At 71.0% G+C, this 55,499-nt stretch carries 53 protein-coding genes, 1 tRNA gene and 2 pseudogenes (1 of these 56 running past the window's edge); 29 read left to right on the top strand and 27 right to left on the bottom strand.

Annotated elements, in window-relative coordinates; genetic code table 11:
- Both ACWD04_RS21830 and ACWD04_RS21825 read right to left on the bottom strand, forming a co-directional pair.
- On the bottom strand, positions 1-54 hold the 5' portion of the coding sequence (locus ACWD04_RS21830; RefSeq protein ID WP_451134332.1) for a DMT family transporter. The gene continues 888 nt to the left of window position 1, outside the view; only the first 54 of its 942 coding nucleotides appear in the window; the start codon lies at positions 52-54; its stop codon lies beyond the left edge, outside the window.
- A gap of 141 nt (positions 55-195) precedes the next feature.
- Positions 196-870 (bottom strand): TetR/AcrR family transcriptional regulator, encoded by a 675-nt coding sequence (locus tag ACWD04_RS21825; RefSeq protein ID WP_451134330.1) that lies wholly within the window; start codon positions 868-870, stop codon positions 196-198.
- A gap of 65 nt (positions 871-935) precedes the next feature.
- On the opposite strand from ACWD04_RS21825, the gene ACWD04_RS21820 reads away from it, so the two are divergent.
- The 3 genes from ACWD04_RS21820 to ACWD04_RS21810 all read left to right on the top strand — a co-directional run bounded on the left by ACWD04_RS21820 (position 936) and on the right by ACWD04_RS21810 (position 3,160).
- The gene (locus tag ACWD04_RS21820) at positions 936-2,087 is read left to right on the top strand and encodes an acyl-CoA dehydrogenase family protein (RefSeq protein WP_451134328.1); all 1,152 of its coding nucleotides are present in this window, start codon (positions 936-938) and stop codon (positions 2,085-2,087) included.
- 76 nt (positions 2,088-2,163) lie between these two features.
- Positions 2,164-2,454, top strand: a complete 291-nt coding sequence (locus ACWD04_RS21815) for a YiaA/YiaB family inner membrane protein (protein ID WP_451134326.1) — start codon at positions 2,164-2,166, stop codon at positions 2,452-2,454.
- An 82-nt stretch (positions 2,455-2,536) separates the two neighbouring features.
- Entirely contained in the window at positions 2,537-3,160 is a 624-nt protein-coding gene (locus tag ACWD04_RS21810; protein ID WP_451134324.1) for a TetR/AcrR family transcriptional regulator, read from the top strand.
- A 57-nt stretch (positions 3,161-3,217) separates the two neighbouring features.
- On the opposite strand, the gene ACWD04_RS21805 is transcribed toward ACWD04_RS21810, so the two are convergent.
- Positions 3,218-3,679, bottom strand: a complete 462-nt coding sequence (locus ACWD04_RS21805) for a MaoC family dehydratase (protein ID WP_451134322.1) — start codon at positions 3,677-3,679, stop codon at positions 3,218-3,220.
- Positions 3,680-3,836: 157 nt separating this feature from the next.
- Between ACWD04_RS21805 and soxR the strand changes: the two genes are divergently transcribed.
- On the top strand, positions 3,837-4,310 hold the full coding sequence (soxR, locus tag ACWD04_RS21800; RefSeq protein ID WP_451134320.1) for a redox-sensitive transcriptional activator SoxR: 474 nt from the start codon (positions 3,837-3,839) through the stop codon (positions 4,308-4,310).
- 47 nt (positions 4,311-4,357) lie between these two features.
- Here the strand turns inward: soxR and ACWD04_RS21795 are convergent, their stop codons facing one another.
- Positions 4,358-4,972: a hypothetical protein gene (locus ACWD04_RS21795; protein ID WP_451134318.1), complete on the bottom strand. Its 615-nt coding sequence runs from the start codon at positions 4,970-4,972 to the stop codon at positions 4,358-4,360.
- Between the two features lie 222 nt (positions 4,973-5,194).
- On the opposite strand from ACWD04_RS21795, the gene ACWD04_RS21790 reads away from it, so the two are divergent.
- On the top strand, positions 5,195-8,023 hold the full coding sequence (locus ACWD04_RS21790; protein ID WP_451134316.1) for a penicillin acylase family protein: 2,829 nt from the start codon (positions 5,195-5,197) through the stop codon (positions 8,021-8,023).
- A gap of 57 nt (positions 8,024-8,080) precedes the next feature.
- Here the strand turns inward: ACWD04_RS21790 and ACWD04_RS21785 are convergent, their stop codons facing one another.
- Complete coding sequence (locus ACWD04_RS21785) at positions 8,081-9,346, bottom strand: exo-beta-N-acetylmuramidase NamZ family protein (RefSeq protein WP_451134314.1); 1,266 nt, start codon at positions 9,344-9,346, stop codon at positions 8,081-8,083.
- Positions 9,347-9,518: 172 nt separating this feature from the next.
- Here ACWD04_RS21785 and ACWD04_RS21780 point away from each other — a divergent pair, with 172 nt between their 5' ends.
- The 4 genes from ACWD04_RS21780 (at position 9,519) to ACWD04_RS21765 (ending at position 14,808) form a co-directional block, all read left to right on the top strand.
- A complete protein-coding gene (locus ACWD04_RS21780) occupies positions 9,519-10,283 on the top strand; it encodes an SDR family oxidoreductase (protein WP_451134312.1) in 765 nt (254 codons plus the stop codon).
- Entirely contained in the window at positions 10,280-11,947 is a 1,668-nt protein-coding gene (locus ACWD04_RS21775) for a class I adenylate-forming enzyme family protein (protein ID WP_451134310.1), read from the top strand. The genes ACWD04_RS21780 and ACWD04_RS21775 overlap by 4 nt, the downstream gene beginning before the upstream one ends.
- A gap of 38 nt (positions 11,948-11,985) precedes the next feature.
- Complete coding sequence (locus ACWD04_RS21770) at positions 11,986-12,579, top strand: TetR/AcrR family transcriptional regulator (RefSeq protein ID WP_451134308.1); 594 nt, start codon at positions 11,986-11,988, stop codon at positions 12,577-12,579.
- A 921-nt stretch (positions 12,580-13,500) separates the two neighbouring features.
- Positions 13,501-14,808 carry a M28 family peptidase gene (locus ACWD04_RS21765; protein ID WP_451134306.1) on the top strand — a complete coding sequence of 436 codons (1,308 nt, stop codon included), beginning with the start codon at positions 13,501-13,503 and terminating at the stop codon, positions 14,806-14,808.
- A 43-nt stretch (positions 14,809-14,851) separates the two neighbouring features.
- On the opposite strand, the gene ACWD04_RS21760 is transcribed toward ACWD04_RS21765, so the two are convergent.
- Complete coding sequence (locus tag ACWD04_RS21760) at positions 14,852-16,066, bottom strand: acyl-CoA dehydrogenase family protein (protein WP_451134304.1); 1,215 nt, start codon at positions 16,064-16,066, stop codon at positions 14,852-14,854.
- Between the two features lie 7 nt (positions 16,067-16,073).
- On the bottom strand, positions 16,074-17,096 hold the full coding sequence (locus ACWD04_RS21755; protein ID WP_451134302.1) for a phosphotransferase family protein: 1,023 nt from the start codon (positions 17,094-17,096) through the stop codon (positions 16,074-16,076).
- Positions 17,097-17,347: 251 nt separating this feature from the next.
- Between ACWD04_RS21755 and ACWD04_RS21750 the strand changes: the two genes are divergently transcribed.
- Positions 17,348-18,283, top strand: coding sequence for an NADP-dependent oxidoreductase (locus ACWD04_RS21750; protein WP_451134300.1), 936 nt, complete (start codon positions 17,348-17,350; stop codon positions 18,281-18,283).
- Between the two features lie 29 nt (positions 18,284-18,312).
- Here ACWD04_RS21750 and ACWD04_RS21745 read toward each other — a convergent pair whose 3' ends face one another.
- From ACWD04_RS21745 to ACWD04_RS21730, 4 genes are read right to left on the bottom strand one after another with little or no spacing between them, the layout of a single operon-like run.
- Positions 18,313-18,624, bottom strand: coding sequence for a DUF202 domain-containing protein (locus tag ACWD04_RS21745; RefSeq protein ID WP_451134298.1), 312 nt, complete (start codon positions 18,622-18,624; stop codon positions 18,313-18,315).
- Positions 18,621-19,016 carry a YidH family protein gene (locus tag ACWD04_RS21740; RefSeq protein WP_451134296.1) on the bottom strand — a complete coding sequence of 132 codons (396 nt, stop codon included), beginning with the start codon at positions 19,014-19,016 and terminating at the stop codon, positions 18,621-18,623. The genes ACWD04_RS21745 and ACWD04_RS21740 overlap by 4 nt, the downstream gene beginning before the upstream one ends.
- Positions 19,013-19,543, bottom strand: coding sequence for an NUDIX hydrolase (locus ACWD04_RS21735; protein WP_451134294.1), 531 nt, complete (start codon positions 19,541-19,543; stop codon positions 19,013-19,015). Before ACWD04_RS21735 ends, ACWD04_RS21740 begins: the two co-directional genes overlap by 4 nt.
- Positions 19,530-20,465 (bottom strand): DMT family transporter, encoded by a 936-nt coding sequence (locus tag ACWD04_RS21730; RefSeq protein ID WP_451134292.1) that lies wholly within the window; start codon positions 20,463-20,465, stop codon positions 19,530-19,532. The genes ACWD04_RS21735 and ACWD04_RS21730 overlap by 14 nt, the downstream gene beginning before the upstream one ends.
- A gap of 307 nt (positions 20,466-20,772) precedes the next feature.
- On the opposite strand from ACWD04_RS21730, the gene ACWD04_RS21725 reads away from it, so the two are divergent.
- Positions 20,773-22,428, top strand: coding sequence for an FAD-binding dehydrogenase (locus tag ACWD04_RS21725; RefSeq protein ID WP_451134290.1), 1,656 nt, complete (start codon positions 20,773-20,775; stop codon positions 22,426-22,428).
- Between the two features lie 175 nt (positions 22,429-22,603).
- The gene (locus ACWD04_RS21720) at positions 22,604-23,827 is read left to right on the top strand and encodes an outer membrane protein assembly factor BamB family protein (RefSeq protein WP_451134288.1); all 1,224 of its coding nucleotides are present in this window, start codon (positions 22,604-22,606) and stop codon (positions 23,825-23,827) included.
- Positions 23,828-23,891: 64 nt separating this feature from the next.
- Here the strand turns inward: ACWD04_RS21720 and ACWD04_RS21715 are convergent.
- A pseudogene (locus ACWD04_RS21715) lies at positions 23,892-24,103 on the bottom strand (ASCH domain-containing protein); the annotation flags it as partial.
- Between the two features lie 166 nt (positions 24,104-24,269).
- Between ACWD04_RS21715 and ACWD04_RS21710 the strand changes: the two are divergent.
- Positions 24,270-24,524 (top strand): annotated as a pseudogene (locus ACWD04_RS21710) (cytochrome b/b6 domain-containing protein); the annotation flags it as partial.
- 9 nt (positions 24,525-24,533) lie between these two features.
- On the opposite strand, the gene ACWD04_RS21705 reads toward ACWD04_RS21710, so the two are convergent.
- On the bottom strand, positions 24,534-25,931 hold the full coding sequence (locus ACWD04_RS21705; protein ID WP_451134286.1) for a GntP family permease: 1,398 nt from the start codon (positions 25,929-25,931) through the stop codon (positions 24,534-24,536).
- An 11-nt stretch (positions 25,932-25,942) separates the two neighbouring features.
- The gene (locus tag ACWD04_RS21700) at positions 25,943-26,452 is read right to left on the bottom strand and encodes a gluconokinase (protein ID WP_451134284.1); all 510 of its coding nucleotides are present in this window, start codon (positions 26,450-26,452) and stop codon (positions 25,943-25,945) included.
- A 147-nt stretch (positions 26,453-26,599) separates the two neighbouring features.
- Between ACWD04_RS21700 and ACWD04_RS21695 the strand changes: the two genes are divergently transcribed.
- The 3 genes from ACWD04_RS21695 (at position 26,600) to ACWD04_RS21685 (ending at position 29,091) form a co-directional block, all read left to right on the top strand.
- Positions 26,600-27,301, top strand: a complete 702-nt coding sequence (locus tag ACWD04_RS21695) for a FadR/GntR family transcriptional regulator (protein WP_451134282.1) — start codon at positions 26,600-26,602, stop codon at positions 27,299-27,301.
- Between the two features lie 75 nt (positions 27,302-27,376).
- Positions 27,377-28,462, top strand: coding sequence for an S-(hydroxymethyl)mycothiol dehydrogenase (locus ACWD04_RS21690; protein WP_451134280.1), 1,086 nt, complete (start codon positions 27,377-27,379; stop codon positions 28,460-28,462).
- On the top strand, positions 28,462-29,091 hold the full coding sequence (locus ACWD04_RS21685; protein ID WP_451134278.1) for an MBL fold metallo-hydrolase: 630 nt from the start codon (positions 28,462-28,464) through the stop codon (positions 29,089-29,091). The genes ACWD04_RS21690 and ACWD04_RS21685 overlap by 1 nt, the downstream gene beginning before the upstream one ends.
- A 12-nt stretch (positions 29,092-29,103) precedes the next feature.
- Here ACWD04_RS21685 and ACWD04_RS21680 read toward each other — a convergent pair whose 3' ends face one another.
- From ACWD04_RS21680 to ACWD04_RS21670, 3 genes are all read right to left on the bottom strand, one after another.
- On the bottom strand, positions 29,104-30,042 hold the full coding sequence (locus ACWD04_RS21680) for a pseudouridine synthase (RefSeq protein ID WP_451134276.1): 939 nt from the start codon (positions 30,040-30,042) through the stop codon (positions 29,104-29,106).
- Between the two features lie 163 nt (positions 30,043-30,205).
- Positions 30,206-30,427: a hypothetical protein gene (locus tag ACWD04_RS21675; RefSeq protein WP_451134274.1), complete on the bottom strand. Its 222-nt coding sequence runs from the start codon at positions 30,425-30,427 to the stop codon at positions 30,206-30,208.
- A 55-nt stretch (positions 30,428-30,482) separates the two neighbouring features.
- Positions 30,483-30,570, bottom strand: a tRNA-Leu gene (locus ACWD04_RS21670).
- Between the two features lie 183 nt (positions 30,571-30,753).
- On the opposite strand from ACWD04_RS21670, the gene ACWD04_RS21665 reads away from it, so the two are divergent.
- The 3 genes from ACWD04_RS21665 (at position 30,754) to ACWD04_RS21655 (ending at position 33,359) form a co-directional block, all read left to right on the top strand.
- Positions 30,754-32,088 carry a M20/M25/M40 family metallo-hydrolase gene (locus tag ACWD04_RS21665; RefSeq protein ID WP_451134272.1) on the top strand — a complete coding sequence of 445 codons (1,335 nt, stop codon included), beginning with the start codon at positions 30,754-30,756 and terminating at the stop codon, positions 32,086-32,088.
- Positions 32,089-32,233: 145 nt separating this feature from the next.
- Positions 32,234-32,467, top strand: a complete 234-nt coding sequence (gene chpH, locus ACWD04_RS21660) for a chaplin ChpH (protein WP_451134270.1) — start codon at positions 32,234-32,236, stop codon at positions 32,465-32,467.
- A 136-nt stretch (positions 32,468-32,603) separates the two neighbouring features.
- A complete protein-coding gene (locus ACWD04_RS21655; RefSeq protein ID WP_451134268.1) occupies positions 32,604-33,359 on the top strand; it encodes a chaplin in 756 nt (251 codons plus the stop codon).
- A gap of 58 nt (positions 33,360-33,417) precedes the next feature.
- On the opposite strand, the gene ACWD04_RS21650 is transcribed toward ACWD04_RS21655, so the two are convergent.
- Complete coding sequence (locus tag ACWD04_RS21650; protein ID WP_053930948.1) at positions 33,418-33,606, bottom strand: DUF5703 family protein; 189 nt, start codon at positions 33,604-33,606, stop codon at positions 33,418-33,420.
- Positions 33,607-33,653: 47 nt separating this feature from the next.
- Between ACWD04_RS21650 and ACWD04_RS21645 the strand changes: the two genes are divergently transcribed.
- A complete protein-coding gene (locus tag ACWD04_RS21645; protein WP_451134266.1) occupies positions 33,654-34,322 on the top strand; it encodes a hypothetical protein in 669 nt (222 codons plus the stop codon).
- Between the two features lie 69 nt (positions 34,323-34,391).
- On the opposite strand, the gene ACWD04_RS21640 is transcribed toward ACWD04_RS21645, so the two are convergent.
- The gene (locus ACWD04_RS21640) at positions 34,392-36,629 is read right to left on the bottom strand and encodes a helix-hairpin-helix domain-containing protein (protein WP_451134264.1); all 2,238 of its coding nucleotides are present in this window, start codon (positions 36,627-36,629) and stop codon (positions 34,392-34,394) included.
- Positions 36,626-37,609 (bottom strand): aldo/keto reductase, encoded by a 984-nt coding sequence (locus ACWD04_RS21635; RefSeq protein ID WP_451134262.1) that lies wholly within the window; start codon positions 37,607-37,609, stop codon positions 36,626-36,628. Before ACWD04_RS21635 ends, ACWD04_RS21640 begins: the two co-directional genes overlap by 4 nt.
- Positions 37,610-37,752: 143 nt before the next feature.
- On the opposite strand from ACWD04_RS21635, the gene ACWD04_RS21630 reads away from it, so the two are divergent.
- Together ACWD04_RS21630 and ACWD04_RS21625 are read left to right on the top strand one after the other, a co-directional pair.
- Positions 37,753-38,805 carry an LLM class F420-dependent oxidoreductase gene (locus ACWD04_RS21630; RefSeq protein WP_451134260.1) on the top strand — a complete coding sequence of 351 codons (1,053 nt, stop codon included), beginning with the start codon at positions 37,753-37,755 and terminating at the stop codon, positions 38,803-38,805.
- Between the two features lie 244 nt (positions 38,806-39,049).
- A complete protein-coding gene (locus tag ACWD04_RS21625; protein WP_451134258.1) occupies positions 39,050-39,838 on the top strand; it encodes a ferritin-like domain-containing protein in 789 nt (262 codons plus the stop codon).
- 30 nt (positions 39,839-39,868) lie between these two features.
- On the opposite strand, the gene corA is transcribed toward ACWD04_RS21625, so the two are convergent.
- Positions 39,869-40,855 (bottom strand): magnesium/cobalt transporter CorA, encoded by a 987-nt coding sequence (gene corA, locus ACWD04_RS21620; RefSeq protein ID WP_451134499.1) that lies wholly within the window; start codon positions 40,853-40,855, stop codon positions 39,869-39,871.
- Between the two features lie 52 nt (positions 40,856-40,907).
- Here corA and ACWD04_RS21615 point away from each other — a divergent pair, with 52 nt between their 5' ends.
- From ACWD04_RS21615 to mshC, 4 genes are all read left to right on the top strand, one after another.
- Positions 40,908-41,618, top strand: coding sequence for a histidine phosphatase family protein (locus ACWD04_RS21615; protein WP_451134256.1), 711 nt, complete (start codon positions 40,908-40,910; stop codon positions 41,616-41,618).
- Positions 41,619-41,725: 107 nt separating this feature from the next.
- Complete coding sequence (locus ACWD04_RS21610; protein WP_451134254.1) at positions 41,726-42,316, top strand: DUF3090 domain-containing protein; 591 nt, start codon at positions 41,726-41,728, stop codon at positions 42,314-42,316.
- The gene (locus ACWD04_RS21605; RefSeq protein ID WP_451134252.1) at positions 42,280-43,146 is read left to right on the top strand and encodes an SCO1664 family protein; all 867 of its coding nucleotides are present in this window, start codon (positions 42,280-42,282) and stop codon (positions 43,144-43,146) included. The genes ACWD04_RS21610 and ACWD04_RS21605 overlap by 37 nt, the downstream gene beginning before the upstream one ends.
- Positions 43,147-43,367: 221 nt before the next feature.
- Positions 43,368-44,597 carry a cysteine--1-D-myo-inosityl 2-amino-2-deoxy-alpha-D-glucopyranoside ligase gene (gene mshC / locus ACWD04_RS21600; protein ID WP_451134250.1) on the top strand — a complete coding sequence of 410 codons (1,230 nt, stop codon included), beginning with the start codon at positions 43,368-43,370 and terminating at the stop codon, positions 44,595-44,597.
- Between the two features lie 95 nt (positions 44,598-44,692).
- Here the strand turns inward: mshC and ACWD04_RS21595 are convergent, their stop codons facing one another.
- On the bottom strand, positions 44,693-45,736 hold the full coding sequence (locus ACWD04_RS21595) for a PAC2 family protein (RefSeq protein WP_451134248.1): 1,044 nt from the start codon (positions 45,734-45,736) through the stop codon (positions 44,693-44,695).
- 230 nt (positions 45,737-45,966) lie between these two features.
- Between ACWD04_RS21595 and ACWD04_RS21590 the strand changes: the two genes are divergently transcribed.
- Both ACWD04_RS21590 and ACWD04_RS21585 read left to right on the top strand, forming a co-directional pair.
- Entirely contained in the window at positions 45,967-47,286 is a 1,320-nt protein-coding gene (locus tag ACWD04_RS21590) for an L-fuconate dehydratase (protein WP_451134246.1), read from the top strand.
- The gene (locus ACWD04_RS21585) at positions 47,283-48,074 is read left to right on the top strand and encodes an SDR family NAD(P)-dependent oxidoreductase (RefSeq protein WP_451134244.1); all 792 of its coding nucleotides are present in this window, start codon (positions 47,283-47,285) and stop codon (positions 48,072-48,074) included. The genes ACWD04_RS21590 and ACWD04_RS21585 overlap by 4 nt, the downstream gene beginning before the upstream one ends.
- Here ACWD04_RS21585 and ACWD04_RS21580 read toward each other — a convergent pair.
- The 5 genes from ACWD04_RS21580 to ACWD04_RS21560 form a co-directional block, all read right to left on the bottom strand.
- Positions 48,063-48,734 carry a FadR/GntR family transcriptional regulator gene (locus tag ACWD04_RS21580; protein WP_451134242.1) on the bottom strand — a complete coding sequence of 224 codons (672 nt, stop codon included), beginning with the start codon at positions 48,732-48,734 and terminating at the stop codon, positions 48,063-48,065. The two genes, ACWD04_RS21585 and ACWD04_RS21580, sit on opposite strands and share 12 nt — an antisense overlap.
- Positions 48,735-49,201: 467 nt before the next feature.
- Complete coding sequence (locus ACWD04_RS21575; protein WP_451134240.1) at positions 49,202-50,812, bottom strand: FAD-dependent oxidoreductase; 1,611 nt, start codon at positions 50,810-50,812, stop codon at positions 49,202-49,204.
- 12 nt (positions 50,813-50,824) lie between these two features.
- The gene (glpK, locus tag ACWD04_RS21570; protein ID WP_451134238.1) at positions 50,825-52,354 is read right to left on the bottom strand and encodes a glycerol kinase GlpK; all 1,530 of its coding nucleotides are present in this window, start codon (positions 52,352-52,354) and stop codon (positions 50,825-50,827) included.
- 40 nt (positions 52,355-52,394) lie between these two features.
- Positions 52,395-53,186 (bottom strand): MIP/aquaporin family protein, encoded by a 792-nt coding sequence (locus tag ACWD04_RS21565; protein ID WP_451134236.1) that lies wholly within the window; start codon positions 53,184-53,186, stop codon positions 52,395-52,397.
- Positions 53,187-53,460: 274 nt separating this feature from the next.
- Entirely contained in the window at positions 53,461-54,225 is a 765-nt protein-coding gene (locus ACWD04_RS21560; RefSeq protein WP_451134234.1) for an IclR family transcriptional regulator, read from the bottom strand.
- Between the two features lie 239 nt (positions 54,226-54,464).
- Here ACWD04_RS21560 and ACWD04_RS21555 point away from each other — a divergent pair.
- Positions 54,465-55,499: homocysteine S-methyltransferase family protein (locus tag ACWD04_RS21555; protein ID WP_451134232.1), on the top strand; the 1,035-nt coding region annotated here is incomplete at its 3' end.

Raw genomic sequence — 55,499 nt, 5'->3', positions numbered from 1 at the left:
GTCACGTCCGGAGGCGTCCGGCGCGGCAGGGCGCGCTGTCGGTGTTGTCGTCATGGCCATGACGGTAGGCCGGGAATCCTTCGGGGCCCACCGAATTGTCAGCTCGCGTCACGCGTCGCCGGTTCGATGTCCGGATGCGCCGACGGGGCGCGCGGTCCGGCAGGGGTGGCCCGGGCCGCTCTCTCCCGGGAAGGGTCAGGCACCGTTCGGCGCGGGCCGAGCCGTGCGGCCGGCGGCCCTCTGCTCGTACTGGAACGCGAGGCCGTCCAGGAGGGCACGCAGCCCGGTCTCGAAAGCGCCCTCGTCGACCTGCTGCCGACGGTCGGCCAGCAGATGGGCCTGCCCGAGATGGGGGTAGTCGGCCGGGTCGTACGCCGTCTCGTCGTCGACGAATCCGCGGGCGAAGGAGCCGAGCGCCGACCCGGTGATGAAGTAGCGCATCAGCGCGCCGATGGAGGTGGCCTGGGCGGGGGGCCAGCCGGCCCGGACCATGGCGCCGAAGACCGCGTCGGCGACCCGCAGGCCGGCCGGACGGCGGCCGGGCCCCTGGGCGAGCACCGGGACGATGTGCGGGTGCGCGGCGAGCGCCGCCCGGTAGGAGACGGCCCAGTCGTGCAGGGCGGCGGACCAGTCGCGCGGATCGGTCTCCTCGAACATCGACAGGTCGACCTGTGCGGACACCGCGTCGGCGACCGCGTCGAGGATCTCGTCCTTGTTCCGGAAGTGGTTGTAGAGCGAGGGCCCGCTGACCCCCAGTTCCGCGGCGAGACGGCGGGTCGAGACGGCGTCCAGCCCTTCGGCGTCGACGAGTGTGCCCGCCGCCTCGACGATGCGGTCTCTGCTGAGGAGGGGCTTGCGCGGTCGGGCCATGCGGCACATAGTAGGGCCTGCAAGCAGAAAACTAGCAGTGCTAATTTATAGTGGGGTGTCGCAGGATGAACCTGGAGCTGAGCGAGGAGCAGGACGCCGTCCGGCGGCTCGCCGAGGACTTCGTCGCGCGGGAGATCGCCCCGCACGTCGTCGAGTGGGACCGTGCCGAGAGTGTCGACAAGTCGATCGTGAAGAAGCTGGGTGCCCTCGGCTTCCTGGGGCTGACGATCCCTGAGGAGTACGGCGGCTCCGGCGGCGACCATCTCGCGTACTGCCTGGTGACCGAGGAGCTCGGCCGGGGCGACTCCTCGGTGCGGGGCATCGTGTCCGTCTCGCTGGGCCTGGTCGCCAAGACCATCGCGTCCTGGGGCAGTGAGGAGCAGAAGCGGCAGTGGCTGCCGGAGCTCACCGCCGGCGAGGCCGTCGGCTGCTTCGGCCTCACCGAGCCGGGTACCGGTTCCGACGCCGGAAACCTCACCACCAGGGCCGTGCGTGACGGCGGCGACTACGTCCTCAACGGCTCCAAGATGTTCATCACCAACGGCACCTGGGCCGACGTCGTCCTGCTCTTCGCCCGCACCGACGACACCCCCGGTCACCGGGGCGTCTCCGCCTTCCTCGTGCCCGCGGACAGCCCGGGCCTGACCCGGCGCACCGTCCACGGCAAGCTCGGACTGCGCGGCCAGGCCACGGCCGAGCTGGTGCTGGAGGACGTCCGCGTCCCCGCCACCACCCTCCTGGGGCCGGAGGGCAAGGGCTTCTCCATCGCCATGTCGGCTCTGGCGAAGGGCCGGATGTCGGTCGCGGCCGGCTGCGTCGGCATCGCCCAGGCCGCCCTCGACGCAGCCGTGCGCTACGCGGGCGAGCGTGAGCAGTTCGGCAAGTCCATCGCGAGCTACCAGCTCGTCCAGGAGCTCATCAGCGACATCTCCGTGGACGTCGACGCGGCCCGCATGCTGACCTGGCGGGTCGCCGATCTCATCGATCGCGGCCAGGACTTCGCAACGGCCGCTTCCACGGCGAAGCTGTTCGCGTCCGAGGCCGCGGTCCGCGCAGCGAACAACGCCCTGCAGGTGTTCGGTGGTTACGGCTACATCGACGAGTACCCGGTCGGCAAACTGGTCAGGGACGCCCGCGTGATGACCCTGTACGAGGGCACCAGTCAGATCCAGAAGCTGATCATCGGCCGGGCGCTGACGGGAGTCTCCGCCTTCTGATCCTGCCCGTTTCTGAGTACAGGGTGAGTACGCCGGCGGATACCCGCGTACGCCACCGCGCCTCATGCTGTGCGACATGAGTGAGACAACATCGGTCAAGCAGCAGGGCACCGCCGCCTTCTACGGTCAGGCCGTCCTCTCCTTCGGGGTGGCGATGGGTGCGGTGGCCCTCGGCATCTTCTTCCTCGACGCCGACGCCTGGGTGCGGGCCTTCCTCGCCATCGGCGTCCTCTATCTGGTCACCTCGTGCTTCACCCTCGCCAAGGTCATCAGGGACCGGCAGGAGGCGGGGCAGATCGTCAGCAGGGTCGACCAGGCCCGGCTGGAGAAGATCCTCGCCGAGCACGATCCCTTCCAGAAGCTCTGACGTCTCACCCCCAGGCACTCTAAGCGCTTGCTCAGGTTCGCGGTATGGTGTTCGTCCTGCCAGCGGAAAGGGGCACGTGGCGATGAGCACGGCGGAGGAGACCGACGGCGACAACACGCCGTGGAGCGAGGTCACGCCCGAGGCGGCGAGGCGGCTGCTCCTCGCGGCCGTCGAGGCCTTCGCCGAGCGCGGCTACCACGCGACCACCACCCGTGACATCGCCGGCCGGGCAGGGATGAGCCCGGCCGCGCTCTACATCCACTACAAGACCAAGGAAGAGCTGCTTCACCGGATCAGCAGGATCGGTCACGACCGTGCCCTGCTCCTCCTGGAGACGGCCGCCGACAAGGACGGCACGGCGGCCGAGCGGCTCGCCGACGCGGTCCGGTCCTTCGTCAGCTGGCACGCCGAGCGGCACACCACGGCCCGGGTCGTGCAGTACGAGCTGGAGGCGCTCGGTGAGGAGCACCGTGCCGAGATCGTCGGCCTGCGCAGGAGGAGCGATGCCGCGGTGCGCCGGATCATCGGCGACGGTGTCCGGGCGGGCGAGTTCGACGTACCCGACGTCCCGGGTACCACGCTCGCCGTGCTGTCGCTCTGCATCGACGTGGCGCGCTGGTTCAGCGCGCAGGGAAGCCGGACGCCCGAGGAGGTCGGCACCCTCTACGCGGATCTCGTCCTGCGCATGGTGGGCGCCCGGAAGTGACGCCGGGCGCCCCGGGGGCCCGGCGTACTCCGTACGGGCCCCGGCCGGCACCCCCGCTCAGAAGTAGTAGCGCGAGACCGACTCCGCGACGCAGGCCGGCTTGTCGCCACCCTCGCGCTCGACCGTGACGAGGGCGGTCACCTGCACGCCGCCGCCCGCCTCCTCGACGCTCTTGAGCACCGCCGTGGCGCGCAGCCGCGAGCCCACCGGGACGGTCGAGGGGAAGCGGACCTTGTTGGTCCCGTAGTTGATGCCCATCTTCGCGCCCTCGACCTGCAGGATCTGGGGCACGAGCACCGGCAGCAGCGACAGCGTGAGATAGCCGTGTGCGATCGTCGTCCCGAAGGGGCCGTTCGCGGCGCGTTCCGGGTCCACGTGGATCCACTGGTGGTCGCCCGTGGCCTCGGCGAACTGGTCGATCCTCTTCTGGTCGATCTCCAGCCAGTCGCTGTGACCGAGCTGCTCGCCCACCCCGTCCCGCAGTTCCTGTGCGGACGTGAAGATCTTCGGCTCTGCCATGTTCCTGGTCCCTGCCTTCCGGCCGTCGGTCGCCCCTCCGGGGCGCTGTCTAAGCGCTTGCTCAGCATGGTTGGGCCGCGCGTCCCTGTCAACGACGGACCGGCCGGGTTCTCGAAGTGGCGGCCGCGGCCGAGGCATGCCCATTAGGGTTGGAGGAGTGCCACAGATCCCGCAGACATGCCAAGAACTCACCGTCGGCCAGCTCTCCGCCCGTAGCGGCGCCGCGGTGTCCGCACTGCACTTCTACGAGTCCAAGGGCCTGATCAGCAGCCGCCGCACCAGCGGCAACCAGCGCCGCTACACCAGGGAGGCGCTGCGACGTGTGGCGTTCGTCCGCGCGGCGCAGCGGGTGGGCATCCCGCTCGCCACGATCCGGGACGCGCTCGCCGAGCTGCCGGAGGAGCGCACGCCGAACCATGAGGACTGGGCCCGGCTCTCCCGGGCGTGGCGCTCGGAGCTGGACGAACGCATCAAGCAGCTGGGGCGGCTGCGCGACCACCTCACCGACTGCATCGGCTGCGGTTGCCTGTCGCTGGAGACCTGTGTGCTGTCCAACCCTGACGATGTCTTCGGTGACCGGATGACCGGGTCGCGCCTGTTGCCCGAGCGCGGCGCTGCCGGCCGTTCCTGAGCGCGCCCCGGCTCCGGCCGGTCGTTCCGGCGCCCGCGTTCGGGTTCTCAGGCCGCGGACGCCGTCAGATTGCCCGTCCGCGCTCCCCTGGCCCTGGCCAGCGCGCCCGCCGTCAGTGCGGGCCGGGGGACCACGATGCCGCAGTCGGTGCAGACCGGACCGGCCCATGGTTCGCGGTCCAGGTCCTGCCGCCAGACGATGCCGGTTCCTGTGCAGACGGGGCACGCGGCGCCGGGCTTCCTGCCCAGGGCCGCGATCAGCCGTCCCAGGACGTCGGCCAGGGGCGCGCTGGGATGGACCCCCGGATCCTCGCAGTGCGCGATGCCGTTGCCGCCCCAAGTCCGCCGGTGCCAGTCGTCGAATGTGCCGGGCCGTCGCAGCCCGTCGTGTTTCTCACGGCGTCTCCGCTCGGCGAAGCCCGCCTCGTACGCGAGCCAGACGGCCCGCGCCTCCTCCAGTTCCTCCAGTGCGCGGATCAGGCGCACCGCTTCGGGGGCCCGGTCCTCGGGCTCTATCCCGTGCCGGGCGCACAGATGATCCCAGGTCGCCCGGTGACCGTACGGGGCGAACCGCTCCAGGCATTTGCGCAGTGAGTACCGGCGCAAGGCCAGATCGCCCCTCGGATCGCGGACCTGTCTCGCAAGACTCCGGAAACCGGCCATGGCACTGCCACCTCCGTCGCTCGTACTTCGGCGTCAAGGGATGGACGTACGACTGCCCGATTCGGCTCCATCCAAGGGTGGATGTGTCCACGGACTGAGACGGCCCCCAGGGGGACCCCGTATCGGCGTGCGGGGATGCAGGAAAAGTGACTGATGTTCATCTTACCGGTGGGGGCGTACCGCCAGTAACCTCCGGCGCATCGGCCACCCGGAGGAGCACGCATGCCCCCTCGCATCCGCACGCTCAGAGCCGCCACAGTCGCGGCCGTTCTCGCTCTCGGCACGTCCCTGCTCGCCGTGGCGCCCGGCGCCGGAGCGGAGGAGCCGGAACCCCTCGCCGTCACCGACCACTGCCACGGCCGGTGCGCGGACATCCTGCCGCCCGGTGCGAACGGCAACGCCACGCTCGTCGAGATACTCGGCAACAAGGCGTTCGGTACGCATCCCGCGCACAGCGACGACCAGCTCGACCGCTACAACGGCCTGGTCGCGGGTCATACGAGCCTCACCGACCAGAAGCTGACGGACTTCTTCAACGACGCCTCCTTCGGAGTCGCCGCCGACCAGGTCGAGTCCGTGACGAAGCCCCGCGAGGACGTCACGATCACCCGGGACAAGAAGAGCGGTGTTCCCCACATCAAGGGGACCACCCGCTACGGCACCGAGTTCGGCGCCGGGTTCGCCGCCGGACAGGACCGGCTGTGGCTGATGGACCTCTTCCGGCACATCGGGCGCGGCGAGCTCACCTCCTTCGCCGGTGGAGCACTGGCCAACCAGGGCCTGGAGCAGCAGTTCTGGCCGCAGGCCCCGTACACCGAGGCGGATCTCGAGGCCCAGGTCGAACGGATCCGGACCACCGAGGGCGCGCGTGGCGAGCAGGCGATGGCCGACGCACAGGCCTACGTCGACGGGATCAACGCCTACCGGGTGAAGTCGAAGAAGGGCCGTTACTTCCCGGGCGAGTACGTCCTCACCGGGAAGATCGACTCCATCACGAACATCGGCGAGATCCAGCCGTTCGGGCTGACCGACCTGATCTCGATCGCCTCGGTCGTCGGGGGACAGTTCGGCGGGGGAGGCGGCGGCGAGGTCCAGGCAGCGCTCTCGCTGCTCGCCGCCCAGCAGAAGTACGGCGTCGAGGAGGGCACCCGCGTCTGGGAGTCCTTCCGCCAGCGCAACGACCCCGAGGCTGTCCTCACCGTCCACGACGGCACCTCGTTCCCCTACGCCGGCAAGCCCGAGCAGGCCCGGGGCACCGCCCTTCCCGACGAAGGCTCCGTCACACCCGAACCCCTGATTCATGACCGCACCGGCTCGGCGGGCACCGACAGGAAGGCCCCGGTCGACGCGCCGGCCGCGCTCGAGCCGTTGCAGGGCATGTACGACGACGGGGTCATCCCGGAGGGATCGCTGCCCGGATCCGGCGACGGCGCCCAGAAGCGCGGCATGTCCAACGCCCTCCTGGTGTCGGGCAAGCACACCGCGAGCGGCAACCCGGTCGCCGTCATGGGCCCCCAGACCGGCTACTTCGCCCCGCAGCTGATGATGCTCCAGGAGCTCCAGGGCCCCGGTATCAGCGCCCGTGGCGTCTCGTTCGCCGGAGTCGGCATGTACATCCAGATGGGCCGTGGCCAGGACTACGCCTGGAGCGCCACATCGGCGGCCCAGGACATCACCGACACGTACGCGGTCGAGCTCTGCGAACCCGACGGCTCCGCGCCGGACAAGAACTCCACGCACTACCGGAACGACGGCGCCTGCACGGCCATGGAGAAGCTGGAGCGCACCAACTCCTGGAAGCCCACCGTCGCCGACTCCACCGCCAAGGGCTCCTACCGGATGCAGGTGTGGCGCACGGACTACGGCATCGTCACCCACCGCGCCACGGTGGACGGCGAGCCGGTCGCGTACACCTCGCTGCGCACCACCTACCGGCACGAGGCCGACTCGATCATCGGCTTCCAGCTGCTCAACGACCCGGCGTACGTGACGGACGCGGCCTCCTTCCAGCAGGCGGCGAGCCATATCGACTACGCCTTCAACTGGTTCTACGCGGACTCGCGGACCACGGCGTACTACAACAGCGGCATGAATCCCGTGCGCGCGCCCGGGGTGGACGCCGCGCTTCCGGTCAAGGCCGAGAAGGCGTACGAGTGGCAGGGCTACGACCCGGCGGCCAACACCACCGACTACACCCCGTTCGCCGAGCACCCGCACTCCAGCGGCCAGGACTACTACATCTCCTGGAACAACCGGCAGGCCGAGGACTACTCCACCGCCGCGTTCGGCTTCGGCGCCGTGCACCGGGGCGACCTCCTCGACGACCGGGTGTCCGAACTGGTCGAGGCGGGCGGCGTGACCCGCGCCTCCCTCACCCGCGCCATGGCGGAGGCGGCCCTCACCGACCTCCGGGGCGAACAGCTGCTGCCCGAGCTCCTGAAGGTGCTGCGCTCCCAGCCGGTCACCGACCCGGAGCTGGCCGCGGTGGTCCAGCAGCTGGACTCCTGGCGGGCGGCCGGAGCGCAGCGCAAGGAGACCAGCCCCGGATCGCGCACGTACGCGCACGCGGACGCGGTACGGATCATGGACGCGTGGTGGCCGGAGCTGGTCGAGGCGGAGTTCCGCCCGGGCCTCGGTGACGATCTCTACGAGGCGTTCACCGCGAGCCTGGCCACAGACGAGTCCCCGGCAGCCAGCCACGGGCCGAGCGGCGCGCACAGCGGCTCCGCCTTCCAGTACGGATGGTGGGGCTTCGCCGACAAGGATCTGCGCCAGGTCCTAGGACAGCCCGTCAAGGGGCCGCTGGCGAAGACGTACTGCGGAAACGGCGACCTGAGCGCCTGCCGGTCCGCGCTGCTCAGCACCCTGAAGGAGGCGGCGGCCACACCTGCCGCGGAGGTCTACCCGGGTGACGACAGCTGCGAGTCCGGTGAGCAGTGGTGCACCGACGCGATCATCCACCGTCCGCTGGGCGGGATCTCGCAGAAGTCCCTCCACTGGCAGAACCGGCCGACCTACCAGCTGGTCGTGGAGTTCCCCTCGCACCGCTGAGATCGAGCCTGTTCCCCGTCCCGGCGGCCGGGGAACAGGCTCACCGGTCCCCGGCGTTCATCGGTACAGCAGGAACTCCCGGCGCACCCGCCGGAACGCGGCGAGGTCGGCGGCCCAGGCCCCCACCACCTCGTCCGTGTCCGCCCCCGCGTCGATCATCGTGCGGACCCGTGTGCTGCCCGTGAGCTTGTCGATCCAGTTGTCCGCCCGCCACGCGAACCCGCTCCACGTCCGCTTCGCCGTGACCAGCAGCGCGATCCCGGTGCGTACGGGGTCGAAGGACTCCCGGTCCTGGACGTGCACCTGCACCCCGCCCACCGTCCTGCCCTGGAATTTGGAGAACGTCGGCGCGAAGTACGCCTCACGGAAGGCGACCCCGGGCAGCTCCAGGCCGTTCGCGGCCGCGGCCCACCGGTGGTCGATGCCTTCCGCGCCGAGCAGTTCGAAGGGCCGCGCCGTTCCCCGGCCCTCGGAGAGGTTGGTCCCCTCGAACAGGCACGTCCCGGGGTAGACCACCGCCGTCTCCGGCGTCGGCATGTTGGGGCTCGGCGGCACCCACGGCAGGCCCGTCGCGTCGAAGAAGTCCGCACGCCGCCACCCGGACATCTTCACGACGTCCAGCTCCACCGGCCGGGCAGCCAGGAACTCCGCGTTGAAGAGCAGGGCGAGCTCCGCCACCGTCATGCCGTGCGCCTGCGAGATCTCCCGGCGTCCCACGAAGGTCGCGAAGGCCGGATCGAGTACGGGCCCCAGCGCCGCCCGGCCGGTGACCGGGTTCGGCCGGTCCAGGACGACGAACCGCTTGCCCGCGAGTGCTGCCGCCTCCATGCAGTCGTACAGGGTCCAGATGTACGTGTAGAACCGGGCGCCCGCGTCCTGGATGTCGAAGACCACCGTGTCCACACCGGACGCGGTGAAGATGCCGGCCAGTGGCTGCCCGCTCTTCAGGTAGGTGTCGTGGACCGGCAGGCCGGTTGCCGGGTCGTCGTACCTGCCCTCCGAGCCGCCCGCCTGCGCGGTGCCCCGGAAGCCGTGCTCGGGGCCGAAGACGGCCGTCAGGTTCACCCGGTCGTCGGGGTGCATCACATCGACGATGTGCCGGACGTCCGAGGTGATCCCGGTGGGGTTGGTGACGATGCCGACCTTCTGCCCGGCGAGCAGCCGGTAACCGTCGGAGGCCAGCCGCTCGAAGCCGGTACGGACCCGGGCGCGCGCGCCGGGCCCCCGGCCGGCGGCCGCAGCCGTCCCTGGTCCTGCGGCGGTCGCCGCGAGGGCTCCCATCGCGCCGCCTACGGCCAGTACGCCACGTCTGGACAGGGTCATACCGGTACCTCCGTGATCGCGCCGACTGCCATGGCCACGCACGCTAGCGCGGGTGCGGGCCGCACGGAACGGCCAGGACCGGGCAGATTCCCAGTCCTGCCCCGGCCCCCTTCCCCGATCACATACCGACTGGTTAGTCTGCTGAGGAAGACGGCTGAGAGAGGCGGGACGGATGAGCACGGTGCAGGGTGCTGGCGTAGTGGTGACGGGAGCCGGAGGCGGCATCGGGGCTGCCCTTGCCCGCAGATTCGCCGCGGAGGGTGCGCGGGTCGTCGTCAACGACCTCGACGCCGACCGGATCGAGCCGCTCGCCGAGGAGATCGGCGGAACCGTCGTGGCCGGTGACGCCTCCGGCATCGTGGACGCCGCCCGCGACGCACTCGACGGCACGGTGGACGTCTACTGCGCCAACGCCGGCCTCGGCTCGGGCGGGGACGCCTTCGCCGAGGAGGACGTCTGGGCCGCGGCCTGGGACGTCAACGTGATGGCGCACGTCCGCGCAGCCAAGGCGCTGCTGCCGGACTGGCTGGAGCGCGGCAGCGGCCGCTTCGTCTCCACCGCGTCGGCGGCGGGGCTGTTGACGATGATCGGCGCCGCCCCGTACAGCGTCACCAAGCACGGCGCGGTCGCCTTCGCCGAATGGCTCTCGCTGACCTACCGGCACCGCGGCATCAAGGTGCACGCGATCTGCCCCCAGGGCGTGCGTACGGACATGCTCACGGCGGCCGGTTCCGCGGGCGACCTCGTGCTCGCGCCCACCGCGATCGAGCCGGAGGCCGTCGCCGACGCCCTGTTCGACGCCATGGAGCAGGACCGTTTCCTGGTCCTGCCGCACCCCGAGGTGGCCGGCTACTACCGCGCCCGCGCGAAGGACCCCGACCGGTGGATCGGCAACATGAATCACCTGCAGCAGAAGTGGGAGGGGGGCGGCGCATGACCGAGTCGATCTACGCGGCGAAGCCGTGGACCGCCCTGCTCAGCGAGGCCCAGCTCGCCCCCGTCCATCCGGCCGAGACCATGGTGCACGCATTCCGTGAGGCTGTCAGACGGGCCCCGCACCGCACCGCGCTCGCCTACTTCGACGGACGCCTCAGCTATCGCGAGACCGACGAGCTGTCCGACTCCGTGGCGGGCCACCTCGCCGCCGAGGGGCTGCGCCGTGGCGACCGGGTCGCGATCATGCTGCAGAACACCCCGCACTTCGTGCTCGCGCTGCTCGGGGCCTGGAAGGCCGGCGCCACCGTCGTCCCGCTCAACCCGATGTACAGGTCCGGCGAGGTCGGGCACGTGCTGAAGGACGCGGAGGTGACCGCGCTGATCTGCTCCGACCGGGCCTGGGAGTCGTATCTGCGGGCCACCGCCGAGGCGGCCCCGAGCGTGAAGATCGCCGTCACGGCCTGCGAGCTCGACCTCCAGTCGGCCGACGACCCGCGCGTACTCGGCTTCGAACGGCTCCCCGCGCCCGGCGCCGGCGACCGGGCCTCCGATCTGGTGGCCGTGGCCCGCCGAGGCCTCGCCGCCCCCGGGGACCGGGAACTCACCGCCGCCGACACCGCCCTGATCAGCTACACCTCCGGGACGAGCGGCACCCCCAAGGGAGCCATGAACTCCCAGGGCAACATCATGATCAACGCCGAGCGGCAGCGGGCCGGCCACCCCATCGGCGAGGGCGCGTCCTACTTCGCGCTCGCTCCCCTCTTCCACATCACCGGCATGGTCTGCCAGCTCGCCGCCTGTACCGCCAACGCCGGCACCCTCGTCCTCGCCTACCGCTTCGAGGCGAGCGTCGTCCTGGAAGCCTTCGCGGAGCACCGCCCCGCCTACACCGTGGGCCCGTCGACCGCCTTCATGGCGCTTGCCGCGCACCCGGAGGCCACCCGGGAACACTTCGCCTCCTTCGAGGTGATCTCCTCGGGAGGGGCGCCGCTTCCGCCCGCCCTGGTCGAGAAGTTCCGCGAAGGCTTCGGCCCGTACATCCGCAACGGCTACGGACTCACCGAGTGCACCGCGCCCTGCGCCTCCGTACCCCCGGAGCACGAGGCGCCTGTCGACCCCGTCTCCGGGACCCTCTCCGTCGGTGTCCCCGGCCCCGACACCCTGGTCCGGATCATCGACGAGAAGGGCGACGACGTCCCCTTCGGCGAGCAGGGGGAGATCGCCGTACGCGGACCGCAGGTCGTCTCCGGTTACTGGAATCTGCCCGAGGCCACCGAAGCCGCGTTCCCGGACGGGGAACTGCGCACCGGGGACATCGGTTTCATGGACACCGCGGGCTGGCTCTACGTCGTGGACCGCAAGAAGGACATGATCAACGCCTCCGGCTTCAAGGTCTGGCCCCGGGAGGTCGAGGACGTCCTCTACACGCACCCGGCGGTCCGCGAGGCGGCCGTAGTGGGCGTTCCCGACGCCTACCGCGGGGAGACCGTCCGGGCCTATGTCAGCCTGCGACCGGGCGCCGGGACGGAGCCCGGCGAGCTCAGCGCGTACTGCAGGGAACGGCTGGCCGCCTACAAGTACCCGCGCGAGGTGGAGATCCTGGCCGAACTCCCGAAGACGGCGAGTGGGAAGATCCTCAGGCGGGAACTGCGTTCCCCCCGTTAGAACAGTTCACGCGCGGTACGAGAGGGCAGGTGGCGGCAATGGCCAAGGCGACGGACGGGAACGGTACGCCCGTCCCCCAGAGGCTGCTGGCCGCCGCCACCCGGCTCTTCGCGGAGCAGGGCTACGACCGCACCTCCGTCCAGGAGATCGTCGAGGCGGCGGGTGTCACCAAAGGGGCGCTCTACCACTACTTCGGCTCCAAGGAAGACCTCCTGCAGGAGGTCTACGCCCGGGTGCTGCGGCTCCAGCAGGAGCGGCTCGACGCTTACGCGAACGCCGAGGCGCCGATCGAGCAGCGACTGCGTGACGCCGCGGCGGACGTGGTCGTCACGACCATCGACAACCTCGACGACGCCTCGATCTTCTTCCGCTCCATGCACCACCTGAGCCCGGAGAAGAACAAGCAGGTACGGATCGAGCGCCGCCGGTACCACGAGCGCTTCCGGGCCCTGATCGAGGAGGGGCAGCGGGCCGGGGTGTTCTCCGCGGCGACCCCGGCCGACCTGGTCGTCGACTACCACTTCGGGTCGGTCCACCACCTGTCGACGTGGTACAGCCCGGACGGTCCGCTCAGCCAGCAGGAGGTCGCGGACCATCTGGCGGACCTCCTGCTGAGGGCCCTGCGTCCCTGAACCGGCGGACAGCCGGCCGGCCCAGGAGGCCGGCGGGCGGAGGACCGGCAGCAGCTCCGGACCAGGACGTCGTCGATGACCGGGCCCCGAGCCGGGGCTGGTGCCGGCGAAGATGAGGGTGACGGAGCCTCAGCAGGCTGGAGAAGACGGCGGTCTGCCGGGTGCAGCCCCTGTCGCGGACACCGTGGCCGGTGGCGTCGAAGCTGAACGTCCTCACGGGGACGCCGTCCACTCCGGGTTCGCCCGTCTTCGGCGGGAGCTCACGCCGGGTTGCCGGCCGGCTCGAAGCTGACGATGTACGAGTCAGGGTGCGTCGATATCCTCTGCGAGACGCTGCCGGACATCCTGCCGTTGAGGTGGAGGAACTGGTGGCCCTCCCCGCTACCTCGGCGGACAGGCCGCGGGCCCCTGGCGGTCGGCGGCCACAGCGTCGACGTACCTCCGACCGGCTGTGGGACGCCGCGGACGACCGGCGTCTCGAAGCCCCCGCCGCCGATGTCCGAAACGGTGGTGTGCGCCGTCGTGGGTTCCCGGCCGGGAACCCACTCGGAGTGTGCGGTCCCCAGAGCAACCCGCCAGGAGGCCGGGCCACGACGTGCGAGCCACGCCGAGCAGGCAGAACACCGCGAACGAGCGCCCTTCGCGCGTTCGTCACCCAGTGCTCCGGCACACGCGTCAGCGCCTCCGGGTGCGGCTGCGCCGGGGTGAGGGTACGGCTCCGGGTGCCCTGAGTCCTGGTCTTCTCCCCTCGCTGTCCGGTGAGCGAACATGCGTGTCCGGATTGCACTCTTGACCGTGCTCGGTCATCTGTCCGAGCATCGGGGGCGCGCATCAGCCCCACCGCTCCAAGGCCCCGGGCCGTGCACGCCCCGGGGACCCCCGCACGTTCCGTCAGTCCCCGAACGGAATCCGGAGCCCCCGATGAGACCTTCCAGACGCAGACTTCTGCCCGCCGCCGCGATCGCCGTCGCGGCCCTGCTGGCCACCGCCGCACCGGCCGTCCAGGCCGCACCCGTCGCCGTCGCCGCGGCCCCCGACATCCCGCTCGCCCATGTCAAGGCGCACCTCACCCAGCTCCAGTCGATCGCCACCGCCAACGGCGGCAACCGGGCCCACGGGAGGGCCGGGTACAAGGCGTCCATCGACTATGTGAAGGCCAAGCTCGACGCGGCCGGATACACCACGGCGCTCCAGCAGTTCACCTCCGGCGGAGCCACCGGCTACAACTTGATCGCCGACTGGCCCGGCGGTGACGCGAACCAGGTGCTGATGGCCGGCGCCCACCTCGACTCGGTGACGTCCGGCGCCGGCATCAACGACAACGGCTCCGGCTCGGCCGCCGTGCTGGAGACCGCCCTCGCGGTCTCCAGGGCGCAGCTCGCACCGGACAAGCACCTGCGCTTCGCCTGGTGGGGCGCCGAGGAGCTGGGGCTTGTCGGATCGAAGTACTACGTCAACAGCCTGGCCGCCACGGAGCGTGGCAAGCTGGCCGGGTACCTCAACTTCGACATGATCGGCTCGCCCAACGCCGGTTACTTCGTCTACGACGACGACCCGGTCATCGAGCAGACCTTCAAGGACTACTTCGCGGGCCTGTCGGTACCCACCGAGATAGAGACCGAGGGCGACGGCCGCTCCGACCACGCCCCGTTCAAGAGCGCGGGCGTGCCCGTCGGAGGTCTGTTCACCGGGGCGAGCAACACCAAGTCCAGCGCCCAGGCCCAGAAGTGGGGCGGCACGGCGGGCCAGTCCTTCGACCGCTGCTACCACTCGTCGTGCGACACCACCGCCAACATCAACGACACGGCCCTGGACCGCAACAGCGACGCGATCGCCCACGCCGTCTGGACCCTGTCCGCCGGGACGGTCACTCCGCCGACCGGGACCGTCTTCAGCAACGCCTCCGATGTCTCCGTGCCCGACAACGGCGCCGCGGTGACCTCCCCGGTCCCGGTCACCGGTCGTACGGGCAACGCCCCGTCGGCGCTCAAGGTGGGGGTCGACATCAAGCACACCTACCGCGGTGACCTCGTCGTCGACCTGCTCGCGCCCGACGGCACCGCCTACCGCCTGAAGAACTCCAGCAGCAGCGACTCGGCCGACAACGTGAGCGCGACGTACACCGTCGACGCCTCGGGCGAGACCGCCAACGGCACCTGGAAGCTCCAGGTGCGGGACGTCGCCGCTCAGGACACCGGCTACGTCGACAGCTGGCAGCTCACCTTCTGACCCCCCGGGGAGGCGCCGCCCGGGGCGCCTCCCCGTACAGGGCTCAGAGGTACTTCTTGATCTCGCGCCGCGCCAGCGACCGCTGGTGCACCTCGTCCGGTCCGTCCGCGAGCCGCAGCGTCCGTGCGGACGACCAGAGTTCGGCCAGTGGGAAGTCCTGGCTGACCCCGCCGGCGCCGTACAGCTGCACCGCCCGGTCGAGGATGTCGCAGACCGCACGCGGGGTGGCGATCTTGATCGCCTGGATCTCCGTGTGCGCCCCTCGGTTGCCCACCGTGTCCATCAGCCAGGCCGTCTTCAGTACGAGCAGCCGCAGCTGCTCGACCGTCACCCGGGCGTCGGCGATCCAGTTCTGGACGACCCCCTGCTGGGCCAGCGGCTTGCCGAAGGCCGTACGGGCCACGGCCCGCCTGCACATCAGCTCGATCGCGCGCTCGGCCATCCCGATCAGCCGCATGCAGTGGTGGATCCGACCCGGCCCCAGCCTCGCCTGGGCGATGGCGAAGCCGCCGCCCTCCTCGCCGATCAGATTCGCGGCGGGCACACGTACGTCGGTGAAGACGACCTCGGCGTGGCCCCCGTGGGAGTGGTCCTCGTAGCCGTACACCTGCATCGCACGGCGCACCTCCAGGCCCGGGGTGTCGCGCGGGACCAGGATCATGGACTGCTGGCGGCGGATGTCCTCGCCGTCCGGGTCCGTCTTCCCCATCACGATGAAGATCGCGCAGTCCGGGTTCATCGCCCCGGAGATGTACCACTTGCGTCCGTCGATGACGTACTGGTCGCCGTCCCGGGTGATCCGCGTCTCGATGTTCGTCGCGTCGGAGGAGGCCACCTCGGGCTCCGTCATCGCGAACGCCGAACGGATCTCTCCGGCGAGCAGCGGCTCCAGCCACTGCTTCTTCTGCTCCTCCGAGCCGAACTGGGAGAGCACCTCCATGTTCCCGGTGTCCGGGGCCGCGCAGTTCAGCGCCGTCGGCGCCAGGTGCGGGCTGCGGCCGGTGATCTCGGCCAGCGGGGCGTACTGGAGGTTCGTCAGCCCGGCGCCGTACTCCGCGTCGGGCAGGAAGAGGTTCCACAGGCCCTGCCCGCGTGCCTCCGCCTTCAGGTCCTCCACGATCCGCGGGGTGTCCCACGGAGACGTCAGCCGCGCGCGCTGCTCCTCGGCGACCTCCTCGGCGGGGTGGACGTGTTCGTCCATGAACGTGAGCAACCTGGTGCGCAGCTCTTCGGTACGGGCGTCGAATGCGAAGTCCACGGGGTGATCAGCCTTCCTGGAGGGTGGTGAGGCCGTGCGCGATGAAGACCGGTACCAGGTGGCCGATGCGGTCGAAGCCGGCGCCGACGGTCTGGCCCAGGGTGTAGCGGTAGTGGATGCCCTCGAGGATCACGGCGAGCTTGAACCACGCGAAGGCCGTGTACCAGGAGATGGCGGAGGTGTCGCGGCCGGAACGGACGGCGTAGCGCTCGATCAGCTCGGCGGGGCCGGGGTGGCCCGCGGCGCCGCTCGTGGTGGAGACCGGCGACTCCGGCAGGTCCAGGTCGGAGCTGTACATCACCAGCAGACCGAGGTCGGTGAGCGGGTCTCCGAGGGTGGACATCTCCCAGTCCAGGACCGCCTTGATCCGGTCGTCCTGGCCGATCAGCACGTTGTCCAGGCGGTAGTCGCCGTGCACGACGGTGGGCGCGGGGGAGACGGGGAGCTTCCGGCCGAGCGCGGCGTGCAGCTCGTCGATACCGGCGAGCTCACGGTTGCGTGAGGCGTCCAGCTGCTTGCCCCAGCGCCGCAGCTGCCGGTCCAGGAAGCCGTCCGGATGCCCGAAGTCGCCGAGGCCGACGACGGCGGGATCCACGGCGTGCAGGTCCACCAGCGTGTCCACGAGCCCGAGGACGACGGCCCGGGTGCGCTCGGCGCCGAGCGGGGCGAGCTGTTCGGCCGTGCGGTACGGGGTCCCCTCGACGTACTCCATGACGTAGAAGGGCGAGCCGATGACCGCGTCGTCCTCGCAGAGCAGGAGCGTTTGCGGCACCGGGACCGCGGTGGAGTGAAGCGCGCTGATCACCCGGTGCTCGCGCTTCATGTCGTGCGCGGTGGCGAGCACATGGCCCAGCGGTGGTCTGCGCACGACCCACTGCCCGGAGCCGTCGGTGACGACGTAGGTGAGGTTCGAGCGGCCGCCCTCGATCACCCGGGCGTCGAGCGGTCCGTTCACCAGCCCCGGCCGCTCGCGGTCGAGATGGCCGCGCAGCAGGTCGAGATCGAGACCTGGCGGGTGGACTGGGCTCATGGGGCGCACCTCCGAGGCGGTTGGACGGTCGGCACCATGATGCCGACCAGTCGGTATGTCGTCCAGTGTCCGCCCGTGATCCGAGAAGTGATCTCCGGCTCCTCCTCTCGGTCCGGGTGCCGGTCGTCCCGGCCCTGCGCCGTCACGAAAGCCGCCACGTCCGTGGCGGAGCAGCCTCGTCCTGTTCCAGCAGCGCGTACTCGGCCACGGCCTGAGTTGCGGGCACCCCGGCCCGCCCCGATCGTCGGAGCATGAAGGCGATCAGCTACAGCAGATACGGCTCGGCCGACGTACTGGAGTACGGCGAGCGGCCCGACCCGAAGGTCGGGCCCGACACGGTCCTGGTGAAGGTGCGGGCCGCGGCCGTGAACCCCGTCGACTGGAAGGCCCGCGAAGGCTACCTCCAGGCGGGGCTGGAAGCCGTGTTCCCCGTCGTCCCCGGCTGGGACGTCTCCGGTGTCGTGGTCCAGCCCGGCGCCGCCGTGGACGAGTTCGCGGTGGGCGACGAGGTCATCGGCTACGTACGTGAGGACTTCCTCTCGCGCGGCACCTTCGCCGAGTACGTCGCCGCACCCGTGCGCACCCTCGCCCGCAAGCCACTGAGCCTCAGCTTCGAGGAGGCGGCGGGCCTGCCGCTGTGCGGCCTCACCGCACACCAGGTGCTGCACCGCACCCTGAAGGTCCAGGAGGGCGAGACCGTCCTCGTCCACGCGGCCGCCGGCGGGGTCGGTTCGCTCGCCGTCCAGCTCGCCCGGCACGCCGGCTGCCGGGTTGTCGGTACGGCGGGGCCCCACAACCACGACTACGTGAGCCGGCTGGGCGGCGAACCCGTGGAGTACGGCGACGGGCTGGCCGCCCGCCTGCGGGAGCTGGTCCCCGACGGCTTCGACGCCGCGTTCGACACGGTAGGCGGGGAAGCGCTCCGGGTCTCCGCCGCGACCCTCGCGCCCGGCGGCCGGCTCGCCTCCATCGCCGACGCCGAGGTTTTCTCCTACAGCGGGCGCTACGCCTTCGTGCGGCCCGACGCCACGGACCTCGCCCACCTCGCCGAACTCGCCGAGCAGGGCATCGTCTCCGTCCACGTGGACCGGGTCTTCCCTCTGGAGCAGGCCGCCGACGCCTACCGGCTCAACGAGGAGGGACGCACCCGGGGCAAGATCGTCGTCAGCGTGGACTGGGACGGGTGACGGCACCCGGCCCGGTCGGGTACGTACGGTCAGAACAGTGTCACGACGGCGAACACCGCGAGCGCGACCGTGCACGCGGCAGCCGTCAGCGCATGGCGCGGCGACAGCGGGTCGGGCCGCGCGGTCCCCATGCCCGTCACCCGGCGGTGGGCCACCGCGAGGAACCCCAGCCAGGCCAGCAGGCTCAGGGCCACCGCGAGCACCCCGGCCCCGGTCGCCCCGCCGTGCAGGGCCTGCCGGACCGCGAGCAGGGCCACCACCGTGCACGCCAGGGTGGTGCGGCGCCAGGCCAGCCGGGTCCGCTCCGGCTGGAGGCCGGGATCGCGCCCCGCGGCGGTCACCGCCCGTCCCAGCCGAACAGGACCACCACCACCATCGCGACCGCCACCACAGCGACCACGAGGCTGAGCAGCGCGGGGAAGCGCGACACCGGCAGGTCCTCCCCGCGCCGCATCGCGCGCTCGCACCGCACCCAGTGGCTGACGGCGCGCAACGCGCAGAGAACGCCGGCCGCCAGCAGCCCGAGCGCCAGGCAGGCGCGGATGCCCCAGGCCAGTGAGGGCAGGAACTGGTCGACGGCGAAACCGCCGCCGACGAGTGCGAGAGCCGTCCGTATCCAGGCCAGGAAGGTGCGCTCGTTGGCGAGGGAGAAGCGGTAGTCCGGGGTGTCGCCCTCCTCGCGGATCCGCTCCGGGGCCCACCACAGACGCAGCCCGCGCACGAAATCGCTCACGCGGTGACTCCCGCTCCGCCGGCGGCCCGGAACTCCCGCAGCCGGTGGTAGGCCTCCAGCCCGTCCGGCACCCACGTCCAGTCACCCAGGCGCCCTTCCAGCTCGGCGTCGCTCAGGAAGGTGTGCCAGGCGACCTCCTCGGCCTGCGGCCGCACGGGGAGTTCGCAGCGCACCTCGTAGACGTACGACCACCAGCTGTGCCGGGGGCTCTCGTAGAGGTACCTGAAGAGCGGAGTGGGGCGGGGGAGGCCGGAGACCCCCAGCTCCTCCTCGGCCTCCCGCAGCGCCGCCCCGTCGTACGACTCGCCCGCGCCCACGACCCCGCCGACGAACATGTCGTAGTGCGCGGGGAAGACCGACTTCGTGGCCGTCCTGCGGTGCACGAACAGCCGGCCCTCCGGGTCCCGGGCCTCGATGAAGACACAGCGATGACGCAGGCCGCGCGCGGTCGCCTCACTGCGGGGCGCCTGCCCGACGACCTTGTCGTTCTCGTCGACAATGTCCAGGATCTCGTCAGCCGGTGTCATGGGGCCCATCCAACATCAACCGGTCGGCAGCCGTGGATCCGTGTCGCTTCTTCCCCTCCTTTCCGTCCTTCCCCTCCGGCATCGCCGGGTGCAGCCCCAGCAGCACGATCCCGGCGACGATCGCCGCCAGCCCCGCGGCCTGCCAGGCCAGGGCAGCCGTGTCGGTGCGCACCTGGTCGCCGAGGAAACCGATGCCACAGACGATCCCCGCCAGCGGCTGCGCGGCGGTCAGCGCGGGCAGGGACATCCGCAGCGGCCCCGCCTCGAACGCGCTCTGTACCAGGAGCAGCCCGGTCACCCCCAGGACCAGGACGGCGTACGGCTGCCAGGTGGTCATCAGCGTCGTCCAGCCGCCGTCGGCCAGCCGCTCCCCGCTGAGCCTGGTCAGGGCGTCCTGCAAACCGTAGAGCAGGCCCGCCGCCAGGCCGAGCAGGACAGGGGCCCCACGGGTCCGCGGGTGCCTGGCGCAGGCGGTCAGGAGGACGGCGAGCCCCGCCACCGCACCGATGACCAGCCAGTGCCGCAGGGGCGCCGTCACCGCCTCACCGCCGCGCGGCTCGCCGGCCAGCAGGAACGCGGTGACGCCGCCCGCCAGCAGGCAGAGGCCTCCCCAGCCCTGCTTCCCCAGCCGCTGGCCCGTGCGGTGCCGCGACAGCGCCATCGCGAAGAGCAGATTGGTCGCCAGGAGCGGCTCCACGACCGACACCTCACCCTGGCCCAGCGCCAGGGCGCCGAGGCCCAGTCCGCAGACCATGAGGCCGAGCCCGGCCAGCCAGCTCGGGACCCGCATGAGGTCGAGCAGCAGCCGGGGAGAGAGGAAGTCGCTCAGAGGCGCACGGCGGGCGGCGTCCTGCTGAAGGACGAATCCGAAGCCCAGGCAGCAGGCGGCGCCCACGGACAGCAGGAGTACCAGCACCGACACGGTCCGACGATAGCCCGGTGGCCCTACGGTATCGGCGAGGGCGCCACCGACCGGACGGTTGACGTGGGCGCAGCCCGTACCGAAGATCGGACCCACAAGTAACTTCCCCCGCCCGCTCGCCCGCCGCTGCCCCGCTCCGCTCCGCTCCGCCCCGCTCCGCCCCGCTCCGCCCCGCTCCGCCCCGCTCCGCCCCGCTCCGCCCCGCTCCGCCCCGCTCCGCCCCGCTCCGCCCCGCTCCGCCCCGCCCCGCTCCGCCCCGCTCCGCCCCGCTCCGCCCCGCCCCGCTCCGCTCCGAAGGATGGAACCCATGGCGTACGACGCTGACGTGATCGTGATCGGGGCAGGACTCGCAGGGCTGGCGGCCACCGCCGAGCTCGTCGACGCGGGCCGCACGGTGATCCTCCTCGACCAGGAACCCGAGCAGTCCGTCGGCGGCCAGGCGCACTGGTCCTTCGGCGGGCTCTTCCTCGTCGACTCGCCCGAGCAGCGCCGGCTGCGGATCAAGGACAGCCACGAGTTGGCCCTCCAGGACTGGTACGGCACGGCCGGCTTCGACCGCGACGAGGACCACTGGCCACGGCAGTGGGCCGAGGCATACGTCGACTTCGCGGCCGGGGAGAAGCGGTCCTGGCTGCACGCCCAGGGGCTGCGGCTTTTCCCCGTCGTCGGCTGGGCCGAACGAGGCGGCTACGACGCGAACGGCCACGGCAACTCCGTTCCCCGCTTCCACATCACCTGGGGCACCGGCCCCGGCGTCGTCGCCCCCTTCGAGCGACGGGTTCGCGAAGGCATCGCGAAGGGCCTGGTCCACCCGCGCTTCCGCCATCGGGTGACCGGCCTCGGCCGCTCGGCCGGGGCGGTCGACACCGTCACCGGCGAGATCCTCGAGGAGAGCGGCGCCGAGCGGGGCACCGCGAGCAGCCGTGAGGTGACGGGCGCCTTCGAGCTCAGGGCTCAGGCCGTGATCGTCACCTCCGGAGGCATCGGCGGCAACCACGACCTCGTACGCGCCCAGTGGCCCGAGCGGCTGGGAACGCCGCCGGGGAAGATGCTCTCCGGGGTCCCCGCCCATGTCGACGGACTGATGCTGGGCATCGCCGAGAAGGCAGGCGCCCACCACATCAACCGCGACCGGATGTGGCACTACACGGAGGGCATCGAGAACTGGAATCCGATCTGGGACAAGCACGGCATCCGGATTCTGCCCGGCCCGTCCTCCCTCTGGCTGGACGCCCGCGGCAAGCGGCTTCCGGTCCCGCTCTTCCCGGGCTTCGACACGCTGGGCACCCTCGAACACATCATGCGATCCGGCCACGGCTACACATGGTTCGTCCTCGACCAGAAGATCATCGGCAAGGAGTTCGCGCTCTCCGGTTCCGAGCAGAACCCGGACCTGACCGGGAAGTCGGTGCGTGACGTGATCGGCAGGGCGCGCGCCGAAGTCCCCGGGCCCGTGAAGGCGTTCATGGACAAGGGCGTGGACTTCGTCGTCGAGAAGGACCTCGGCGCCCTCGTGCGGGGAATGAACGCTCTCACCGGCGAAACTCTCATCGACGAGGACGCCCTGCGCCGCGAGATCACGGCCCGCGACCGTGAGATCGCCAACCCCTTCACCAAGGACCTGCAGATCACGGCGATCAACGGAGCCCGCGCCTATCTGGGCGACAGGCTGATCCGTACGGCGAAGCCGCACCGCATCCTCGACCCGGCGGCGGGCCCGCTGATCGCCGTAAGGCTGAACATTCTGACCCGCAAGTCCCTCGGTGGGCTGGAGACGGACCTGTCCTCCCGCGTCCTGACCGAGGGCGGCACCCCGCTGCCCGGGGTGTACGCGGCGGGGGAGGCGGCGGGCTTCGGCGGCGGCGGGGTCCACGGCTACCGCTCGCTGGAGGGCACCTTCCTAGGCGGCTGCATCTTCTCGGGCCGGACTGCGGGCCGGGCGGCGGCGAGGGCGATTGGCTGACGGATCCCCTCCCCGCCCCGGGGCCGCAGCCCCGGGGATGACGGGAGTTTCACGAGCCTGTCCCGATTCTGTGCCGTACCGCGGTAGGCCGAAAAGCGACGGTAGCCTTGCGGCGCTCAAGGCGTCCCGGGGTCCTGGGAGCGTCGAAGCAGGTGAACGGAAGCGGGGGACGGGCATGGTCGGACGTGGCGGGGACGCGATGTCGCGCAGGCGGATACTCGGGCTGGCCGGTGCGGGGCTGGGGCTGGCCGTGCTCGGGGCCGGAGTCGTGGGATGCGGTCCCGAGGAGGACGCGTCGGCCGGCGGCGTCACGCCGGGCGGGGAGAAGAACGGCGACGCCTTCACCACCCCGCCGCCCGGCACCGCGCCCGAGCCGCTGTGGCAGGCGGATACAGCGAACACCAGCCTGTCCGGCAGCGACGCGCTCGGCGTGGTCGGCGGCCTGGTCCTGGTGTCGGGTGACCCTCTGGTGGGGCGGGACGCCGTCAGCGGCGAGGAGAAGTGGTCGCGCGCCGGTATCACCACGCCGGGGGCCAAGCTTGTTGTCGGCGGTGGGACGCTCTACCTCGCCGGCGCGGACTACGACGGCGACGTCGTGGGGCTGGATCCGGCCACAGGTAAGGAGACCTGGCGCAGCCGCCTGGGCGACGAGTACCAGCAGCCGCGCCCCATGGCGGCCGACGAGGGCCATGTCTATGTGCTGGCCGGCATCCTGGAGAAGGACTTCACCACGCCGGACAACGTGATCGCCGCCATCGACACCACCTCCGGCAAGGTCGCCTGGCGTGAGCAGCGCGACGCGGGGACCGAGGAGTACGGCATCAACGCCGCGGTCGTCGGCGAGCGCCTCGTCTACACGGATTACCGGGAGAACGTGACGGTCCGCGACACGGCCACGGGCCGGCAGGTCTGGACGAAGAAACTGGGCCAGTCCAACCATCGTCGATTCGCCGTGCACGAGGAGCTGGTGATCGTGGCGGACGGACAGCGTCTGCGGGCGCTCGAACTCTCCGGGGGCAAGGAGCGCTGGTCGCTCACCACGGAGGAATTCAGCAAGTTCAACGACCCGCATCTTCTCGTGGGCGTGCTCTACGCCTCCGACAGCGCGCGCGGCCTGTGGGCGGTGGACCCCGCCACGGGCGAGGAGATCTGGCACAACGAGGACCTGCGGGACACGGCGACGCAGGCGTGGCAGTTCGTCGAGGTGGACGGCGTCCTCTACGGTGCCACCGAATTCGACAAGGACGGTGGTGTGCACGCCTTCGACGCGGCGACCGGAAAGCTGCGCTGGACCTACAACGACAGGACCGGTGACATCCAGCAGTGGTACGTGGCCGCGGCCGGCAAGCGGCTGGCCGTCATGCACGGGAAGCGGCTCTACGCGCTCCCAGCCGTCTGACCCTCTGCCGCGTCCGCCGCCCCGTCCGGCCGCCGCGACTGCGCGCGCCGGCCGGGGCGTCCCGTCAGACGCGGTCCACCACCCGGAAGCGCTCCGCCACGATCATCGTGCCGTCGTCCACGGTGAACCGCGGGTCACCGAGCGCCTCCCGCATCTCCTCGCTGTGCCAGAACGTCTGGTGCCCCGACCGCCACTGGGCCACTGAGGTGCAGCGCCCTCGTCCAGCGCGTGCTGCAGGTCCACCGCTCCCAGCGGCAGCACCCGCACCTTCGTCACCCGGCACCACCGGGAAGGCCGGCGACACCGGCGGAATCGCCACCTGCAAGGGCGAGGAACGCGCCCTGCGCGCCGACCGGCTCGGCACCTTCGAGCTGCTCCTGTCCGTCCTCGCCGCCAGTGCCCCCCTGATGATCGTCGCGAGGTGATGCCCACCGTTTTCGGGTACGCCGCGTGGATCGCGGGAGGGCTGCTCGTGATGCTCGGCACCGGAGCGCTGATGTGGTTCACCGGGCTCGCCCCGTTGGTATGGCGCACGGGTGCCACCTTCATCCACGACCGGCTCGCGCTCGGCATCGTCCTCGCCGGGCACATCGCGAAGGCGCTCGCCGACCCGGAGGCACGCCGTGGCATGCGCACCGGGTCGGTCGAGCGCCCCTGGGCCCGGTCCGAGCACCCGCTGTGGCGGGAGCCGGAGGAGTGCAGCCGGTTACAACACCAACGACAGCAGCAGGATGAAGGCCAGCGAGACGACGGAGATGATCGTCTCCATCACCGACCAGGTCTTGATCGTCTGCGGGACATCCATGCCGAAGTACTCCTTCACCAGCCAGAACCCCGCGTCGTTGACGTGACTGAAGAAGAGCGAGCCCGCGCCCACGGCGAGGACGAGCAGTGCGACGTGCGACGTCGACAGGTCGGCGGCGAGAGGAGCGACCAGACCGGCCGCCGAGATGGTGGCCACGGTCGCCGAGCCCGTCGCCAGGCGGATCGCGACGGCGATCAGCCAGCCGAGCAGCAGGGCGGGGATCGACCAGTTCTCGGAGAACTCCAGGATCATCTGGCCCACACCGGCGTCGATCAGGGTCTGCTTGAACCCGCCGCCGGCGCCCACGATCAGGAGGATGCCCGCGATCGGGGCGAGCGACTTCTCGACGGTGCCGGAGAGGCGGCCCTTGGTGAAGCCCGCCGCACGGCCCAGGGTGAACATGCCGACGATCACGGCTGCGAGCAGCGCGATCAGCGGCGAGCCGATGACATCGGTGACCCGCTGGACGTGGTTCTCCGGGTCGTCCACCACTATGTCGACGAGTGCCTTGACCAGCATCAGCACGACGGGCAGCAGGATCGTCGCCAGGGTCGCGCCGAAGCTGGGCCGGCGGTCCAGGTCCTCGGACGGGCGCTGCGGGATCATCTTCTCCGGTGGGTGGATGTCCACCCAGCGGGCTGCGTAGCGGGAGAAGACCGGACCGGCGATGATCACGGTGGGGATGGCCACCAGCACACCGAGGGCCAGCGTGACACCCAGGTTGGCGCCGAGTGCGTCGATCGCGACCAGCGGGCCGGGGTGCGGGGGGATCAGCCCGTGCATCACGGAAAGACCGGCGAGCGCGGGGACACCGATCCGCATCAGGGAGTAGTTGCCGCGCTTGGCGACCAGCAGCACCACCGGAATCATCAGCACGATTCCGACCTCGAAGAACAGCGGAAGCCCGATGATCGAGGCGATCAGGACCATCGCCCACGGCATCGCCCGCCCGCTCGCCTTCGCGAGGATCGTGTCGACGATCTGATCGGCGCCGCCGGAATCGGCGAGCAGCTTACCCAGGATGGCGCCGAGGGCGATGAGGACGCCGACACCCGCGACCGTCGAACCGAGGCCCGCGGTGAAGCTGGCGATGGTCTTCGCCGGGTTGGCCCCGGCGAAGGAGCCGAGTGCCAGCGAACCGATGGTCAGCGCGAGGAACGCGTGCATCTTGAACTTGGTGATGAGCAGGACGATGACGGCGATACCCGCCAGGACGGCGATGCCCAGCTGCGCGTTGCCGGCCGAAGTGATCGGTTCGACGGCATCCGCTGCCAGCATCTCGACGCTGAGACTGGTCACGGTGGTGATCCTTAGTTCGCGAGCCGGCGCAGCGCGGCGACGGCCCGGTCGGTGATTTCCTCAGGGGTGCCGGACACGTCGACGGCGACGCCCGCCTCGTCCTCCTGCAGCGGCTGCAGGGTGGCGAACTGGGAGTCGAGCAGCGCGGTCGGCATGAAGTGGCCCTTGCGGTCCGCCATGCGACGTTCGATGAGAGCCCGGTCGCCGGTCAGATGCAGGAAGACGGCACCGGGGGCCTCGGCCCGCAGCCGGTCGCGGTAGACGCGCTTGAGCGCCGAGCTGCTGACCACGCCGCCCAGCCCCGCCCGGCCGTGTGCCCACTGCCCGATGGCGTCCAGCCACGGCCAGCGGTCGTTGTCGTCCAGCGGCGTACCGGCGGACATCTTGGCGATGTTGGCCGGCGGGTGGAAGTCGTCGCCCTCGGCATAGGGGACGCCGAGCGCGTCGGCGAGCAGAGGACCGATCGTGGTCTTGCCGGTGCCTGCTACGCCCATCACCACGACGACATGGGGGGTGCTCATTGGGTGCCTCGCTGTCTTCATCGACATTCGGTCCGTCGACGTCGGTCCGTCGCGCTACTGAAACCCATTACATACGACTTATTCAAGTAGCTGTGACATAAACGTCGTACTTTTTGTTCCCCCGGGCCGCCCCGTAGGCTTGTGGGCATGACCACACCTGCCCATGGGCTCCATACGCATGTGCTGGACGCCCTGGGTATGGAGATCGCGGCGGGTGACTGTCCGCCCGGGCGGGTCCTGCGCACCGATGAGCTCGCGCAGCGCTTCGACGTGTCACGCACCGTCGTACGCGAAGTGATCCGCGTCCTGGAATCCATGCACCTGGTCGAGTCCCGGCGCCGGGTCGGGGTGACCGTGCGGCCCACCGAGGAGTGGAACGTCTACGACCCCCAGGTCATCCGCTGGCGCCTCGCCGGCTCCGACCGGCCCCGGCAGCTGCGCTCCCTCACGGTGCTGCGGTCAGCCGTGGAGCCCGTCGCCGCGGGCCTCGCGGCCCGTCACGCCAGCGCCGAGCAGTGTGCCGCCCTCACCGAATGCGCCCTCGGCATGGTCGCGAACTCGCGCGGCCAGCAACTGGAGGGCTACCTCCGCCACGACATCGCCTTCCACCGCATCGTGCTCAACGCCTCCGGGAACGAGATGTTCGCGCGGCTCGGCGACGTCGTCGCGGAGATCCTCGCCGGGCGTACCCACCACCAGGTGATGTTCGAGGATCCGGACCCCGCCGCCGTCACGCTCCACGTCCGGCTCGCCGAAGCCGTACGTGAGGGTGACGCCGCGGGGGCGGAAAGCCTGACCAAGGAGATCGCGGTCGGCGCGCTGCACGAACTGGACGTCCTCGCCCCGTGAGCGGCTCCCCGCCCGGGTACGGTGGGCGGGTTCGATCTTCGGTACAACGGGGCAGTCGGGATGGGAGACCACGGCATGGCGCAGCAGGTACAAGGGGTCATCGCACCGGGTAGGAACGAGCCGGTCCGCGTCGAGACGATCCTGGTGCCGGACCCCGGCCCCGGCGAGGCCGTGGTCAAGATCCAGGCGTGCGGCGTCTGCCATACCGACCTGCACTACAAGCAGGGCGGCATCAACGATGACTTCCCGTTCCTGCTCGGCCACGAAGCGGCGGGCATCGTGGAATCCGTCGGCGACGGCGTCACCGACGTCGTGCCCGGCGACTTCGTCGTCCTCAACTGGCGCGCGGTGTGCGGCCAGTGCCGTGCCTGTCTGCGCGGCCGCCCCTGGTACTGCTTCGACACCCACAACGCGAAGCAGAAGATGACCCTCCTGGACGGCACGGAGCTTTCCCCGGCGCTCGGCATCGGCGCGTTCGCGGAGAAGACCCTCGTCGCCGCCGGTCAGTGCACCAAGGTCGACCCTGAGGTCTCCCCGGCCGTCGCCGGACTGCTCGGCTGCGGTGTCATGGCGGGCATCGGTGCCGCCATCAACACCGGCCAGGTCGGCCGCGGCGACTCCGTCGCCGTCATCGGCTGCGGCGGCGTGGGCGACGCGGCGATCGCGGGAGCCCGGCTCTCGGGAGCGGCGAAGATCATCGCGGTCGACATCGACGACCGCAAGCTGGAGACGGCGAAGAAGATGGGTGCCACCCACACCGTCAACTCCCGCTCCGACGATCCCGTCGAGGCGATCCGCGCACTGACCGGCGGAAACGGCGCCGACGTCGTCATCGAGGCGGTCGGCCGCCCGGAGACGTACAAACAGGCCTTCTACGCCCGGGACCTCGCCGGCACCGTCGTCCTCGTCGGCGTCCCCACCCCGGAGATGCAGCTCGAACTCCCTCTCCTCGACGTGTTCGGACGCGGAGGTTCGCTCAAGTCCTCCTGGTACGGCGACTGCCTGCCCTCGCGTGACTTCCCGATGCTCATCGACCTGCACCAGCAGGGGCGCCTCGACCTGGGCGCCTTCGTCACCGAGACCATCCAGCTCGGCGAGATCGAGCAGGCCTTCGCCCGGATGCACGACGGCGACGTCCTGCGTTCGGTGGTGATCCTCTGATGGCCGCCCGCATCGACCATCTGGTCACTTCCGGCACCTTCGCCCTCGACGGCGGCGAGTGGGACGTCGACAACAACGTCTGGATCGTCGGCGACGACACCGAGGCCGTCGTCATCGACGCCGCCCACGACGCCGCCGCGATCGAGGCCGCACTCGGCGGCCGTACGCTGCGCGCGATCATCTGCACCCACGCGCACAACGACCACATCGACGCGGCCCCCGCCCTCGCCGAAGCGACCGGGGCGCCGATCCTCCTGCACCCCGACGATCTGCCGCTCTGGAGGCAGACCCACCCGCACCGCACACCCGACGCCGAACTGGCCGACGGCCAGGAGCTGGAGGTCGCCGGGACGCGCCTCACGGTGCTGCACACCCCGGGCCACGCTCCCGGCGCCGTATGCCTCTACGCACCCGGGCTGAGCACCGTCTTCACCGGCGACACCCTCTTCCAGGGCGGACCCGGCGCCACCGGGCGGTCCTTCTCGCACTTCCCGACGATCATCGACTCGATCAGGGACCGGCTGCTCGCCCTGCCGCCGGAGACCGCCGTCCGCACCGGGCACGGGGACTCCACCACCATCGGCGCGGAGGCCCCGCAGCTGGAGGACTGGATCAACCGCGGCCACTGACCGTGGCGGGCCTCACCGGTCCGGCCACGCGGAGAGCCGCAGCCCGCTCTCGAAGCGGTGCGGTTCACCCGTGACCGGATCGGTGAACTCCAGTATGTTCGCGAGCAGTTGCAACGGACGCGTGTAGTCCTCGTGCTCAGGCTCGGGCTCCACCGCCGGATAGACCGGATCGTTCACCAGCGGCAGCCCCAGCGCGTTCATGTGGACCCGCAGCTGATGGGTGCGGCCCGTCGCGGGCAGCAGCCGGTAGCGGCCGAAAATACCCCGGTGCTCCAGCAGTCCGACCTGGCTTACGCTGTTCGGGGCCCCTGGTTCCTCGCGCGCGGCGATGACCCCGCGCTCCTTGACGATCCGGCTCCGTACGGTGCGGGGGAGCGTGAGCTCCGGATCGTACGGAGCCACCGCTTCGTACTCCTTGCGCACCAGCCGGTCCCGGAACAGCGTCTGGTACGCGCCCCGCTCCGCGGCCCGTACGACACAGAGCACCAGGCCCGCCGTCAGCCGGTCCAGCCGGTGAGCGGGCTGCAGCTCCGGCAGGTCCAGCTCCCTGCGCAGCCGGGCCACCACGGTCTCGGTGACGTGCCGGCCGCGCGGGGTGGTGGCCAGGAAGTGCGGCTTGTCCGCGATCACCAGATGGTCGTCGCGGTGGACGACGCCGATGGGGAAGGGCACCGGTTCCTCGGGTGCGAAGTCCCGGTGGAACCAGAGATGCCGCCCGGCCGTGTAGGGCTCGTCCGGCCGCACCGCACCGCCGTCCGCGCCGACGAACCTGCCCGTGGCGAGCATGGCCTCCACCCGCCCCGCGCCGATCGCCCTCGCGAATCGGTCCAGCAGATGGTCCCGGACGGTCTGCCAGGCCCCGGACGGATCCGGCGGGAGCCGCACCCGCACCGGGTCGACGCCCTCGCGCTGGGGAAGCGGGGCGGCGGGAGGCTTGGCCCGTCCTCTCATCTATTCGGTCCTTGTCGCCGGAGGGGCCCGGCACAGACGGGCACAGCCCCTTCATCATCCCATCGCGGGGCCCCCAGCAGGCGCTCGTCCGCCGCACAGGACGCCGACTGCCCCACGCGCCGACCGCTCCTTCCGGTACGACCGCGCCGACAACGCCGCGTACTCACCCATGACCGCCTGGAGTGAAACCTCGGTCTCCGGCGGTACGGGGCGCGCCGGGACCGCGGACGACGATCAGCGCCTGGGTGAACGCAACCGCCGCTACCTGCGCCTCGACCTGGACGGGGCAGGAGACCGCGGGGCCGGCTTCGGAGTCACCGACTCCGGTCACAACCAGGGCCTGCACCCACACGTTCCCGGCGCACTCCGTGACCTTCCTGCGCATCAGGGAATAGGGCGGGGAAAGCGAAAACCCCCAGGGTGACCTGGGGGTTTTCCGCTGGTGTCCGAGGGGGGACTTGAACCCCCACGCCCGATAAAGGGCACTAGCACCTCAAGCTAGCGCGTCTGCCATTCCGCCACCCGGACCGGGTGTGTCGTCCGGGGCCTTCCCCGGTCCGACGTGGAAAACCATAGCAAACATTCGGGGGTGCTCGATCACGCCTCAGGGCATGTGAAAGACGCGTGACGGCGCCCGGGCGGTCTTGGGTGCGCGAGGGCGGGCGCGCGAGGATGAGGGGGAGCACCACCGCGACAGTGGAAGGAAGCAGCGTGAGCGAGACCAACACGGCCCGGGCCGGCATCGGCGAGACCGCCGAGAATGAGGTCGTGGACCTCTGTCGTGACCTGATCCGGATCGACACCAGCAACTACGGCGACCACTCCGGCCCCGGGGAACGGCTCGCCGCCGAGTACATCGCCGAGAAGCTCGCCGAGGTCGGGCTGGAACCGCAGATCATCGAGTCCCACAAGGGCCGCGCCTCCACCGTGGCCCGGATCGAGGGCGAGGACCCCTCCAAGCCCGCGCTGCTGATCCACGGGCACACCGACGTCGTGCCGGCGAACGCGGCGGACTGGACGCACGACCCGTTCTCCGGCGAGATCGCGGACGGGTGCGTGTGGGGCCGCGGCGCGGTCGACATGAAGGACATGGACGCGATGACCCTCGCGGTCGTACGCGACCGCATGCGCAGCGGCCGCAAGCCCCCGCGCGACATCGTGCTGGCATTCCTCGCCGACGAGGAGGCGGGCGGCAGGTATGGGGCCCGCCACCTCGTCGACAACCATCGGGACCTGTTCCACGGCGTCACCGAGGCGATCGGCGAGGTCGGCGGTTTCTCGTTCACCGTGAACGAGAACCTGCGGCTCTACCTGGTGGAGACCGCGCAGAAGGGCATGCACTGGATGCGGCTCACCGTGGACGGCACCGCCGGGCACGGCTCGATGACCAACAACGACAACGCCATCACCGAGCTGTGCGAGGCCGTCGGCCGGCTCGGAAGGCACAAGTGGCCGGTCAGGGTGACCAAGACCGTGCGGTCCTTCCTGGACGAGCTGTCCGACGCGCTGGGCACCCCGCTCGATCCGGAGGACATGGAGGCCACGCTCGCCAAGCTCGGCGGGATCGCCAAGATGATCGGCGCCACCCTGCGCAACTCCGCCGCCCCCACCATGCTCGGCGCCGGGTACAAGGTGAACGTGATCCCCGGACAGGCCACCGCGCATGTGGACGGGCGTTTCCTGCCCGGTCACGAGGAAGAGTTCCTGGCCGACCTCGACCGGATCCTCGGGCCGCGGGTGAAGCGCGAGGACGTGCACGGCGACAAGGCGCTGGAGACCAGCTTCGACGGCTCCCTGGTGGACGCGATCCAGCTCGCGCTCAAGGCCGAGGACCCGATCGCCCGCGCCGTGCCCTACATGCTGTCGGGCGGTACCGATGCGAAGTCCTTCGACGACCTCGGCATCCGCTGCTTCGGCTTCGCGCCGCTGAAGCTGCCGCCGGAGCTGGACTTCGCCGGAATGTTCCACGGTGTGGACGAGCGGGTTCCGGTGGAGGGCCTGAAGTTCGGCGCCCGGGTGCTCGACCGGTTCATCGACCATTCCTGACTACACCGGCGGCCGAATTCGCCAGTCTGTACGTACATAGCTGGAACGGGTGAAAGGGGTCGCCCACTCGTAGCCCCGTCATTGCCTCCTCGTTACAGGTGATGCGGCCCGCGGCTGGGGCCGCACTTATCAATCAGGAGGAATAATGATCAAGAAGATCGTCGCAATCGCGGCTGCTACCGGTGGTCTCGTGCTCGCGGGTGCGGGTATGGCTTCCGCCGACGCCGGCGCCCAGGGTGCCGCCATCGGCAGCCCCGGCGTGCTCTCGGGCAACGTCGTTCAGGCGCCGGTCCACGTTCCGGTGAACGTCTGTGGCAACACGGTCTCCGTGATCGGGCTGCTGAACCCCGCCTTCGGCAACACCTGCGTCAACGCGTGACGATGCGCGTCAACCCGTAGAAGTGTGAGTCCGGGCGGCCCCGGAGTGCGCGATGCACTCCGGGGCCCTTGGGCGTTCGGTCCCGCGCACGGCTGTGTCCGGGGCATTCGGTAGGCAGAAGGCAGGAAAAGAACCTATGCGACAGGTCACACGTAAAGGCCTGATCACCATGGCGGCGGCGGGCGGCGTGCTCGCGCTCGGTGGCGGTTACGCGCACGCCGACGCGGGTGCGGCCGGCGGCGCGTCGACTTCACCGGGAGTGCTCTCGGGGAACTCGATCCAGGTCCCGATCGATGTACCCGTCAACGTGTGCGGAAACTCCGTGGACGTCGGCGGTCTGCTCAATCCCACGAGCGGAAACGACTGCGGAAACGGATCTTCGGATTCCGGCCACGCGTACGCCCCGGACGACGGTTCCTCGTCCGGGCACGGCTCCGCGAGCCAGGCGTCCGGGCACGAGGACGTGTACGACAGCGGGGCGGGGTCGGGCCGGCACCGCGCGCCCGGGACCTCGGCCCAGGCGGAGACGACCGGTTCCCCAGGGATCCTCTCCGGCAACCAGGTGCAGGTACCGGTCGAGATCGCGGTGAATCTCTGCGGTAACAGCGTGACGATCGGCGGACTGCTCAACCCGGTCGCCGGCAACAGTTGCGAGAACGACACGGAGACGGCCCCGCCTCCGGTCGTGCCGCAGACACCGCAGACGCCGCACACCCCGGAGAAGCCGGCCACGCCGGACGCGCCTCCGGTTCCCGAGCCCCAGTTCGTGGCGGGCGAGCAGCTCGCGCACACCGGTGGGGGCGGGCTCGGCCTGCTCATCCCGGCAAGCGCGGGCCTGCTGCTCGCCGGTGCGGGCACGGTCCTGTACCGACGTTCGCGCAGCGCCGCATAAGGGTGTCGCGACATCCGGTGTGACGAGCGGGTTCCGCATACGCGGAGCCCGCTCCGTGCTACCAGGTGGGCCGGAGCTGGCGGATGATGCGGCGGCGCAGTCGCACCCGGCGGCTGCCGTCACGGCGCAGCGTCAGCCGGTCCAACTCCCAGTGCCCGTACTCGGCATGGTCGGTCAGCAGTCGGGCCGCCTCCTTGCGGGACACCCCGCGCGGCACGTACACGTCGATGAATTCGTATTCCGGCATCGCATCTATTGTGCGGGCAGACCCCCGGTACGGATAGCGTCTGTCCTATGTCTGATGCTGCGCAGCCCACCGCTGCCGAGGTACGCGCCGCCGCCGATGCAGTCAAAACCGCGCTCGACCGCCACCTCCAGGCAGTCGAACGCCGTACCGGGGACGACGACCCCGCTGTCTACGACGCGTTCAACGCACTGGCCGCTGCGGCCGAGGTCTACGACGAAGTGCTCTACGACCGCTACGACGAGGTCACCCCCTTCGAGATCCCTTCCGCGGAGGGCTCCCTTCCGCCCTACGCGGGCCCGGAGGAGCCGCACGCCGTCAGCGTGCTGATCAGGCGCGACTACGCGGTGGCGGAGCCCGCGCGGCTGATCGCCCAGGCACAAAGGCTCGCCGACCTCGATCCGGACGGTCAGGAGGGCGACGCCCTGCCGACCGCCGGTGCCGGTGCCGGTGTGCACGCCGCGCTAGGAGTGGTGTTCGGCGAGTACGAGGCGGACGAAATCGCGTCCCGGCACAAGGAGTTCGGCCTGGAGGAGGGGGACTCCACCCTCTGGGTCTCCGCCGGGGAGGAGCTGCCGGAGCCGGGGGAGTGGCTCGGGGCGCCGTTCGACGAGGCGGATCCCGCCATGGTGGTCTGCCGCTTCGACGTCAGCTCGGTCTTCGACGAGGAGGACGACCTGGACGCCGACGCGGACGGCGTGATCGCGGACCGCTCCTGACCCTGCCCGCCCCCGACGGCCCCGCTGCCCCAGCGCACCGGGGCCGTCGCATGCTCCAGGGGGACGGGCCTACGAGGCGTCCGGACCGGGAAGCGCCTCCAGCAGCGGGCGCAGCCGGGTCGTCCGCTCCTGGGCCGGGACCTCCGCCACCGCGCGCGACAGGGCCTGGTCCACGCCGTGCACGACGGAGAGGTGCCGCTCCCCACGGCTGAACGCCGTGTACACCCAGGGCCTGCTGAGCCCCTGCGCGGCGTCCCCGGGCAGCACGACGACAGCGGCGGGCCACCGCATCCCGGCCGCCTGGTGGGCGCTGAGCGCCCAGCTGTGGCGTACGGAGGTCTCCACCCGGTCCGGCGGTACGACGACGGGGGTGCCCGCGCAGTCCAGGTGCAGGCCCTCATCGTCGGCCGACACGACCGAGCCGGGCACCGCCCTGCCGGGTGCGGGAACGTGGACCACGCGATCGCCGGGGTCGAAACCGCCGAACCGGCCCGGCCCCGGGTTGAGCCGCTGCTTGAGCGCCGCGTTCAGCGTCTGCGTGCCCGCCGAACCGCCGTGCCCGACCGTGATCACCTGGGTGTCGGAGGAGGGTACGCCGATGGCGCGCGGCACCGAGTCGGCCACCAGCTGCACCGTGCGGTGGACGGCCTCACCCGCGTCCCGGACGGGCACGATCACCACTTCCTTCCCGGGCGCCTCGACCTGGGTGAGTTCTCCGATGCCGATGCCGGAGACCAGCTCGCCGATCGGCCCGGGGTCGGGCGTGCGCGAGACCACGTGCGGGCAGGCACGCGCCGCGATCACATCGGCGAACACCCGGCCGGCACCGGCCGATCCGAGCACTCCCGGGTCTCCGCTCAGGATGAGCCGTGTGCCGTCGGCGAGGGACTCCACCAGCATCGCGGCCGTCTCCACGTCGAGCTGCGGGGCGTCCAGCACGACCAGCACGTCGAGGGCGAAGGCGCCGTCCGCGTCCCGGCCGGGCCCACCCTCGCCGGAGAGCAGGGCGGAGAGCGTGACGGCGGACCCCGGGTCCCCGACCGCGTCCGCCAGTCTGCGGCGGCCGTCGGCGCTGTGGGTGGTGCCCAGGGCCCGGAGACCCAGGCCGTGCGCGGCGGCGATGAGGGCGGCGGGTTCGGCCCGGGCGGCCTCGCCGCCGCTGTGGGTCACCAGGCCGACGGTCGCGGACGTCCGGATCAGCTCGCCCGCCGAAGGGGACGGGGCGGCGGCAGCGGCGCCCGTCCAGTCGGCACCCTTCTCACAGGAGTTGACCAGCCGGGCCAGGCCGTCGGCGAGGGCCTCCTCGGCCAGGGCGTACCGGTCGAGCCCGAGCAGGGCCCGCACCGGTTCCTCCTCGGCCCGCGCTTCGCCCTCCGCCGTCTCGTCGGCCTCTTCCGGCTGCTCCCGTTCCGTGGCGCCGGCGTCGGCGCCGTCCTGGAAGACGAGCACGACGCCCTCGGCGACGGCGTGCTGGACGGCCGCCCCGGGGTCGGCCACCGAGAACGCGCCCAGCGCCGTGCGCACCTCGTCGGCGTCCTGCGCGGTGTGGCCCCGCAGGGCGGCCCGCTCCAGCAGCCAGCCCACCAGGGCCGCCGTACGCCGCTCGTCGTCGGGGCCGCACTCCGCGCCCAGCAGCGCCCGCGCGAAGCCGTCCGCCTGCTCGGGCCGCACCCCGGGCACGGACAGCAGCTGCCACGGGTCCTCCCGGAGGGCCCCGGCCGCCCGTTCGCCGAGCGTCGCCGCTGTCGGCCGTGCCAGGGCCTCGGGTGCCCCGCCCTCGGCGAGTACCGCCGCGACCGAGGAAGCGGCCTCGGGGGACGCGGCCCGTGAGGCCGGAGGCCCGGGGGCCCGGGAGGAGCGGTCGGGCGCGGCCGGGGCTGCGGGGGCCGCCCGGGGGGGCGCAGGCGGCGACGCGGGGGAGTCGAAGAACGCGGTGCCCGGCTTCTCGCCGCTCTCCACCGCGCGGACCGCCGCGAGCAGATCCGCGGCCGAGCCACTCAGCTTCGTACCGGCGGCGATGGGTCCTTCCTTCTCGGCCTTGCGCTGTTCGATCCGCTCGCGCAGCTCGCGCTGTGCGGCCAGCTCCACCTCGGCCTCCGACCGTGCGGGTGCCGCGGGCACCTCGGGAGCCTGCTCCAGGCCCTGTGCCCCCTCCGCGTTCCCCGCGCCGTCGTCCGCCCCCTCCGCGCTCCCGGCGTCGCCCTCGGGCGTGCCGGGGGTGTCGGCTGCCTGGGTGCCGGCGTCCTCGCCGGACTCGTGGTCCTCGGCCGCGGGGTCCGGGGCTTCTCCCCGGGGATGCGCAGTCACAGCGTGCTCCAGTCCTGGTCGGGATAGCGGTGCACGGGCGCCGACACGTCGTCGAGCGCCTGGCAGATCTCGTCAGGAAGACTAAGCGCCTCCACTGACAACGCCTCGGTCAGCTGCTGCGCGTTGCGCGCTCCGACGACCGGAGCCACCACTCCCGGCCGGTCCCGTACCCAGGCGAGCGCGACCTGGAGGGACGTCGTGGCGAGGCCGTCGGCAGCGGTGGCCACCGCGTCCACGATTCTGCTCGCCGCGTCGTCGAGGTACGGCTCGACGAACGGAGCCAGGTGCTCGGAGGCGCCACGCGAGTCGGACGGGGTGCCGGTGCGGTACTTGCCGGTCAGTACCCCGCGGCCGAGCGGGGACGACGGCAGCAGCCCCACCCCGAGGTCAAGCGCCGCCGGCAGCACCTCCCGCTCGACGCCCCGCTGCAGCAGCGAGTACTCCATCTGTGTACTGGCCAGTCGGGTGCGCTGCCCGGGCGCGGCGAGTTGCCACGTGGCCGCCTTGGCCAGCTGCCAGCCGCTGAAGCCGGACACTCCGGCATATCTGACGCGCCCCGACGACACGGCCAGGTCCACCGCCTGCATGGTCTCGTCCAGCGGTGTCACATGGTCGAAGGCGTGGATCTGCCACAGATCGACGTAGTCCGTCCCGAGCCGCCGCAGGGACGCGTCGAGCGCGGCGAGCAGATGCCCGCGCGAACCGTCGAAGCGGCGGTAGGGATCGGGCACACTGCCCGCCTTGGTCGCAATGACCAGATCCTGCCGTGGCACCAGGCTGTCCAGAAGACGCCCCAGCAGATATTCGGCCTCTCCGCCGCCGTACACGTCGGCGGTGTCGACGAGGGTGCCGCCCGCGTCCCAGAAGGCCTTGAGCTGGTCGGCGGCGTTGTGTTCGTCGGTGTCCCGGCCCCAGGTGAGGGTGCCCAGCCCGATCCGGGACACGCGAAGGCCGGTACGGCCGAGATGCCTCTGCTCCATGGGCGCTGAGATTACTGGCCAAGGCCCCACGGGGTGGAAGCCTGTGGACAACGGCGGTCCCCGGGCGAGCCTGCCGGATTGCGGCGTCCCGCGCTAGAGTCCCGAACAACAGGAACGTTACTGATCAGTAGAGGAGTGTGGGTATGCGGCTCGGCATCAATCTCGGTTACTGGGGTGCGGGGATGGACGGCGACAACCTCGCCGTCGCCCAGGAGGCCGACCGGCTCGGCTACGACGTCTGCTGGGCGGCCGAGGCATACGGCTCGGACGTGCCGACGGTGCTGGCCTGGGTCGCGGCCCGGACCGAGTCCATCGACGTGGGCTCGGCGATCATGCAGATCCCGGCCCGTCAGCCCGCCATGACGGCCATGACCGCCGCCACCCTCGACTCGCTCTCAGGAGGCCGTTTCCGCCTCGGCCTGGGCGTCTCCGGACCGCAGGTCTCCGAGGGCTGGTACGGCGTCAAGTTCGACAAGCCGCTGGCCCGCACGCGCGAGTACGTGGAGATCGTGCGCAGGGCGATGTCCCGGGAGCGGCTGTCCTACGAGGGCGAGCACTGGACGCTGCCGCTGCCCGACGGCCCCGGCAAGCCCATCAAGCTGACCGTTCACCCGCAGCGTGAGCACATCCCGCTCTACATCGCCGCGATCGGCCCGAAGAACCTCGAACAGACCGGCGAGATCGCCGACGGCGCCCTGCTGATCTTCCCGTCCGCCGAACACCTGGAGGAGACCGCGGTGAAGCATCTGCGGGCCGGACGGGAGAAGGCCGGGAAGACGATGGAGGGCTTCGACGTCTGTCCGACCCTGCCGGTGGCGATCGGAGACGACATCAACGGCCTCGCCGGCATGTTCCGCCCGTACACCGCGCTCTACGTGGGCGGCATGGGCAGCCGCAAGCAGAACTTCTACAACCAGCTCGCCCAGCGCATGGGATACGAGAAGGAAGCCGCCGAGATCCAGGACAAGTACCTGGCCGGCGACAAGGCCGGCGCGGCGGCCGCCGTACCGCACCAGCTGATCGACCAGACCACCCTGCTCGGCTCGGTGGACCGGATCGCCGACCGGATGCAGGCGTACGCGGCCGCGGGTGTCACCACGCTGACCCTCGCCCCGGCAGGCTTCACGCTCGATGAGCGGCTCGCTGCCTTGCGTGCCGGCACAGACGCCCTGGAGCGCTCCGGCCTCGCCGCGTAACGCCCGGGCGGGCGCAGCACTACGGCCGTGGTGGGGGCTCGGGGGCCCTCCCCGCCACGGCCGTCGTACGGGACAACGCGCCGCACTGCTCCCGGTTACGCCCCGTACCCCTCCCAGGACGCCCGGGCAGGTCCGGCAGCCGTACGGCGCCCGATCGGCCGTGTCCGGCCCCGCTCGTGTTGCCTACCGCCGCGTACCGAATTTGACTGTGCCTCTGCGGACACCGGTGCGAAAGGTGGCAGTGATGCTCTCGGCAAAAGGCCTGTTCCAGGAGATCGTCGACAATGACGAGTCGTTCCGGCTGTTCTGCTCCATCGCCGCCGGCGGGGAGGCGCAGGGCGGCTGGGAGAACGGGCGGATCGCCGCACTCGTCCCTCCGGGACTGCGCGGGCTGGCGCCCAAGGTCGCCCGGCACGGTGCCGACGAGGACAAGCACGGCCGTATCTTCAACGCCCTGCTGAAGCAGCGGGGACTCCAGCCCGTGGCGGTGCCGTACGAGACCGACTACACCCTCCTGCTGGAGCGCCACGGCCTCGGCCTCGCCCATGAGCGGCTCCGCCGCGAGGAGCCGCTCACCGAGCGGGACATCATCGTCTACCTGGCCCACAGCCGGGTCACCGAACAGCGTGCCTCCGAGCAGATGCGGCTCCTGCTCAAGCACTTCGCCGGGCACCCGGTCCTCGGCCGCGCCGTGAAGATGATCTCTCGGGACGAGGACCACCACCTCGCGTACTGCCACGAGGAACTCCTCCACCTCGCCCGGGCCGGACACGGCCGGACGATCCAGTCCGCGCTGCGGGAGTGCGCCCGTGCCGAGATCCGCGTGTACCGCGACGTCAGCCTCGCCGTGATGAGCCACATGGGCTCCGTGCTGCGCTGGCCCCGCGCCAAGGCCGCCGCACTGGCCGCGGGCATCCACGCGATGTACGCCTACGAGCGGCTGGTGGGCTGGAGGCGCATGGTGAGCCTCGAAGAGCCCGCCCTGCGTGACGCGCTGGGCAGCCCGGCGCTACCCGAGACCGAGTACGCCTGAGACCGGGTACACCCGGGACGCCCGCCCGCCCTACAGCCAGCCGCGGCGCTTGAACAGCCGGTACAGTCCGGCGACCGCGAGGGCCATCAGCGCGATCACAGCCGGATAGGTCCACACCCAGTTGAGCTCCGGCATGTGGGTGAAGTTCATGCCGTAGATCCCGGCCACCATGGTCGGCACGGCGGCCATCGCGGCCCACGCCGAGATCTTCCGCATGTCGTCGTTCTGCCGGACACCCACCTGAGCCAGATGCGCGGACAGGATGTCGGAGAGCAGTCGGTCGAGTCCTTCCACATGCTCGACGGCGCGCGTCAGATGGTCGTTCACGTCGCGGAAGAACGGCTGCGAGTCGGTGTCGACGAACGGGACGCCCGCGCTCGACAGCCGCGCCATCGGTGCGCTCAGAGGATTGGTCGCCCGGCGGAATTCGAGTACCTGGCGCTTGAAGGTGTAGATGCTCGCCGCCGTGTTCCTGGAGTCTCCGGACCCGGTCGGGGCGAAGACTTCGGCCTCCAGCTCCTCCAGGTCGACCTGAAGCTCCGCCGCGACTTCGATGTAGTGGTCCACCACCGCGTCGCTGATCGCGTAGAGGACCGATGTGGGCCCGTGCCTGAGTACCTCGGGCTCGGCCTCCAGCCGGCGCCGCACCGCCGCGAGGGGCGCGCCCTCGCCGTGCCGCACCGTCACCACGAAGGAGTCCCCTATGAACAGCATCAGCTCACCGGCGCTCACGGTGTCGCTCTCCGGCTCGTAGACCACCGGCTTGATGACGACGAACAGTGAGTCGTCGTAGATCTCCAGCTTGGGCCGCTGATGGGCGCGCAGGGCGTCCTCCACCGCCAGCGGATGCAGGGCGAACTCGCTGCTCACCAGGTCGAACTCCTTCTCCGTCGGCTCGTGCAGCCCGATCCAGACGAAGGCGTCCCCGGTGGCACGTGCCTCGTCGAGGGCATCGGAGAAGTCGGCGGGACCTTCGGTCCGGCGCCCGTCCCGGTAAATTCCGCAGTCGACGATCACCCGCGCATTGTTCCCTGCCGGGAAGCGTTCACGCACCTCTACGCTGGCAGGTATGCCCACGCTCATCCTTGTACGTCACGGACGCTCGACCGCCAACACCTGCGGAGTGCTCGCGGGCCGGACCCCAGGTGTCTCCCTCGACGAACGCGGCGCCGAACAGGCCGCCGCACTTCCCGGCCGGCTGTCGGCGCTCCCGCTCGCGGCGGCTGTGAGCAGCCCGCTGCAGCGATGCCGCGAGACGCTCCAGCCGCTGCTCGACGCCCGCCCGGACCTCGCGCTGCACACCGAGGACCGGATCAGTGAATGCGACTACGGGGAGTGGTCGGGGCGCAAACTCGCCGAACTCTCCGACGAACCCCTGATGGAGGTCGTCCAGCAGCACCCCTCGGCCGCTGCCTTTCCCGGCGGTGAGTCCATCCGGGCCATGCAGGCGCGGGCCGTCGAAGCGGTGCGGGACTGGAACGCCCGCATCGAGGCGGAGCACGGCGAGGACGCGACGTATGTGATGTGCTCGCACGGCGACATCATCAAGTCGCTCGTCGCCGACGCGCTCGGCATGCATCTCGACCTCTTCCAGCGGATCCAGGCCGATCCGTGTTCCGTCACCGCGATCCGTTACACCCGGCTGCGCCCGTTCCTTCTCCGCCTCGGCGACACCGGCGACTTCGCGTCCCTGTCGCCGCGTGAACAGGCCATCGGGGCCGACGCGGCCGCGGTCACGGCAACGGATGCGGCCGTCGGGGGCGGCGCGGGGGCACCGTGATCGCTCCGGGCAGTAGGGTGGACGCGCCGTAGAGGCCCTGTGGGAGATCCCGCGGGGCCCCGGGGCCCCGCCCCCATCCGCCGTCACATTTTCAAGGGAGACAGGACGTGTCCCGTCAGGTGTTCCTCTACGACCCACCGGACCGTTTCGTGGCCGGTACGGTCGGGCTGCCTGGCCGCCGTACGTTTTTCCTGCAGGCATCCTCGCGGGGCCGGGTCACGAGTGTGGCCCTGGAGAAGACCCAGGTTTCCGCGCTGGCCGAACGGATCGACGAACTCCTCGACGAGGTGGTCCGGCGGACCGGCGGCAACTCACCGGTGCCCGCCGTGGCACCCATGGACGTCACCGACACCGCGCCGCTCGACATCCCCGTCGAGGAGGAGTTCAGGGTCGGCACGATGGCACTCGCCTGGGACGGCGAGGAACAGCGCATGATCGTCGAGGCGCAGGCTCTCGTCGAACTGGACGCCGACTCCGAGGACGACCTCGCGGAGGCCGAGGAGAAGCTTCTGCAGGACGAGGAGAACGGCCCGCCGATGCTGCGCGTCCGGCTGAGCGGTGCTCAGGCGCGGGCGTTCGCCAAACGCGCGCTGGACGTCGTGAACGCGGGCCGGCCGCCCTGCCCGCTGTGCAGCCTCCCTCTCGATCCGGAAGGACACGTATGCCCGCGCCAGAACGGATACCGTCGCGGGGCCTGACGGAGGACGGGCTGCGCACCCTGCTCGCCGAAGGGGAGCTCACGATCCTCGGCCAGGTCCGGGGCGCGTCGAACGCGGTACTGCACTGCACGGTCGCGCACGAGGGCGAGGAACGCCTCTGTGTCTACAAGCCGGTCGCCGGCGAGCAGCCACTGTGGGACTTCCCCGACGGCACGCTCGCCCAGCGCGAGGTGGCGGCGTACGAGATCTCCGAGGCCACCGGCTGGGGACTCGTACCGCCCACGGTCCTGCGGGAGGGCCCCTACGGCGAGGGGATGTGCCAGCTGTGGATCGAGGCGGAGCACGACGCCGACGACGCCGGTGCCGGCAGGCCCGCCGGCGGGCTGCCGCCGCTCCTCGCGCTCGTCGAGGGCGAGGAGCCGGGGGAGGGCTGGAAGGCCGTCGGTGTCGCCGAGGTGGGGGAGGGGAAGACGGCTCTGCTCGTGCACGCCGACGATCCCCGGCTGCGCAGGCTCGCGGTCCTGGACGCGGTGATCAACAACGGTGACCGCAAGGGCGGGCACCTGCTGCCCGCACCCGGCGGGCGGCTGTACGGCATCGACCACGGCGTGACCTTCAACGCCGACGACAAGCTGCGGACACTGCTTTGGGGATGGGCCGGCGAGCCGCTGACGGCGGAGGCCGCCGAGGTGCTCGACCGCCTGTCCGCCGGCCTGGAGCCGGGAGCGCTACTCGCCACCCGGTTGTCGGAACTGATCACCGCGGCGGAGATCGACGCCCTGCGCGGCCGTGTGGAGAACCTCCGCAAGACCGGCCGCCACCCCCGGCCGAGCGGCGACTGGCCACCGATCCCCTGGCCGCCTGTGTAACGGCCCCGGCCGCGGGCGCAGCACGCTCCCCGGACGTATATCGAGCCTGTCCGGCGACTGGAGACACCCCCGGCCGGGTTCGGGCCGTACGGGGCCCGGGCGACGCCCCGGTTCGGCAAGGGGCGGTTAGCGGGAGAACGCCCCGCGCGCAAGACCGCCTCTCCGGCCACGATCTGCCGTCCGGTTCGTATCCGGAAGCATCATCCGGTTACGCTCATGACATGCATGCCTGGCCCGCTTCTGAGGTCCCCGCCCTGCCTGGCAAGGGCCGCGACCTTCGGATCCACGACACCGCGACCGGCGGACGGATCACCCTTGACCCCGGTCCCGTCGCCCGCATATACGTCTGCGGCATCACGCCGTACGACGCGACCCATATGGGTCATGCGGCGACCTACAACGCGTTCGACCTCGTTCAGCGCGTGTGGCTCGACACCAAGCGGCAGGTTCACTACGTCCAGAACGTGACCGACGTGGATGATCCGCTGCTGGAGCGGGCCGTACGCGACGGCGAGGACTGGACCGAGCTCGCCGAGCGTGAGACGGCTCTTTTCCGGGAGGACATGACCGCCCTGCGTATGCTCCCCCCGAAGCACTACGTCGGGGCGGTCGAGGCGATACCCGGCATCGTCCCGCTCGTGGAACGACTCCGCGACGCGGGTGCCGCTTACGAACTCGACGGCGACGTGTACTTCTCCGTCGAGTGCGACCCGCACTTCGGCGAGGTCTCGGGCCTCGACGCCGAGGCCATGCGACTGCTCTCCGCCGAGCGCGGCGGGGACCCGGAGCGCCCCGGCAAGAAGAACCCGCTCGACCCGATGCTCTGGATGGCCGCCCGCGAGGGTGAGCCGAGCTGGGACGGCGGCACGCTCGGCCGTGGCAGGCCCGGCTGGCACATCGAGTGCGTCGCCATCGCGCTGGACCACCTGGGCATGACCTTCGACGTCCAGGGCGGCGGCTCCGACCTCGCCTTCCCGCACCACGAGATGGGCGCCTCGCACGCCCAGGCACTGACCGGCGAGCACCCCTTCGCCCGCGCCTACGTACACGCCGGCATGGTCGCCCTGAACGGCGAGAAGATGTCCAAGTCCAAGGGGAACCTCGTCTTCGTGTCGGCACTGCGCCGGGACGAGGTGGACCCCGCCGCGATCAGGCTCGCCCTGCTCGCGAACCACTACAGGTCCGACTGGGAGTGGACCGACCAGGTGCTCCAAGACGCCGTCGAGCGTCTCGCCCGGTGGCGTGCCGCCGTCTCCCGGCCCGACGGACTCTCCGCCGACGCCGTGGTCGAGGAGGTACGGGAGGCCCTGGCCGACGACCTGGACTCCCCGGCCGCACTCGCCGCCGTGGACCGCTGGGCCGCCCGGCAGAGCTCCGGCGGTGGCACGGACGAGGGCGCGCCCGGTGTCGTCTCACGCACCGTCGACGCCCTGCTGGGCGTCGCGCTGTAGCAACCCCGCAGGAAGCGCCGAACGGCCCCGGACTTCGCGAGAGACCGACGCGAAGTCCGGGGCCGTCTCACATCTGAGGCAAGGGAGGCGGGACGTCAGTCGTCCGAGGCGTCCTCGTCCGGTCCGGCGGGGGGCGGGTCCTCGGGTGAGGCGTCCCCGTCGGCATCCTTGGACCGGCCCTTCCCCTTCTCCGGACGCTGCGGCTTCGGTGGCCTCGTGCGACCGCTGGACGTGTCCCGCAGATACGGCACGTCACCGCTCTCCGTGGCGTGACCACCCGGCGCCTGGCCGGGCCCGCCGATGTCCCTGCGCCGCAGGTATCGCTCGAACTCACGGGCGATGGCCTCGCCGGACGCCTCGGGCAGCTCGGCGGTGTCCCGCGCCTCCTCCAGCGTCTGCACGTACTCCGCGACCTCGCTGTCCTCGGCGGCCAGCTGATCGACCCCGAGCTGCCAGGCGCGGGCGTCCTCGGGCAGCTCGCCCAGCGGGATCCGCAGCCCGAGCAGATCCTCGAGACGGTTCAGGAGCGCCAGCGTCGCCTTCGGGTTCGGCGGTTGCGACACATAGTGCGGCACCGCCGCCCACAGACTCACCGCGGGCACCCCCGCATGGGTGCAGGCCTCCTGGAGGATGCCCACGATGCCGGTCGGCCCCTCGTACCGGGTCTCCTCCAGATCCATGGTCCTCGCCAGTTCCGGATCCGAGGTGACCCCGCTGACGGGCACCGGCCTGGTGTGCGGGGTGTCGCCGAGCAGCGCCCCCAGGATGACGACCATCTCGACGCCCAGCTCATGGGCGAAGCCCAGGATCTCGTTGCAGTACGAACGCCAGCGCATGGAGGGTTCGATGCCACGGATCAGCACCAGGTCACGGGGCTTCTCGCCGCCCACCCGGACCACGGAGAGCCGCGTGGTGGGCCAGGTGATCTTGCGCGTCCCACCGTCCAGCCACACCGTCGGCCGGTTGACCTGGAAGTCGTAGTAGTCCTCGGCGTCGAGCGCCGCGAAGACCTCGCCCTTCCACTCCCGGTCCAGATGCGCGACCGCTGTGGAGGCGGCGTCACCGGCGTCGTTCCAGCCCTCGAACGCGGCCACCATGACCGGGTCGATCAGCTCGGGTACCCCCTCGAGCTCGATCACCCAGGCCTCCTTCCGAAGTTCCCTTGTGTACGGACCAACCTTACGGCTTCCGCCCCGTTCCGCCGCAGGCCGTTTGCGTGCGGAGGTGAAGCGTGCCACTCCTCTATTCATCCGAGCTGTCCCGATAGAAACTGATCAAACTTCATCCGAACCCTGGACTACGAGGCCCCCGGGGAGCTATACATCGGATGATCGCTGAGAGATCCGATGTTATTCCCCTGGGGGCGCACATGAGTCTGACCGTCCTGGATTTCGAGGTCGACGACATCCGGTTTCCCACCTCGGAACAGCTGGACGGCTCGGACGCCATGAACCCCGACCCGGACTACTCCGCGGCCTATGTCGTCCTGCGCACGGACGGTGAAGGCGAGGAGGGGCACGGTTTCTGCTTCACCATCGGCCGCGGCAACGATGTCATGGCCGCCGCCATCGAGACGCTCCGGTCCTACGTGGTGGGGCGCCCCGCCCCGCGTACCGCCGCGGACCTCGCCGCCCTGTACCGGGAGCTCACGCACGACTCCCAGTTGCGCTGGCTCGGCCCCGAGAAGGGCGTGATGCACATGGCGGCCGGGGCGGTCGTCAACGCGGCCTGGGACCTCGCGGCGAGACTGGCGGGGAAACCCGTCTGGCAGTTCCTCGCGGAGATGAGCCCGGAGGAGCTCGTCTCCCTGGTCGACTTCCGCTACCTCACGGACGCCCTCACCCCGCAGGAGGCACTCGACATCCTCCGCGCCGTGGAGCCGGGCCGTGCCGAGCGCACCGAGCGGCTGCTGGCCGAGGGCTATCCCGCGTACACCACCTCGCCCGGCTGGCTGGGGTACGACGACGACAAGCTCGTGCGTCTGGCCGAGGAGGCCGTCGCGGACGGCTTCACCCAGATCAAGCTGAAGGTCGGAGCCGACCTGGACGACGACGTCCGCAGGCTCGCGCTCGCCCGTGAGGCCGTCGGCCCCGGCATCCGGATCGCCGTCGACGCCAACCAGCGCTGGGACGTGGCAGGAGCGGTGGGGTGGATGAAGGCACTCGCCCCGTACGACCCGTACTGGATCGAGGAGCCGACCAGCCCCGACGACGTGCTCGGCCACGCCGCCGTGCGCGCCGGTCAGCCCGTCAAGGTCGCCACCGGCGAACACATCGCCAACCGGGTCGTGTTCAAACAGCTGCTCCAGGCCGGCGCCGTCGACTTCGTCCAGATCGACGCCGCACGAGTCGCGGGCGTCAACGAGAACCTCGCGGTCCTGCTGCTCGCCGCCAAGTACGGTGTCCCGGTCTGCCCCCACGCGGGAGGCGTCGGACTGTGCGAACTGGTCCAGCACCTCTCGATGTTCGACTACGTCGCGGTCTCCGGCAGCCGGGAGGACCGCGTCATCGAATACGTCGATCATCTCCACGAGCACTTCGTTGACCCGGCCGTGATCGCGGACGGCCGCTACGTCACCCCGCGCGCACCGGGCTTCTCCGCCCGGATGTTCCCCGCCTCGATCGCCGCGCACCGCTACCCGCAGGGCCCCGTGTGGCAGGCCCGACGGACCTACGAGGAGACCGAATGACGGCCGGTACGCAGGATTTCGAAGGACTGTCCGCCCTGGTGACAGGTGGTGCGTCCGGTATCGGGGCCGCCGTGGCGACCCTGCTGCTCGACCGCGGGGCGCGTGTCGCGGTGCTGGATCTCGATCCCGAGGGAGCTCCCGAGGGCGCGCTCGCTCTCGAGGCCGACGTCGCGGACGACGAGGCCGTACGGAACGCGGTCGACCGGGCCGCCGCAGAGCTGGGCGGCCTGCACACCCTGGTGTCCAACGCGGGGATCGGCTCGATCGGCACCGTCGAGGACAACCCCGACGCGGAATGGACCCGCGTACTGGACATCAATGTGCTCGGCATGGTCCGCACCGCCCGTCACGCGCTGCCCCACCTGCGCCGCGCCGCCGCCGGGCGGCCCGGGGCCGTGTCGATCACCCATACCTGCTCCATCGCCGCGACCGCCGGCATCCCGCAGCGCGCGCTCTACAGCGCGAGCAAGGGTGCCGTGCTCTCCCTCACCCTCGCGATGGCCGCCGACCACGTCCGCGAGGGGATCAGGGTCAACTGCGTCAATCCCGGTACCGCGGACACCCCCTGGATCGGCCGGCTGCTCGGGCAGGCCGAGGACCCGGAGGCGGAGCGCGCCGCACTCGACGCACGCCAGCCGCTGGGACGGCTGGTGTCCGCCGACGAGGTGGCCGCAGCCGTCGTCTACCTGGCCGGTCCGGCGGCCGCGTCCGTCACCGGCACCGCGCTCGCCGTCGACGGCGGGATGCAGGGGCTGCGCCTGCGGCCGGCCGCACCCTCACAAGGTTGAGCGGAGCCACTGCTCCACGCTGGCCACATGCACCGTCGCCCAGGACCGGGCCGCCTCGGCGTCCCGGTCCCGAAGGGCGGCAAGAATCGCCCGGTGCTCGCGCAGGGTGCGGCTGACCGCCTCCTCCTGGGTCAGCCCGCGCCACACCCTGGCCCTGGTGGTCGGGCCGGACAGGCCGTCCAGCAGGGAGCACAGCACCGAATTGCCGCAGGACCGGACGATGCCCCGGTGGAACTCCAGATCGCCCGCGACCAGCGCCTCCACCGAGGGTTCGGGACCCAGTGCGTCCAACTGGGCGCTCAGCGCGTCAAGTTCCCCTTCCGTGATGCGCAGCGCCGCCATCCCCGTGGCGGCCGGCTCCAGGATCCGGCGTACCGCGAAGAATTCCAGCACCGTGTCGTCGCGGTGGAAGTCCACCACGAAGCTGAGCGCCTCCAGGAGCAGTTGCGGATCGAGGCTGGTGACATAGGTGCCGTCGCCCTGACGGACGTCGAGGATCCGGATGAGCGACAGCGCGCGCACCGCCTCGCGCAGCGAGTTGCGCGACAGGCCCAGTTCGGCCGCGAGTTCGCTCTCCTTGGGGAGCCGGTCCCCCGGGGCCAGGGCACCTGAGACGATCATCCCCTTGATCTTCTCGATCGCTTCGTCGGTGACGGCCATGTGGGCCTCCTCGCGCACAAGACATCCGATGTATGGACCTCATTATGCGGCCCGCGGCAGGTACCGCGTCCCCGCCCGGTCACAGGCTCCGCGCACGCTCCACCAGGAGGCGGTGGAGCTCGCGTGCCGCAACGCGGTGCGGAACCCGGCCTGCGGCGCTGGAGCACCAGGAGAACCGCGGGCGCCGGCGTCGTCGAGTGACCGGCACACGCGTGCCGCTGCGCTCCAGTAGAGCGCCGACGACGCCGAAGTCGGGCAGCACGGTCGCGCCGAGGCCCTCCGCCACCATCAGCTTGCCCGGTGCATGACGTAACCGGAGCACATCACGAGGTCGCGACGGCCCGGAGTCCACCCCGGCCTGTGGGCGGCATCGGCCTGGTCCGCGGCGGCGCGGGCACCGCGCTCATCGGCACGGGCGCATGCGAAGGGGCGGCTCCACCCGGAGCCGCCCCTCGGAGTACGGACCGTCAGTGCCGGTTGCCGAGAACGTCCTCGACCTTGGCCCGGATGTCGTCCGTCGCCAGCCCCCGGATCGTCAGCGTCGTCCGGCGGCGCAGCACGTCGTCCGCCGTCTCGGCCCACTCACGGTCCCTCGCGTACGCCACCTGCGCCCAGATCTCCGGGGCGTCGGGGTGGATGCGCTCGGCCAGGGACCGGTCCTCGTTCGCCAGCCGTGCGATGTCGAAGGAGAGCGAGCCGTAGTGGGTCGCGAGGTGCCGGGCCGTGTCGGCGGCCATCCGCGGCCCTGGCGTACCGCCGTCGACCATCAGCCGGTGTGCGACGGCGTTCGGATTGGCGATACCGGGAAGCGGCACCTTCTTCGGCAGCCGGGCCATCGGCTCCATGTCCTCGGCGAGGGGGTGCCCGGGCAGTTCGGCCAGCTTGTTCATCACCGTACGGCCGATGTGGCGGAACGTCGTCCACTTGCCGCCCGCGACCGACAGCATCCCGCCCCGGCCCTCCGTCACGACCGTCTCCCGCTTGGCCTTGGACGTGTTGCCCGGACCGCCGGGCAGCACCCGCAGCCCCGCGAACGAGTACGTGATCAGGTCGCGGGACAACTGCTGGTCCCGGACGGAGAAAGCCGCCTCGTCCAGGATCTGCGCCGTGTCCTTCTCGGTGACCGCGACATCGGCCGGGTCGCCCTCGTACTCCTCGTCGGTCGTACCGAGCAGCAGCATGTCCTCCCAGGGCAGGGCGAACGTGATCCGGTACTTGTCGATCGGCGTCGCCAGTGCGGCCTTCCACGGGCGGGTGCGCTTGAGGACGAGGTGCGCGCCCTTGGACAGACGTATGGACGGCGCCGCGTTCGGGTCCTCCAGCTTCCGCAGGTGGTCGACCCACGGGCCGGTGGCGTTCAGCACGAGGCGTGCGTCGACGCCGAACTCCGTACCGTCCTGACGGTCCTCCAGCTCGGCGCCCGTGACCCGGCCCCTGGTGAAGCGCAGCCCGGTCACCGCGGCGTGGTTGAGGACGACGGCGCCCGCGTCCACGGCCGCGCGGACCGTCATCAGCGCCATCCGGGCGTCGTTCATCTGGTCGTCGCCGTAGACCGCGACGGCCTTGAGGTTGTCCGTACGCAGCTCGGGAACATCGCGCTGCGCCCGGGCCGGGCTGATCACGTGCCCGACGCCGTCGCCGAACGCGGACAGCGCCGAGTAGGCGAACACGCCCGCGCCGAGCTTGGCGGCGCCGTGCGGCCCGCCCTTGTAGACGGGCAGGTAGAAGGTGAGCGGGTTGGCCAGGTGCGGGGCGACCTGACGGGACACCGCGCGCCGCTCGAAGTGGTTCTCCGCGACCAGCTTCACCGCGCCGGTCTGGAGGTAGCGCAGACCGCCGTGGAGCAGCTTGGACGAGGCGGAGGAGGTAGCGCCGGCGAAGTCGCCGGCGTCCACCAGGGCCACCCGCAGTCCGGACTGCGCGGCGTGCCAGGCGGTGGAGATGCCCAGGATGCCGCCGCCGATCACCAGGAGGTCGTACGTCGCCTTGGAAAGCTGCTCCCGGGTCTCGGCACGGCTCGGGAGGGAGCCGGAGGCCGGATGCGTCCCGAGGGCGGGGACGCTCTGCAGGGTGGTCATGTCGATTGCTCCTCAGCTCTCTTCGTCCTCGATCCAGCCCATGGTCCGTTCGACGGCCTTGAGCCAGCTCTTGTACTCGCGGTCACGCGTGGCCGCGTCCATGCGGGGTGTCCACTCGGCGGCACGGCGCCAGTTGGCACGCAGCGCGTCGGTGTCCGGCCAGAAGCCGACGGCGAGGCCGGCGGCATAGGCGGCGCCGAGGCAGGTGGTCTCGGCGACCATGGGGCGCACCACGGGTGCGTCCAGGAAGTCGGAGAGCGTCTGCATCAGCAGGTTGTTGGAGGTCATGCCGCCGTCGACCTTGAGTGCGGTCAGCTCGACGCCGGAGTCCTTGGTCATGGCGTCGCTGATCTCGCGGGTCTGCCAGGCGGTGGCCTCGAGCACGGCCCGGGCGATGTGCGCCTTGGTCACGTAGCGGGTGAGACCCGCGATGACGCCGCGGGCGTCGGGGCGCCAGTACGGGGCGAACAGGCCGGAGAACGCGGGCACGAAGTACGCGCCGCCGTTGTCCTCGACCGACGAGGCCAGCGTCTCGATCTCGGCTGCGGACTTGATGAGGCCCATCTGGTCGCGCATCCACTGCACCAGCGAACCGGTGACGGCGATGGACCCCTCGAGGGCGTAGACCGGCTTCTGGTCGCCGATCTGGTAGCCGACGGTCGTCAGCAGTCCGTTGTACGAGTTCACCGGGGTGTGGCCGGTGTTCATCAGCATGAAGGTGCCGGTGCCGTAAGTGGACTTGGCCTCGCCCTGGGCGAAGCAGGTCTGGCCGAACAGCGCGGCCTGCTGGTCGCCGAGCGCGGAGGCGACCGGGACCCCGTCGAGGACGCCACCTGTGGCGGTGCCGTACACCTCGGCGGAGGACCGGATCTCCGGCAGGACGGCGGACGGGATGTTCAACGACTGGACGATCTTGTCGTCCCACTGCATCGTGTGGAGGTTCATCAGGAGCGTGCGCGAGGCGTTGGTGACGTCGGTGACGTGGACGCCGCCGTCGGTGCCGCCGGTCAGATTCCAGATGACCCAGGAGTCCATGGTGCCGAAGAGGATGTCGCCCCGCTCGGCGCGCTCCCGAAGCCCCTCGACGTTGTCGAGCAGCCAGCGGACCTTGGGTCCGGCGAAGTACGACGCGAGCGGCAGGCCCGTCTCGCGGCGGAAGCGGTCCTGGCCGACGTTGCGCCCGAGTTCCTTGCAGAGGGCGTCGGTGCGTGTGTCCTGCCAGACGAGGGCGTTGTGTACGGGCTCACCGGTGTTCTTGTCCCAGAGCAGGGTGGTCTCGCGCTGGTTGGTGATGCCGATCGCCTTGACGTCGGCGGAGGTGATGCTGGCCTTGACGATCGCCCCTGCGACGACTTCCTGGACGTTCTCCCAGATCTCGGTCGCGTCGTGCTCGACCCAGCCGGGCTTGGGGAAGATCTGCTCGTGCTCCTTCTGGTCGACGGAGACGATACGGCCGTCCTTGTCGAAGACGATGCAGCGGCTGGATGTGGTGCCCTGATCGATGGCCGCGATGAACGGGCCGGTGGTGTGTGCGTCGGTCACGGTTGGCTCCCGGAAGTCTGTGTCGTGTGGAGGATGTGGCTCAGGCGAAGGCGAGGTTGTAGAGCCCGCCGGCCAATGCGGCCCCGATGAGCGGTCCTACCACCGGTACCCAGGCGTAGCCCCAGTCCGACCCGCCCTTGTTCGGGAGTGGCAGCAGCGCGTGCACGATCCGCGGACCGAGGTCGCGCACCGGGTTGATCGCGTAGCCGGTCGGGCCGCCGAGCGACAGACCGATACCGACGACCACCAGTGCGGTGATCAGGGCGCCGAGCGCGCCGAGGCCGTTGCCCTCGTCGTTGAGGCCCTGGGTGAGGATCGCCAGGATCAGCACGAAGGTGGCGATGATCTCGGTGACCACGTTCTGCACCGCGTGCCGGATCTCAGGCCCCGTGGTGAAGATGCCGAGCACGGGGCCGGCCTTCGGCGCGGCCGACTGGTCGACCAGGCCCTCCTCGGCCGGCTGGTCCTTCACGATTTCGGGATCCGTGAGGTGCGCGTGGAACTGTCCGTAGTAGACGGCCCAGACGAGCACGGCACCGATCATCGCACCGAACAGTTCGGAGGCGAGGTACAGAGGCACATCGCTCCACGCGGTGCCCCCCTGGATCGCGAGGCCGATCGTGACCGCCGGATTGAGGTGGGCGCCGGAGACACCGGAGGCGATGTAGGCGCCTGTCAGCACGGCGAACCCCCACCCGAAGGTGATGGCCAGCCAGCCGGCGTTCTGCGCCTTGGAGCGCTTGAGCGTGACGGCGGCACAGACACCGCCGCCGAGCAGGATGAGTATGGCGGTACCGATGGTCTCGCCGATGAAGATGTCGGAGCTGGACACCCGCGACTCCTTTGTCCTTCGTCCAGGGGAAGGCGAAACACCGGGTCCCTCCGGTGGATCGCGACCCGAGGTGGGTACCTGTCCAGGACGGGCACATCACCTGTAGGGCTTGACCGGCCCTCGGCACTGTCACACCCTAACGCGTATTGCCGTTAGGTGTTCGGCAATGCCGACCGGTGAGCGGCCATGTTTCTCTCCAGCGGGGGGTGCGTCAAGAGGTGTGTGACGCGCGACTCGATCGTTACCGGCGTCGCGGGGGTGTGTCGGAGGGTGCTCAGAAGCGTCCGGCGCCCAGATCCCGTGAGACGGCGCGGGCGCAGTCCCGGACGGCCGCGACGAGCTCGGGCCGCAGCTCACCGCCGGCGCACACGCGCTCCACGGCGCCCGTCACGGCCACGGCGCCGACAGGCATCCTGCGCCGGTCGTGGATGGGGGCTGCCGCCGCCGCCACGCCCTCCCAGGTTTCCTCGACGTCGGCCGCCCAGCCCTGCGCCCGGATCAGGTCGAGCAGTGACTCGAACTCGTCCGCGTCCGTGACGGTGCGCGGCGTGAAGGACCGCCGCTCCACCTCGGTGACCTCGCTGTGCGCGACCGGGTCGTAGGCGGCGAGGACCTTGCCCAGGGCGGTGGAGTGCAGCGGCTGCATGGCGCCGACCTCGAGCACCTGACGGCTGTCGTCGGGCCGGAAGACGTGGTGGACGATCAGGACCCCGCGCTGGTGCAGCACGCCCAGGTGGACGCTCTCGCCGCTGGAGCGGGCGAGGTCGTCGGTCCACACCAGTGCGCGCGCGCGCAGCTCGTGCACGTCGAGATAGCTGTTGCCCAGCCGCAGCAGCTCGGCGCCGAGCTGGTAGCGCCCGGACGCGGCGTCCTGCTCGACGAAGCCCTCGTGCTGGAGGGTGCGCAGAATGCCGTGCGCGGTACCTTTGGCCAGGCCCAGTGACGACGAGATGTCGGACAGGCCGAGTCGGCGCTCGCCGCCTGCCAGCAGACGCAGCATCGCCGCTGCCCGCTCGAGCGACTGGATGTTCTTCGCCATCGCGCCGTACTCCTCCACCTCGGTTCGACAATGCTGAACACTATCGGTCGATGCCGACCTCTGTCCGGTGGCGCGAAGATTACGCGTCATTCGTGAGGGGGGCCGTTCACCGCACAGCATGCAGTCCGCCCCGTGGGACGCGATGACCGGCCCGGCCGCCTCCCGGCTACGCTGGCGGCGTGTCCCCCTCCACAGAGGGGCGCAAAGCCGACAGCCGTCGCATCCCAGGGAGAACATCCATGGCCTCGTCGCCGACCCCCTCAGCTGACAGCCGGAACCGAGCCGCAGCGCTCCGTGAGGCACTCGCCACCCGGGTGGTGGTGGCCGACGGTGCGATGGGCACCATGCTCCAGGCCCAGGACCCCACCCTCGAGGACTTCCAGAACCTCGAAGGCTGCAACGAGATCCTGAACGTCACCCGTCCCGACATCGTCCGCTCGGTGCACGAGGAGTACTTCGCGGTCGGCGTGGACTGCGTGGAGACGAACACCTTCGGAGCCAACGCCTCCGCCCTGGGCGAGTACGACATCCCCGGAAGGATCCACGAGCTCTCCGAGGCCGGCGCGGGCATCGCCCGCGAGGTCGCCGACCGGTTCACCGCATCCACCGGGCAGCAGCGCTGGGTGCTCGGCTCCATCGGCCCCGGCACGAAGCTGCCGACCCTGGGACACGCTCCGTACACGGTCCTGCGTGACGGCTTCCAGCAGAACGCCGAAGGGCTGATCGCCGGCGGTGCCGACGCGCTCATCATCGAGACCACGCAGGACCTCCTCCAGACCAAGGCAGCCGTGCTCGGTGCGCGGCGCGCGCTGGAGGCGATGGGCAGCGATCTCCTCGTGCTGTGCTCGCTGGCCTTCGAGACGACGGGGACCATGCTGCTCGGTTCCGAGATCGGCGCCGCGCTGACCGCGCTCGAACCGCTCGGTGTCGACATGATCGGCCTGAACTGCTCGACCGGCCCCGCGGAGATGAGCGAGCACCTGCGCTATCTCACGCGCCACTCCCGTATCCCGCTGCTCTGTATGCCGAACGCGGGGCTGCCGGTGCTCACCAAGGACGGGGCGCACTTCCCGCTGGACGCCGAGGGTCTTGCCGACGCCCAGGAGACCTTCGTACGGGAGTACGGGCTCTCGCTCGTGGGCGGCTGCTGCGGTACGACGCCGGAGCATCTGCGCCAGCTCGTCGAGCGTGTCCGCGGTGCGGAGCTCACCCCCCGTGCTCCGCGCCCGGAGCCGGGTGCGGCGTCGCTGTACCAGAGCGTTCCGTTCCGCCAG

The sequence above is a fragment of the Streptomyces sp. NPDC002911 genome, assembly GCF_053591835.1.
Note: the sequence above shows the minus strand (reverse complement) of the source record. Positions and strands in the feature narration are given on the sequence as shown.

Bases quoted from the DNA above. Each gene is read 5' to 3' on its own strand.
- ACWD04_RS21790 (WP_451134316.1), top strand. From the start codon at position 5,195: ATGCCCCCTCGCATCCGCACGCTCAGAGCCGCCACAGTCGCGGCCGTT.
- ACWD04_RS21645 (WP_451134266.1), top strand. From the start codon at position 33,654: ATGTCTGATGCTGCGCAGCCCACCGCTGCCGAGGTACGCGCCGCCGCC.
- ACWD04_RS21720 (WP_451134288.1), top strand. From the start codon at position 22,604: ATGGTCGGACGTGGCGGGGACGCGATGTCGCGCAGGCGGATACTCGGG.
- ACWD04_RS21635 (WP_451134262.1), bottom strand. From the start codon at position 37,609: ATGGAGCAGAGGCATCTCGGCCGTACCGGCCTTCGCGTGTCCCGGATC.
- ACWD04_RS21815 (WP_451134326.1), top strand. From the start codon at position 2,164: ATGAGTGAGACAACATCGGTCAAGCAGCAGGGCACCGCCGCCTTCTAC.
- chpH (WP_451134270.1), top strand. From the start codon at position 32,234: ATGATCAAGAAGATCGTCGCAATCGCGGCTGCTACCGGTGGTCTCGTG.
- ACWD04_RS21775 (WP_451134310.1), top strand. From the start codon at position 10,280: ATGACCGAGTCGATCTACGCGGCGAAGCCGTGGACCGCCCTGCTCAGC.
- ACWD04_RS21805 (WP_451134322.1), bottom strand. From the start codon at position 3,679: ATGGCAGAGCCGAAGATCTTCACGTCCGCACAGGAACTGCGGGACGGG.
- ACWD04_RS21585 (WP_451134244.1), top strand. From the start codon at position 47,283: ATGACGGCCGGTACGCAGGATTTCGAAGGACTGTCCGCCCTGGTGACA.
- ACWD04_RS21700 (WP_451134284.1), bottom strand. From the start codon at position 26,452: ATGAGCACCCCCCATGTCGTCGTGGTGATGGGCGTAGCAGGCACCGGC.
- ACWD04_RS21695 (WP_451134282.1), top strand. From the start codon at position 26,600: ATGACCACACCTGCCCATGGGCTCCATACGCATGTGCTGGACGCCCTG.
- ACWD04_RS21820 (WP_451134328.1), top strand. From the start codon at position 936: ATGAACCTGGAGCTGAGCGAGGAGCAGGACGCCGTCCGGCGGCTCGCC.
- ACWD04_RS21690 (WP_451134280.1), top strand. From the start codon at position 27,377: ATGGCGCAGCAGGTACAAGGGGTCATCGCACCGGGTAGGAACGAGCCG.
- ACWD04_RS21785 (WP_451134314.1), bottom strand. From the start codon at position 9,346: ATGACCCTGTCCAGACGTGGCGTACTGGCCGTAGGCGGCGCGATGGGA.
- ACWD04_RS21765 (WP_451134306.1), top strand. From the start codon at position 13,501: ATGAGACCTTCCAGACGCAGACTTCTGCCCGCCGCCGCGATCGCCGTC.
- ACWD04_RS21680 (WP_451134276.1), bottom strand. From the start codon at position 30,042: ATGAGAGGACGGGCCAAGCCTCCCGCCGCCCCGCTTCCCCAGCGCGAG.
- ACWD04_RS21625 (WP_451134258.1), top strand. From the start codon at position 39,050: ATGCTCTCGGCAAAAGGCCTGTTCCAGGAGATCGTCGACAATGACGAG.
- ACWD04_RS21825 (WP_451134330.1), bottom strand. From the start codon at position 870: ATGGCCCGACCGCGCAAGCCCCTCCTCAGCAGAGACCGCATCGTCGAG.
- ACWD04_RS21580 (WP_451134242.1), bottom strand. From the start codon at position 48,734: ATGGCCGTCACCGACGAAGCGATCGAGAAGATCAAGGGGATGATCGTC.
- ACWD04_RS21725 (WP_451134290.1), top strand. From the start codon at position 20,773: ATGGCGTACGACGCTGACGTGATCGTGATCGGGGCAGGACTCGCAGGG.
- ACWD04_RS21560 (WP_451134234.1), bottom strand. From the start codon at position 54,225: ATGGCGAAGAACATCCAGTCGCTCGAGCGGGCAGCGGCGATGCTGCGT.
- ACWD04_RS21650 (WP_053930948.1), bottom strand. From the start codon at position 33,606: ATGCCGGAATACGAATTCATCGACGTGTACGTGCCGCGCGGGGTGTCC.
- ACWD04_RS21795 (WP_451134318.1), bottom strand. From the start codon at position 4,972: ATGGCCGGTTTCCGGAGTCTTGCGAGACAGGTCCGCGATCCGAGGGGC.
- ACWD04_RS21675 (WP_451134274.1), bottom strand. From the start codon at position 30,427: ATGCGCAGGAAGGTCACGGAGTGCGCCGGGAACGTGTGGGTGCAGGCC.
- ACWD04_RS21615 (WP_451134256.1), top strand. From the start codon at position 40,908: ATGCCCACGCTCATCCTTGTACGTCACGGACGCTCGACCGCCAACACC.
- ACWD04_RS21735 (WP_451134294.1), bottom strand. From the start codon at position 19,543: ATGACACCGGCTGACGAGATCCTGGACATTGTCGACGAGAACGACAAG.
- ACWD04_RS21755 (WP_451134302.1), bottom strand. From the start codon at position 17,096: ATGAGCCCAGTCCACCCGCCAGGTCTCGATCTCGACCTGCTGCGCGGC.
- ACWD04_RS21630 (WP_451134260.1), top strand. From the start codon at position 37,753: ATGCGGCTCGGCATCAATCTCGGTTACTGGGGTGCGGGGATGGACGGC.
- ACWD04_RS21780 (WP_451134312.1), top strand. From the start codon at position 9,519: ATGAGCACGGTGCAGGGTGCTGGCGTAGTGGTGACGGGAGCCGGAGGC.
- ACWD04_RS21655 (WP_451134268.1), top strand. From the start codon at position 32,604: ATGCGACAGGTCACACGTAAAGGCCTGATCACCATGGCGGCGGCGGGC.
- ACWD04_RS21575 (WP_451134240.1), bottom strand. From the start codon at position 50,812: ATGACCACCCTGCAGAGCGTCCCCGCCCTCGGGACGCATCCGGCCTCC.
- mshC (WP_451134250.1), top strand. From the start codon at position 43,368: ATGCATGCCTGGCCCGCTTCTGAGGTCCCCGCCCTGCCTGGCAAGGGC.
- ACWD04_RS21590 (WP_451134246.1), top strand. From the start codon at position 45,967: ATGAGTCTGACCGTCCTGGATTTCGAGGTCGACGACATCCGGTTTCCC.
- ACWD04_RS21750 (WP_451134300.1), top strand. From the start codon at position 17,348: ATGAAGGCGATCAGCTACAGCAGATACGGCTCGGCCGACGTACTGGAG.
- ACWD04_RS21685 (WP_451134278.1), top strand. From the start codon at position 28,462: ATGGCCGCCCGCATCGACCATCTGGTCACTTCCGGCACCTTCGCCCTC.
- ACWD04_RS21605 (WP_451134252.1), top strand. From the start codon at position 42,280: ATGCCCGCGCCAGAACGGATACCGTCGCGGGGCCTGACGGAGGACGGG.
- ACWD04_RS21810 (WP_451134324.1), top strand. From the start codon at position 2,537: ATGAGCACGGCGGAGGAGACCGACGGCGACAACACGCCGTGGAGCGAG.
- ACWD04_RS21770 (WP_451134308.1), top strand. From the start codon at position 11,986: ATGGCCAAGGCGACGGACGGGAACGGTACGCCCGTCCCCCAGAGGCTG.